The following is a 57,671-nucleotide window of genomic DNA, read 5'->3' as shown; positions in this document are numbered from 1 at the left end:
TCGCTGATGGCGGTGCGTACACGGCTTGACCTCGATGCCGAGTTGGAACGGGTGGCACGGGCGGGGGTGACGTTGCTGACGATTGATGATGCGGCCTATCCGCATCTGCTGCGCAATATCCCCGCTGCGCCGCCGCTGCTCTATGTGCGCGGCGCGTTGACGCCCGCCGATGATTGGGCGATCGCGCTGGTTGGTACACGGGCGCCGACAACCTATGGACGCGAGGCGACGATGCGCCTGACTGATGGCCTGACCCGTGCGGGTGTCTCTATTATAAGCGGCTTGGCGCTTGGTGTGGATACGTTGGCGCACGAGGCGGCGCTGGAGGCGGGTGGGCGCACGCTTGCGGTGCTGGGCAGCGGGGTCGATCAGCCCTACCCCGAACGCAACCAGCGTCTGGCGCAGCGCATCATCGAGCAGGGCGCGTTGATCAGTGACTATCCGTTGGGGACGATGCCGGTAGCAGCGAATTTCCCGCCGCGCAACCGCATCATCAGCGGGTTAAGCCGGGCAACGCTGGTGATCGAAGCGGGCGAAAAGAGTGGAGCCTTGATTACCGTGGGCTTTGCGCTCGATCAGGGGCGTGAGGTTTTTGCGTTGCCGGGGCCGATCTTCTCCCGCCAGAGTGCTGGCTGTCATCGGCTGATCCGCGACGGTGCAACGCTTGTCCGTTCGGCCGATGATCTGCTCGCTGACCTCGATCTCACCAGGGCGAGTGTGCAGCGCGAAGCACGCAGCGAATTACCGATAGACCCGATCGAAACGGCACTGCTTGGCCTACTGAGCTACACACCGTGCCATATTGATGAACTGAGCCGCGAAGCAAACCTGACGGCTCAGGCGACGGCGGGGGCCTTGACCCTGCTTGAACTGAAAGGCCTGGTGCGGCAGGCAGCCCCGATGCAGTATGTGTTGAGGTGAGCGAGTGGGCCGTGCTACAATGCGAGCGAAGATGCTGCGAGCGGAACATGCTCAACGAGAGGAAGAGCCATGCTGAGTGCCTACATTGCGGCGGCAATGCGTCGCGCCACCTACCAACTACTGGTTGATGACGAAGGCTTTGTTGGTGAAATCCCCGGCTTGCAAGGCGTGCTCGGCCACGCTGAGACCCTCGAAGCGTGTCGCGAGGATCTTCAATCTGCGCTGGAAGATTGGATCTGGCTTGGTTTGCGTTTGGGACACGCCATCCCGCCACTTGATGGGATCGACTTGAGCCAGCCTATCCGCACGCAGGAGGCCGCCTGATGCCACCCTTTGGTCCCATCAGCCGAGTGCGTCTGATTCGTGGGTTGCGGGCCTTGGGCTTTGAAGGACCTTATCCCGCTGGTCGCCATGCCTTTATGGTGCGCGAGGAGAAGCGCATCACTATTCCCAATCCGCATCGTGGCGATATTGGCGTTGGCTTGCTCGCCACCATACTTCGTCAGGCCGATGTGAGCCGTGAGGAGTGGGAACAGGTCTAAGCCCCACACCGTGCCATATTGATGAACTGAGCCGCGAAGCGAACCTGACGGCTCAAGCGACGGCGGGGGCGCTGACCCTGCTTGAACTGAAAGGCCTGGTGCGGCAGGCCGCGCCAATGCAGTATGTATTGAGGTGAGCGAACTCAGTGCGGCTCAGGCCAGAGGCCTCGCTGCATCTGCTGGCGTACCATGGCGACTGCTGCGTTGCGGCTCGGCATACCAAGCTTTTTGATCGCTTTGCCCATCTGGTACTTGATGGCTCGCTCGCTATAATCCAGCAGTTGGGCGATTGCCCGGTAGGTATGCCCCTGGGCCAGCAGGGTCAGCACCTTTAGCTCTTGTTGCGTGAGAGCCGAGGCGCGATCTTCGCTAGTGAGCGACTCGTGAGATGGCTGTGTTGCTGGATTTTGCAAGATGCGGAGGGCCAGATCGTGAGAGATTGCCAACTCGCGGCGCAAAACTCCAAGGAGTTGGTTGCAAAGCTCGTCACTATCCATGCTCTTCAGGAGATAACCGGCAGCACCGGCCTTGATCGCCTCGAGCAGATCTTGTTCATTTTCGACGGCTGTTAACAGTACCACTTGCATCTCTGGAATTTTTTCCAGGATCAGGTGCATCGCTTCGATGCTGCTTATACCGGGCATCGCGGTATCCATCAGCACAATGTCGGGGCGTAATGTCTGTGCTGCGTCTAGGGCAGACAGCCCATCGGTTACTACCCCGACGATGGCGAAGCCGTTGGTCTGGAGCGACTGCTGGAGCATATGCAGATCGAAGGGGTTGCTGCCCACGAGCAGGATGCCTGGCCGATGACGAAGGTAACCCGACAGGCGTTCAAGCGGAACCTCCAGTCGCACGATGATGCCCGAGCCCGGCATCGCGATCATCGCAAGAGTGCCGCCGATCACTTCTGCTTGTTCACAGAGATTCTGAAACTCAAAGGCCTTGCGGTTGCGGCTAGGTTCTCCTGTATCGGCGAGATCAAACGCTAGTCCCATATGGCTGAGTTTCACAACCAGCTGATCTTCCACCAATTCAAGTATCAGGCTGACATGCTTTGTGCTGGTGGATGTACGCACATTTGCCATGGCTTCCTGGATCATCCGCAGCAACTGCACCTCAACATCGGGAGCGATTGAGAGCGTAGCGACGCCCTGGCCGATGTGCAGATCGATCTGAAACCCATAGAACTCAGCGACCCACTGGCGATGCTGCTCGATGATCGCGATCAGCCGGGTCTTCCGTGGCATCAGCGATCCAAGATGAGGCTCTAGGTCCGCTACCGTGAACGGTGCAGGCGGGGCGGTCGTGATTTTGTCGAGGTGTTGGGTAGAGATGCTCTCGCGAATGGTCTGGGCTTGGAGGTTCATATGTGCGAGCGCCTTGCCGAGCGAGTCGTGCAACGCGAGCGCCTGCTGCTCACGCTTGCGTAAGGCCGCCATTGCCTGAGCCTGCTCGCTAAGCACTGCCTGGATACGCTTTTGTTCACTAATATTGATCGCGATGATCAGCCCAGCTACGATTTCACCGGCTTCGCCACGAACGGGTACGCCGCTCAGGTGGTACCACGCGTCGCGGAATGCAAGGTCGACTTCTACTGGTGTGACGCCCGCCAGCGCGGCACGGTAGATTGGCTCGAGCGCAACCACGAGATCCGGCGGGAGTACCTCATGAAATGTGCGACCCTCAATGCTTCCCGTGGCATGATTCGTTCGCATCAGTTCGTACCCATCGGCTGCCAGGAAGCGCAAATCGTGATCAAAGAGCAAGGTAGCCCAGGTGGGCAAGCTATGCACCAGGGTATGCAAGGCTGCTTCGATGCGCAGATGCGCACTGACATTGCGGCTTATCCCAAAGAGCGCCTTCTGCCCAAACCAATGCCCACGGGTCACCCTTGTCTCAACAGGAATCTGCCGCCCCTCTCGCGTCACCAGGGTAAGTGGGCAGACGTCACGTTGTCCAACGAGCATCTCGCCTAGGATCGCGATTGCCTCGGCGTGTTGGTCGGGTGGATGTACCATCCACACGGGCTGATCCACGATCTCGTCGATGCTGTAGCCGAGACTTTGCAGCACTACCTGATTCACGTGCAGGATGGTGCCACTGTAATCCAGCACAAAGAGAAAGTCTTGTAGCGCATCGAACAGTGACAGCCACTCCTGCTCGTTATTGCGCAAGGTCTCTGTGGTCTGGATACGGAAAATTGCCTGGCCTATTTGTGCTACAACGGCCTCAAGATCGCGGCGCAACGCTGGTGGCAGCGTTGCTTCATACGTAACGAGTTGTGCTTCAAGCTGTGCGACACGCGTGCGGAGCAGCGCCAGTTCTGTTGTTGCTTCAGGGCAGCTGACACTCTTCGGTTCAGCCATAGTGGAGTCCTAGCTTGAGCAGAGCCTTCAGGAACTCTTGCTTTGCGATGGCTCACTCTTTTCCCTCAATTTGCCCTAAATTGTACCAGACAGGGCGATAGATTGCACATATAAAAATGAGATCATCTGCCTATAATGGTGAGACAAGCCTTTGATCATTGACGCGGGTGGGCACCACCCGCGTCAATGATTAAAGTAAGCCACCGACGGGAGTCGGCCCTACACGTGGTACGCATAAGGCTGCGCCCTACGATGGTTGCTAGCGGAGGTGCGTATGATTTCATCTTTCGTGCCAGCATCTACCAGGCAGACAATTCTCATCGTTGACGATGCCCCGGAGAATCTCACTATTCTGGGCGAATTGCTTATGCCGTACTACCAGGTGCGGGTTGCACGCTCGGGGATACGCGCCTTGCAGGTGGCTGCATCAGCGCCGCAGCCCGATCTGCTCTTGCTTGATGTGATGATGCCCGAGATGGATGGGTATGCTGTGCTCACACGATTACGCGATCATCCTGCGACCCGATCTATCCCGGTCATCTTCGTCACAGCCATGGACTCAGTAGAGGATGAGTCGCACGGCCTTGAGCTTGGTGCCGTTGATTATATTACCAAACCGATCCGTCCGGCGATCGTGCTGGCTCGTGTCCGCACCCATCTCGAGCTCAAGCAAGCGCGTGACTGGCTCGCCAACCAGAATGCCTGCCTTGAGGCCGAAGTAGCGCGGCGGATGCGTGAGAACCAACTGATTGAAGATGTAAGCATCAGAGCGCTGGCTGCGTTGGCAGAGGTACGTGATCCCGATACTGGCAATCACCTGCGGCGTACCCAGATCTATGTGCAAGTGCTGGCGAATGCGCTTGCTACCCATCCCCGCTTTGCCGATGCGCTGAGCCAGCCGTGCCGTGATCTGCTGGTCAAATCGGCCCCACTGCACGATATTGGCAAGGTGGGCATCCCGGATCACATTCTGCTCAAACCTGGCAGACTCACGCCTGAAGAGCGCGAGATTATGAAGGGTCATTGTCGTATCGGCAGCAATGCGATCGAAATGGCAATGAATAGCACGCTTGCGGCCGAAGAAATTCACCTGCTCGAGACACCCAGCCACGGATGCGCCAACAAGGTTGATCTTGCATACAACTGGCCCCGCCATGCTCCGCTGGAATTTCTCCACGTAGCCCGTGAGATTGCGCTCTCGCATCATGAGCATTGGGATGGCACGGGCTACCCAGAGGGCCTGGCGAACGAGGCCATTCCGCTCTCGGCGCGTCTGATGGCGCTTGCCGACACCTTTGATGCGCTGATTTCGCGTCGCATCTACAAGCCGCCCGTGCCCATGCCCGAGGTGGTTGCGATTATTCGTGAGGAACGCGGGCGCCAGTTTGACCCCGACATCGTTGATACTTTTCTCGCCCTGTCTACCGAATTTCAGGCCATTGCCGATCACTATGTTGATAGCGAGGCAGACATTTGCGCCAAATTGGCTAGCATCCAGGGCCAGCCTGTGACAAGATTCGTAGGCACTTGACCGTTTGCGCCCTACGTACTGGTAGTGCCGACTGAAGCCGGCACTACCACTGTCACGCTCAAACGCTCTTTCTGAAACCTTGTCGATGGCCTGAACGTGAGAGGCTCCCATGCGCTCGATTGACTATCTCAGCATGCTCCTTCAGACTATCCCTGACCTGGTCTGGCTCAAGGATCTGCAAGGGGTGTATGTGCTGTGCAACCCTGCCTTCGAGCGTTTTGTGGCGTTGCCCAAGGACGATGTGATCGGCAAGACCGATGCAGTGCTCTTCAGTGCTGAGCAAGCCGCTTTCTTTCGCGAGAACGAGATGGCGGTGATCGCAGCAGGTCGTCCGAGCACCAATGAGGCGTGGGTGACCTGTGTTGCCGACGGGAGAGACTACCTCTTTCGGACGATCAAAACACCGATGTACGATCGTGCTGGCGGATTGATCGGCGTGCATGGCATTGCGCGTGACATCACCGCTCTCCACGAAACCCAGGCGGCCTTGCGTGAGAGCGAACTGCGCTACCGCACCCTTTTCGAGACCCTGGTGCAGGGCGTCGTGTACCAGAATGTGCAAGAGGAATTGCGCCGCGCGAATGCCGAACGTGACCGGGCGCTGAACTTTAGCCAATCGCTTCTTGCCGCGATCCCCGTCCCCGTCTTTTCAAAAGACTGCGAAGGCCGCTACCTTGACTGCAACCGGGCCTTTGCCGAAATGGTGGGCAAGACGCCCGAGCAGTTGCAGGGCAAGACAGTGCAAGAGCTCTGGCCTTCGTCGCTAAGCACCGTCTACGAGACGCACGATCTCGCGATGATCGAGCATGGTGGCACCCAGACGTACGAGGCGCAGGTTATTGACCAGCACGGACAGAGGCGTGACGTTCTGTTTGTGAAAGATGTCTTCCGTGACGAGGCGGGCAACAGCGCGGGCATCATTGGCGCATTCATTGATATCACCGAGCGCAAGCAAGCTGAAGCTGAGCTTGATCGCTACCGGCAACATCTCCAGGATCTGGTTGAAGAGCGCACCCAGGAGTTGCAAGAAGCGTATCGACTCTTGGAGGAGAGTGCTCGTCGCCTTGCGCTTGCGACCGGCTCGGCTGGCATCGGGGTCTGGGAACGTGATCGCGAGCGGGAACTCTTGATCTGGGATGACCAGATGTGTACCCTCTATGGCATTGACCCGCGAGCGTTTGATGGTCGCACTGAAACCTGGCTAGCCTGTCTGCACCCTGACGATGTTGAGCGGGCGCTTGCCGCGACCGAGCGAGCCATGCGCGACCAGCAAGAGTATGTCACCGAGTTTCGCATTGTTTTGCCTGATGGCCGTATTCGCCATATTGCGACCCATGCCCAGATCGAGCGTGATGCGGCAGGCACACCGCGCCGGGTGCTTGGCGTCAACTGGGACATCACGGCGCGCAAGGAAGCTGAGATCGCGCAGCACGAAACGGTCGCACTGCTGCGGGCAACGCTGGAGTCCATTCCCGATGGAATCATGGTAATGGGAATGGGCGGCGACTGTATCATCTTCAACCAGGCTTTTCTTGATCTCTTCCACTTTCCATCAGACTTTGCCGTTTTTACGCGCATGGGCTTCATCGGGCATATCAAACAGATGGTCAGAGATCCGGAAGATTTCCGTGCGAAGATCGAGCAACGCTTTCGGTCTCCTGATGAGCACGGTGTCGATATGATCGAATTGCTTGATGGACGGATCATCGAACGGCACAATGCGCCCTACCGCGTCCACGATGAAACCCGCGGTATTGTTTCGTATTACCAGGACATCACCGCACGTCGACAGATCGAGCGTGATCTCGAGCGTGCCCGCGCCGCCGCCGAGGCTGCGAGCCGTGCCAAGAGTTCATTTCTGGCGAACATGAGCCACGAAATCCGCACGCCGATGAATGCAATCGTTGGCCTGACCCACCTGCTGCTGCGCAATACTTCTGATGCTCGCCAGCGTGATCAACTCAACCGGGTCATTGATGCCGCCCAGCACCTCTTGGCGATTATCAACAATATCCTCGATATCTCGAAGATCGAGGCCGGCAAACTGGGTCTCGAAGCTGCCGACTTTGCGCTTGACCAGGTGATCCGGAATGTAAGCGACCTGGTGATTGAAAAGGCCCATGCGAAGGGCCTAGAGGTTGTGTATGCCCTGGATGCGCGGTTGCCGCCATTGCTCCACGGTGATCCGCTGCGGCTGGGCCAGATCTTGCTCAACTTCACTAGCAATGCGATCAAGTTCACTGATCAGGGTACTATTGTGCTGCGAGTTCGCATCATCAAGGAGGATGAACAAAAGTTGCTCGTGCGCTTTGAGGTCGAAGATACCGGGATCGGGATCGCCCCCGACGTGCAACTGCGACTCTTCGAGGTCTTCGAGCAAGCCGACAGTTCGACCGAGCGCAAATATGGCGGCACCGGGCTGGGTCTGGCGATCAGCAAACGTCTGGTGCAGCTTATGAACGGACGCTTGGGGGTAAACAGTGTGGTCGGCCAGGGCAGTTGCTTCTGGTTCGAGGTGCCACTTGGCAAAAGCGCGAGTCGCCTGCAGCCCCGCCGTCTTGGTTCCAACTTGCAAGGGTTGCGCGTTCTGATCGTGGATGATCTAGAGGCTGCGCGTGATGTGCTTGGCGAAATGCTGAGGGCCATGGGCCTTGTCGTTGATCTGGTGGCATCCGGGGTTGACGCCCTGGCTGCGGTGCAACATGCCGATCAAAAGGGAGAGCCTTACGCAATGGTGTTTATCGACTGGCACATGCCTGGTCTGGACGGCGTCGAAACGGCTCGTCGTATGCGGCTGCTTCCGCTGACGCTCGCACCAACCTGTTTGATGATCACTGCCTTTGGGCAGCGTGTGCCCAAAGAAGATCTGGAGCGGGCCGGCTTTGCCGCCTTTCTGCTCAAGCCTGTGACGGCTTCGATCCTCTTTGATACGCTGGTCGAGGTGCTCGAGGGGCGCCAGTTGAACGAGGTCGAGTCTCGCCCACCTTCGCCTGAACTTGCACTGATGATGCGTCGCAATGCCCGCATCCTGCTTGTCGAGGACAATCCGATCAATCAGGAAGTAGCCCTGGATCTGCTCCGCGAAATTGGCTTTATGGCTGATCTCGCGCAGAATGGACAGATCGCAGTCGATCGCGTGCGGGAGACCGAGATTACCTATGACCTGATCCTCATGGACATCCAGATGCCGGTGCTTGACGGCCTCGCCGCGACGCGCATGATCCGTATGCTCCCCGGCTATGAGCAGACGCCTATCCTGGCTCTCACTGCCGGTGCTTTCGAGGAGGATCGCCAGCGCTGTCTGCTGGCTGGGATGAACGGTTTTGTTGCCAAGCCGGTTATTCCTGAGGATCTCTACGCCACCCTAGCAACATGGCTGCCAGCCGAAGCTGTGGCTATGGAGACCACCGAGTCGATCGATGCCTTGGCGTCACTGCGTGAGGCTCTGGCAGCTATTCCCGGTCTTGACCCTATCCAGGGGCTCAGGAATGTCCATGGCAAGCCGAAGACCTACGCACGACTGCTGCGCAAGTACGCCGAGACGCATCGTGAGGATATGGATCAGTTACGAGCTTGCCTGAGCGTTGATGATCGGGTAGCGGCGCGGCGCATTGCCCATTCGCTGAAAAGCTCTGCTGCGACTCTTGGCATCAACCGGGTTCACGCGTTGGCCGCTGAGCTGGAGGCGTTGATCCGGGCTGAACAAGGCGACGAGGCAATCCAGGGGTTGACCTTTGTGATCGAGGAGGAGCAGCACCGTATTGCCGACGCTATCGTGTGTGCTATCCCTGCGCCATCGGCCCTGCGGGTGGACAACGTCAACGCTGTGCATCTGCGCACAGTGATCGATGAATTGATGGCCTTGCTCTTACAGGATGATCTGCAGGCCCACGCGGTTTATCGTCGCCACGAGCCGTTGTTGCGCAGTGCCCTAGGTGGGTATGCCACCATCCTTGCTCGGCAGATGGATGCTTTTGCAATGGAGGAGGCTGTGATTACGCTGCGCACGGCGCTCGGTGCGCTTGACCCAATTGCCTCTGAAGGGGCATAGGAGTGCCGATGTCAGTTGGCTGAGCTGGAAGCCGACTGATGGTCTTCCAGTAAATGATCCGCTATGCGCCGGATGCCGTGGGGCTGAAGCCCTCGGCTAGGGGAAGCGAAGCCCGCCTGTGCGGGCTAGACCGGATTAATTTCTGGAAGGCCATAAGTCGGCACTACCGGATGCCAGCGGCGCTCTCTGATTTACATTTGGGCAAGGTTTCAGGTTACTTTACAGTTTGGAGGCCTCCATCGTGTCCTGATGCGCTCGGCTATTTCCTATTTTCTAGCTCCTAAATCCTTGTCTTGCCAAGAAAACGTGCCCCGGCATGGCGTGCCCCGGCGATATTGCGAGCGACTGGCCCGAGTTCGAGTTCGGCGAGCGCCCCGGTGACGTAGAGGCCGGGTGCCCAGATGAGCGATGGTGAGACGATCGGGTAGCCACAAGGGGCGATGGGCAGTTCGTAGGTGGCAATCGCCTCGTCGAGCCACGCCCCGCCAGGGCGATGGGGGGCAAAGCCGGTTGCCAGTAGCACATGGTGCGTGTGCAGCGTCTGGTTCGGGAGTTCCAGGCTCGTGGTGCCATCTGGCTCAATGCTGGCCTGCGCTACTTCGCCCTGCACAATGCGCAGGCAGCCGCGGCGTTCGGCGCGGCGCAGGGCACGGGCAACATCGTCGGGCATGCTCCCGGGCCGTCGTGCGCCAGTGATGAGCGCCCGGCGGTGGCAGACGTCGGGCTCATCGTGGAAGCCACGCAATTCCTTTGGCCCGACCCAGCCCGGTGGACTATCAAAGGCCTCGACCCGCAGCGCATGGCGCATGAGCAGCGTCACCCGTCCCGGGGTTGTCTGGGCGAGCGCCACGGCGACCTGGGCGGCGCTTATCCCTCCGCCAAGGACAACCGTGTGATCGCCTGGGTTGTCGTTGGCCCAGAGCAATTCGCACGAGGCGGCATCTTCACATGAGACGGGGCTAGGATCAATACCTTGCAAAGAAGGCGATTGTTTTGACGCAAAGGCGCAAAGGCGCAAAGTTTTTAGCGTACGTGAGCGAACCCTTCGCGCCTTCGCGCCTTCGCGTGAGCTTACTTGAAAAGTATTGGGGCTAGGATCGCATGCATCGGGTTCATAGAGATGGCGCACACTTGCGCCAGCGGCTCGCAACGCTTGCGCCCAGTCCGGCCAGCGTGGTTGCTCGCCGGTGCTTAGCGCGAGCAGCACGTGCCGCGCAGCGAGGCTGCCCTGGTTGGTCTCGACCAACCAGCCATGTGGGATGCGCCTGAGCCCGGTAGCACGTCCGCGCAGGTGCAGCTGAGCGAGCCCGTACTGTTCGATCAGCGCCTGGCAATGGTCGCGAAACAGCCCGAGGGCGGGGCGGCGATAGGGGCCGCGAAACTGGGTGGCCTGGAGCCCACGCCGTCGGGCAAAATGCCAGAGATCGTGCGGGTCAAGGGCGAGATGATGCACCAGCGTCGAGCGCAGATAGGTCATGCCAGTGGCCGAGGTGCAACGATCCCAGTGGGCCAGCAGATGCGCGTGGGGATCGAGGATGCGCAGTCGCTCGGCGGGAACCCCGGCCCGCGCCGTCAGGACAAGCGCCAGATGAGTACCGTGGAGGCCGCCGCCAATGATGAGCCAGTCAAGCATTGGTGTTGCTCACCGTTCCACATCTTTGAGTTTGAGACCACGGTCACGCAGCGCGAGCATCAGCCCCTTCTTCTCGATCTCGCGCAGCGCAGCCGCCGATAAGCGCAGGCGCACAAAGCGTTGTTCTTCGGGCCCCCAGATCCGGTGATAGTGCAGATTTGGCTCCCAGCGACGGTTGGTACGCCGTTTTGAAAACGAGACATTGTGGCCGTAGGATGGTTTGCGGCCCGTCAAATCACAGCGCTTTGCCATTGCTCACGCTCCTTTCGTACGTGTCGTCATCATCGTCGTCGTCATCGTCATACGCCTCGAGAAACTCCCATGACCCGAAGGGATCAGCGAAGTGGGCCCACTCGTCAGGGCCGAGGGCCATTTCGCGCTCGGTCAGCAGACAGGCATCGAGCTCGGCACGCAGAGCTGCCTCGTCCAGATCCTGCCCAATCAGGACTAGCTCCTGGCGTCGGTCGCCCCAGGTTGCGTCCCAGCGATTGACGAGGAACAACTCGTGCTCAGGATCCTCGGGCACGGCATCCTCGGGCAGGGCGGCCCACCAGCGGCCACCTGGCTCAACGCGGCAGGCACCGCCGGCCTGCGACCAAACGCCGTTCAACTCCATACGCGTCGCCAACCAGAAGAGACCCTTGGAGCGGAGCACACCGGGCCAGGGCTGGTTGATCAGGTTCCAGAAACGCTGAGGATGAAACGGACGGCGGGCGCGGTAGACAAAACTGGTGATCCCGTACTCCTCGGTCTCGGGCACATGCTCGCCACGCAGTTCCTTGAGCCAGCCAGGGGACTGAGCGGCGTGTTCAAAGTCGAAGCGACCGGTATTGAGGATCGCGTTGAGCGGCACCTGACCGAAGTGCGAGCGCATGATCTGGGCATCGGGATTGAGCTTGTGCAGCAGCGCCTCGAGCTGATCAAGCTCGTCGGGCTCAACCAGATCGGTCTTGTTCAATACCAGGACATCGGCGAACTCGATCTGATCGACCAGCAAATCGACCACATTCCGCTCATCGCCTTCACCGGCATCGAGGTTACGGTCGCGCAGTTCATCGAGCGACGCAAAATCCTGGGTAAAGTTAAAGGCATCGATCACCGTCACCATCGTATCGAGGCGAGCGAGATCGCCGAGATTGACGCCATCAGGTCCGGGGAAGGTAAAGGTCTCGGCGACCGGGAGCGGCTCGGAGATCCCGGTCGACTCGATCAGCAAATAATTGAAACGGCCTTCGCGGGCGAGGCGCGCCACCTCAACGAGCAGATCCTCGCGGAGGGTACAGCAAATACAGCCGTTGGACATCTCGACGAGACGCTCTTCGGTACGACTGAGCGCGGCCCCGCCAGCGCGGACGAGCTGCCCATCAATATTGACCTCGCTCATATCATTGACGATCACCGCGACCCGCAAGTCCTCACGATTCGCAAGCACATGGTTGAGCAGCGTCGTCTTGCCCGAGCCAAGAAACCCTGAGAGCACCGTCACGGGCAAGCGATGCGGAGGTACGGGAGTTGCTGTCATAAGTGATACATTCTATCAATGGTTTCTAACAAAAAAGAACGACTTCAAGGCGAGTCGATTATGCTGGTAATGATAGAATATATCATTGTGCCTGTCAAGGAGCGAGCGTCAAACAAGCAGGGCGATTACATCTTCCGTTGGTGCGTGCCGCCATGCGCGCGGATCACGCTCGTCCGCCCAGACCGTCGGCGTCAACGCCTCGGCGACGCAGGGCAAAGCCGGCCTGCGCCGGCTGGATGAGGCCACGCAGGTGGCCTTGGCTGTCCAGGAGCCGAGCCGTTGACGGCCACGGCAGGAAAAGGTATGTCCGTGATGTGGCGCGGCTTTGCCGCGCCACATCACGGATACACCTATGTTATACTGTACACGGAAACGTATAAAACTCTCGGCGGGGGAGGCCTGGCATGGTACGACTGGGATTTGTCGTGCGGGCGATTGGGCGCCCGGGGTTGGCAAGTGGCGGCAGGCGTGAGCGAGGGGCACATTTGAGCCTGGATCTCGCACGGCTCGGCGATATGGTGGGGTATCTGGGGCAGATCCAGGTGCGCTACTACCGGGCAGCGCTGGCGCTGACGGCATACGATGGCTTTGGGCAACTGGCAGCGTGTGCTGATCAACTCGATCTGCTCGCCGCACGAGTCGCGCAGGCGGGCATCCGCATCACGTTGCACCTTGAGCATGGGCTCACGCTGGCGAGCGCTGAGGCTGAGCTAGCGCAGCGAAGTGCGGCGACGATCGAGGCGGCGGCGGCGCTGCTCGCAGCGCTTGATGGGCAGCGCCGTTCAGCGCAAATCGAGGGCATCATCGTGGCGCATCTTGGGGCGGCGGCGGATGATCCGCTGAGTTACCGTCGGTTTGCGCTGCGTTACCGAGCGCTCTCGCCGCGGGCGCGGGCGCGACTGGCGCTTGAGCATGAAGCCAATGGGCCGAGTCTTGGGCAATTGCTGGTCTTGCACGAGCAGTGCGGGGTACCGCTTGTCTTTGACACGTTGCACTGGGAATTGCACAACCCCGAGGGCTTCAGTCTGCCCATGGCGCTCGGGTTAGCGCTGGCAACCTGGCCGCCTGGGACGCGGCCCGAGGTGCATCTGAGCACGCAGCGCACCGAGGCGCACCTCTTGCCGGGGCGAGCCGGGACACCGATGCGCATTGTTGCGCCGCGGGTGGGGCAACATGCTGACTTCATCGCCCCGGGCGACCTGATCCGGCTCTTGGTTGCGGCGCGTGGCTTGCCGGCTTTTGACATCATGCTCGAAGCGAAAGGGGGTGATCTGGCACTGGCGCGGTTGCGGAACGACCTTGCGCGGTCAGCACCAGATCTTGCTGCGAGGCTTAGCTGAGGCAGCGGGCGGGTAGGGGTGGAAGCAATTCCCTACAAATAAGGTTGACTCGGGTTGACGCAACGGCGCAAAGCGGCGCATGCAGATCCATCAAACCTTCGCGCCTCTGCGCCTTTGCGTCAAATATCCCGCCTTATTTGCAGGGCAAAGCATCAATGCAACCAGGGCTTGCCAACGGGGAGCACATCGCGGCCAAAGAGATCCTGGAAGATCAGGTGGGCCATCACATACCATGCCATTGCGGCGCAGACCATCAGCACATAGCCAGCGACAACCGTCAGGCCAGGGAAACCAAAGTGAGCAAGGGCGAGCAGAATAAAGCCGGCGAGCAGCAGGGTGAAAGTCATCGCGAGTGCCCCATTGACGCGCATCGAACCAACCCAGAGAATGCTGGTAAAGAGCGCCCAGACGACCATAAACCAGCCGATATCAGTGGTGCTCGACGCAAAGAACTTCAACTCATTGCCAATCAAAAGCAGACCGAGCGCGATCCAGAACGAGCCATAGGAAGTAAACGCGGCATAGCCAAAATTATTACCCGTCTTTTGCTCTTGGAGGCCAGCGATAAACTGAGCGAGGCCACCAAAGATCAGACCGAGCCAGATCACCGGGCCAATCCCAGTCCAACCAACATTATGGAACTGCAACATCATCGTCGTAAGGCCAAACGCCGCGAGACCAACAACCGCCGGATTCCCAAGTTTTTGCTCGATCTGAGTCGTGACTGCCGCTGCGGGCTTCGCCGTTTCTTTGGCCGTCAGTTTGCCTGCATGTCCTGTTAACATCGTACCCCTCCTATATGCCGAAACTACTTTATAGATCATTCCTAACTGGGTTGTACACAAGAGTGTCGGCTTTAGCCGGCTAACGTCGGCACTCCTCAGACACAAATCGGCTAGAACTGCTCTCTGATATGAAGCTTGGTGTTGCTTGACCGCAAGAATGTAGCTCTCAGCATACACGAAAAATACGCCATGTGAGGTATGAATAGTTTACATTAGGACAAAAGGAGGGCAACCATGTAAAGTTTTTGTAAAAGCAAAAAAAGTCACAAAAAAGAGACTTCAAAAACATCGCTTCTTTATGACTAATCGCAGCATGACGATAAAAGCGACCGCTTCTGCGCCCAGGGTAAATGGGCATAGAGTGCATTGCAAAGGGCTGCATGTGACTATATGTGAGCCAACGTAGGATCAAGCCACCCCCGAACGTGCGCTGAGTTTTGCGCAGCCAAAACCAACGGCAACAGCACAAAACTGACCGCAACTATGTAAAATTTTGGTAAAGCCAATTATGAAGAAGGCGCAGCATTGCGCACAAGCAACTTGGTCAACTCGGCGCAGCTAAAGAGCACCATCGCATTGATGTAGGTCCAGAGCTGCAGCGCAAAGATGGTACCGATCGCGCCATAGATGCTCATGCCACTAAAAAACCGGATATAGAGCCCGAGGCCATAGGTTGTGATCAAGACCGCGACGGCGCAGACCAGACCGGGCACAACAATATCGCGCAGGCGCAGGAGGACAGGAGGCATCACCCAGAGCAAAAGCATAAAGATCAGGCTATAGAGAAAGAGCAAGATCAACGGAGCGAGCAGCGAACTCAGGGTACTGCCGATCAGAGGCAGATCGTTGAGCAACGCACGGGCAAGATTAAGCACAAGATAGATGAGCAAGCCAACGGTTACGATGACCGGGGCGAGAAAGACGATGCCAAACGCGATCAAGGCATCAATGATGCGTCCCGGCAGCGTTGCGCGGAGACGCCCGAGCAAAGAAGTTGCGGGACGGACAGGCTGCTCGTTGCGCCAGATCCAGCGAAAGGCATAGCGAAGAAAACGAAAGCCCGACGAAGCGCTAAAGAGCAGCATCCCCACACTCACCCCGGCGACCAGCAGCGACTGATTCTGCACCCGTTCCAGAAACGTCGTCAGGATATCGGCGAAGGTCGGGCCAGCAAAACCTGTAAGCTGACGGACAAAACGATCAGCCGCAGCTACATCAACGATGCCCAGCACGAGGCCCGGCAGCGAAATGATCAAGATCAGCAGCGGCACCGTTGAGAGCGTACCATAGTAGACGAGCGCCGCGCTGAGGGCACGGCCGCCATCGTCTTTGAAGGCAGCGTAGGTGCCCCACACCAGTACCAGCAGGCGGGCGAGGTCATGGCGGATTTTCTCACCTACTGAACCGAGCATCGACGAGGAACGGTGCTCAGGTTGTAGCGACATTGGCATTCCAGTCCGCAAGAAACGCATCAGCCTGAGCCTCGCCATCGGCGATCAGATTCAGCAGAAAATCGCGATCACGGTTCAGTTTCGAGATATAACTGAGGCGTGCATTCAATTCCGGGCTCATCCCAATCGAGTGAATATCCACTGCTTTCAACCCGAGATCCTTGAGTTGCCCCTGGCGTACCCATTTTGAAACCTTGTTAATCACATCGAGTTCGTGGTTGAGCGAAAGATTGCCAGCAAGCGCATTGCGGCGATCCTCGATCTCCTCAATGCTCGTTGGTTCCTGGCTAATGCGCTGCGAATTAATGCGCACCACCCAGATCTCATCCGGCTTGAGCGCCGGATCAATGCCCACCACAAGCTGGCGCACCGGCGGATTCTGCGAAAAGAGCCCGTCCCAGTAGAACTCATCATCGATCTTGATCGCCTGGAACAGGGTTGGCAGGGTTGTTGAGGCAAGCACCGCATCGGTACTAATCTCAGCCTTCATCGAATCGAAGGCTTTAAACGTACCAGCCAGAACCGCAATCGCACCAAGCAACAAACGGGGCTGATTGACTGGCTGTTGTATTTCATCGACATGAAAATACTTCTCAAGCAACATCCGCAGATCGAGAAACTCGGGGCGGGGCGCGAATTGCTTCAGCAAGTCATTTGCCAGCATCATCTGAGGCGTATACGGACTCGACTTTAGGGCTGGAAGCTTGCCGCGCACTTGCATATTCAGCAGCGTCATCGTCCAATCATTCCACAGGCGTTCCCATGGCAACTGAGGCGCATTATCGAGCCAGAAATCTTGGAGGTTCGCACTAACCTGCTCACGCTGCCATTCGCCACGTTCCACCTTGATCAAGCCATACCAGGCGAGGGCGGCGCAGATTGCCCCACCGGAGGTACCAGTCAACGCACAGATCTGATAGCGGCCATGGGCCTCATCACGCAGCAACGACTTCAGCACCCCGGCGGTAAAGGCCGTATGGCTGCCCCCGCCCTGACAGGCAATCGCGACCCGGCGTGGACTTGTTTGGCTAGACATAACAGTTTCCTCAATTCTGTAAGCGCAAAAGGTTGACCCGTGTTGACGCAAAGACGCAAAGGCGCAAAGCTATGGATGGAGCTAGATCAAACCTTAGCGCCTTTGCGCCTTTGCGTCAAATTCTCCGAGCCTTTACTTACGGAAACGGATGGAGAAAGCGTTGGATTTCGACGCGATAGCCATCGGGATCGCGGGCAAAGAAATGATAGATCCGATAGCGCGGATTTTCGCGGGGCGGCGCATCGACGGAAACCCCGCCAGTGGCGAGGCGCTCATACCACTGATCAACCTCGGTGGTCACGAGGGTCAGGATCAAACGATCATCAGCCGCGAGCGGCCCCTGCTCGTGCTGACAGAGGCCAACAAACGCACCGGGCGCAACCTGATAGATCTGAATACCGCCCTGATCGAGCACCAGCTTTAGCCCCAAAATCTGACTATAAAACTGATAACTACGCGCAAGATCGATGACCGGAAAGAAGAGGATGTGGCTGTCAAACATAGCGTGTGTCCTTGGGGTTAAGGCAAGGAAATAGGAAATAGGAAATAGCCGAGCGCAGCGTTGTGCCCTAGCGTCTTTGCGTCAACCGTCGGCTTGAACGTATTATCCTGGGGTATTATATAGCAACCTGAACGGGTTTGTAAAAGGGTGTTGTGCTGGTACGTGTTCACGTTTGGCTAACAGGCAAGTCTGGGAGCGAGGGCGTCCCGCCCTTGAAGGGGCATCCCGAGGGCGGGGCGCCCTCCTTCCCAGGAGAAGTGTGAACACTTGCTCGTGCTGCGGCAGCGTCTGCGGAGGGTTTTGGGGTGTAACCCAAGTTCACCGAATATTAATGACGAGTAAGGAAGAACGAAATGGCATGGATTGTCCTCATCATCGCGGGCCTGATGGAAATGGCGTGGGCTTTGCTCTTAAAACAGACGCAAGGGTTCACCCAAATGGTTCCAACCATTGGCTTCATCATCACCCTGAGCCTGAGCATGGGACTGCTCGGCTACGCCTTGCGCACGCTACCGGTGGGCACCGCGTACGCCGTCTGGACAGGCATTGGCGCAGCGGGCACCGCCATTGTCGGCATGATCTGGCTTGGCGAACCACGGGACGCGTTAAAGCTCATCTCGTTAGCCATGCTGATCGGCGGCATCATCGGCTTACGGCTGAGCGCCGGGGAGTAGATTCTGCCACAACCGGTTCAGCTTTGCTGAACCGGTTGCGGCAGCCATGGCAAAGAAGCACATGGTTGATCGCATGGTATAATCAGGGGAACGTCAGCCGGAGTGGCGAAAAGGCAAACGCTGCGGTCTTAAAAACCGCTGGGGGCAACCCCTTACGGGTTCGAGTCCCGTCTCCGGCACCAGCATTGCAAAGCCATAAAACGCCTCCGGGTCGGTCGCCAAGATCGGCCCGGAGGCGTTTTATGCAGCCAAGCATGTAGCCAACGTCAGAGCGTCTGTAGCCGTCCACGGCGGTATGTAGCCATACGCCAGGTGTGCGTTGATGAGGTGCTCGGAAATTCCTTACAACTTCGAGCCTGCTCCGGCCACCCCGACACTGAAGTTTGCCCCATAACGTATCCCGCACATCCGAGCGATTTCACGCGATACTCTAACCATCGGCCCAAGCAATGATAGCCCAGGAGGTTAGAGATGAACAGCAACCGCACCGCCCGCGACTACCGAGCGACGCTCGCCCTGGCCGCCTTCGTCCTGTTTGCCTTTGTGCTGCTCGCCGCGCTGCTGGCCCCCGGTGCTATCCCACTGCTGCCGACGCTGCCGGCGCTGATCGAGTTGCTGCGCGTCGCGCTGCGGGCGCTGGACGGGGGCTGAGCGCGCGAAGGTGGGCGAAGCGTCAGGCCGCTGGCGCCTCGCCCATCTCGTCGAGTCGGCGCAGTTCCTCGCGGGCCTCGGCGAGCTCGCGGCGCATGCCAAGGCGCTCGAAGAGGTCGATGGCTTCGGCGAGAGCGGCGCGAGCGGCAGAGGTCTCGTTTTGGCGAGAATGTAGTCTCGACAGTCCTTGGTAGATAAATGCTAGGCTTACGCGATCTTGATACTGTTCTGCGCGCCTTTGAGCTTCTGCTAACAAAATAGTAGGACGCTCTACCGTGCCCTTGGCTAGATCAACAAAAGCTAGCCATGCCATATTTGTTACAATATACCTTTGATGGTCGTGAAATGTGACTTCTGCCAGTGATTGCTCGAAGTAGTCTTGGGCGACATCATATTCGCCCCGCTCATAATGACAATACCCCAACCACAGCCTGTTTGAAAACATACAATTGCGCGAGTACTTATGAGCTTGTGCCAATCCTTCCTCCCAAGCATCTTTTGCTGTGCCTAGATCCGCACAAGCTCGTGAATAGAGAGCTATTGCATGGAAGTATTCGAAAACACTGTCTCCTTTTGCATCTAACGGTTTGCACAATCGACTCAGTTGCTCTAATGCTTCCCGTGCTTCCTCTAAGTTACCTTGCTTGCTTTTTAAATGAACCATAAACGCGAGTCCATTAAGTTCTGCCTCGAGATTTTGGGTATGCTGTGCAGCCATAGCTTGTAGCGAGTAAACCTGAGCGCTAGCATCCCAAAGTCCTCTTTGGTGAAAGTAGTAACTCGATCCTTTACATAGACGCAGGGTTTCTGTGTATTTCCTGCTGTCAAAAGCCCAAGAAATTACATGTCTTATATTCTCCTGTTCTGAATCTAGCACATTTAACGCATCCAAATTATCCCAGCAATAGCCTACATTTTCAACTAACCTCGAATACCAGGCGATCCACCTGATTCTTGCGTCTTCTTCGAAATTCTCAAACTGCCGAAGTTGTACAAGACCAAATGATCGCACGAGAGGATGGAGCGTGTATCGTGGCTCCGTATTAACATGCAAGTGCTGCACATCAAGCAGCGCAAGATCCGCGAGACGCTCTACTGCTCGGTCGAAGGCAAACCCCTGGACATCAGCGCTGGCACTGAGTGCTTCGGCACTCGCGTTGGTTGGGAAGAATGTGGCAACTAGGAGTACGCGTCGAGCGGCTTCGTCAAGGAGTGACCAGGCACGATCAAAGAGGTCAGCGAAAAGCTCGCCACGGGCTGCGTACAGATCATCAACCACCTGCTGCAAGGGGCGCCGTTCGTATTTGAGCAGCCCCAGGGTGATGGTCAAGGCTTTGGGGTTGCCGCCCGTAGCCGCGAGCAAGGGTTCCACCTGGTCTGGTGCGCCAATGAGTTGATCGATCTTGAGCAGGCGGGCACGTTCGTGGATCAATTGCCACGCCTCGCTGTCACTCATCCCGCGCAACTCCACCGGCCAGCCGCCGCGCCGATATTCGCGGCGGTATTCGCGGGTGGTGATCAGGGTTTTGCTCGGTTCGGGTAGGTTCAGGAGCCAGGCGATCAGGGCGCCGTCGGTGATGGTCTCGACGTTGTCGAGGCAGACGAGCACCCGCTGGCGGCGCAACAGTTGCTCGACCTCGCGGCGTTTTTCGTCGTGCTCGAACTGGGTGAAGCCGGGGTAGTCGAGCGTGCGGGCGATCTCGTCGAGCACGATGCTGAGGTTGGTCGTGCCTGGGCGGTCTTTGTCGCTGACCCAGACCGCTGCATCGAACCGTGCCGGGCTGTTCTCGTCTTTCAGGCAGGCGTCGGCAACTTCGCGAGCGAGACTGGTCTTGCCGTTGCCGCCCAGGCCGACGATGATTACCGCCGCCGAGCGTTTGCTCAGGCCGTCCAGCACCTCAGCAAAGGCTTCGGCACGCATCACAAACTGGCTATAGGTTGGGGCCGGCAGGTTCTGGTAGACCCGTGGTGGCCGCGGGCGCGCCGGGCCGAGGGGACAGAGGCGGTCGAGCAACTGGTCGGCCTGGTGGTACCGTGCGGCGTGCAGGAAGCGCTGCAGCCACTCACGCGAGAAGAGGCCGCGCCGAACGGCAGCTTCGGCGATGATTTCGATGGTGCGCGGGTCGGGGGGCAGGAAACCAGCCTTGTAGCGCTGGATCGCTGAGCCGGCCAGGCCAACCTGCTCGGCCAGTTCCTCCTCGATGATCGGCGCGGTCTTGCCTTCATAGGTGGCAATACTGTTGATGGCGCCCTTGAGCAGGCGGCCAAAGGTCTCGCTACGGTTACGCATCGTCGTTCTCCTGGCAGGCGCATGAACGAGGCGATCCTGGTGTTTTGCGAGCCTGGGTGCGCGGGCGGCCTGCCCGCTTCGGGAGCACAAGCGGGCGGGCCGCCCGCGCACCCAGGCGCATATCAGAACCCTTCGTTGACAAACTATGACCCCACCTGACCATCTTGCCTTGTCGGCACGCGGAGATGTCGGCGCAGGCACGCGGAAATTTCGGTATCGCCCTGGTGGAAAGATCCGCGTGGCCTGGGGGCTACATCGGTGCTGGTTTGTAGTTTACTACAGCCAGGAACAGTGTACACGCCGAGAGGAGGCCCCCAATGGAGATCGTATCACTGATTGCTCTGGTCGTCGCCCTTATGGCCCTGTTTGGCGGATTCTTTCGCACCCCGCCAGCGCCGCAGGTCATCTACATTCCGGTGCCCCAGCCCGAGCCGGCCGCATCGGGTGGCGGTTGCCTGCCTCTGATCATGACCGCTCTGGTGATGCTGGTGCTGTTGGGCGTGATCCGCTTCTGAGGGATAGGCGGGCCGCTTGTTCTCGAACGAGATGGTTGATTCTTTCAGCCACGAAAGAACGTAAAGAACACCCATTGGTTGATTCTTTCAGCCACAAAAGAACACAAAGAACGCAAAGAACACTCATTGGTCCTGCTTCACACCTGGGGGCAGCGTTGCCGCTGGGAGTGTGGGCGGGCCGCCCGGGCTCCCAGGAGACAGGAGACGTTGGAACAGGCACGCTCTTTGGCGGGCGCTCAGGCCGTCTACGAGCCGCCCAGGTGGCATACCTGACCCTGTCAGCAAGCCGTAGGGTGTCAATGCTTGAACCGCAAACATCACAGGTGCTCTCTTGGGAGATACGGCGTCGAGGCGCTGTAGAGGTCACACTCGCTCATTACGTAAATGGGTACGATTCGTTTGACAGGTGAGCGCATTTGTTCTATGATATTCTGGCTCTAGGCATCAACTCGACGCCTAGGTCTCCTGGGGTAACGGCTATGGATGAAGCTACGCTCCGCCAATTGATTGCCGGAGGCGAAACCCCGACGGTCGAGTTCAAGAGCAGTGCTGCTCGCCCGATCGACATCGCTGAGCGCATGTGTGGGATGGCCAACAACCGCGCCGGCGGGATGATCATCTTTGGGATTGAGGACGCCACGCGGGCGATCGTCGGCGTCCGTCAACCAAGCCTCACCCAGGACCACATCCTGCGTGCTTCGCGGATGATCAAGCCGCCCGTCTCGCTCGCAGAAACGAGTGTGCAGACGTGGCTGCTTGACGGGCACACCCTGGTGAGCGTCGAGGTGCCTGGAAACTCTGGTCGGCTCTATCAGTACAACGGCGCGTGCTTCGTTCGCCGCGGCACGACGACCGTGCCCTTGTCGATCGAGGAGATCAATGCCTTCCTCAATGCGTATGAGCCGTCACGCTGGGAGCTGTCGATTGCCCGAAACACGGCCGTCGAGGATCTTGATCCCGAGGCGCTCGACCGCTACTTCGCAAGCCGGTCGCCCGAGAGCCGGGCACGCCAGCGCCATAGCTCTGAAACCGAGATGCTCATCGGCCTCAAGGCGGTGGCCGACGACCCGCAGACTGGCGAGGCTCGCCCCACGCATGCCGGCCTCCTGATGTTCGGCTACGACCCGCAGCTTTACCTGCCGCAGAGCGAGGTCGTCTGCATTAAGTACGCCGACACCCAGGGCATCCGCACCTACATCGACCGCAAAAACTTCGTGGGAACGATGCCTGAACTGATCGACAAGGCGAGCAGCTTTCTGCGGCAGTATATCCGCGTGGGGGCAACGATCCGCGGCTTTTACCGCGAGGACGAGCCCGAATATCCCTATGAAGCCCTCCGCGAGGCAGTGGTCAACGCGGTGGTTCACCGCGACTACGCCCGCTCTGGCGAGACGGTGCGCGTCTTTCTGTACTCCGACCGCGTTGAGATCCGCAGCCCAGGGGCTTTACTGCCCGGCGTCTCGCTCGACGACCTGGTCGCGCTCCGGGTCACCTCAGTACCGCGCAACCCCGTGCTGGCTGGGTTGCTCCGCGATCTGCCCGGGTACATGGAGCGTATCGGCTCCGGGATCCGCTTGATGCTTCGCGAGATGGAAGCCCTGGGCCTCCCGCCGCCGGAGTTCTCCGAGCATTTCGACTTTGTCGTGACCTTCCGCAACAGGGGGAAGGCGGTGGAGCCGGACGGGCTGAACGAGCGCCAATTGAAGGCGCTGGAGATGGTGCGGGTGGCCGGAAGCATCAGCACCAGCGAGTACTGCGCTGCGACGGGGGTCTCGCCAAGCACCGGCCTGCGTGACTTGACCGAACTTGCCGCGCACGGGCTGCTCGTCGCCCGTGGAAAGCGCCGGGCCAAGCGCTTCTATCTGCCCTGAGTGGCTCGTTTTTCGCCATACCATTTCGTCATGCATGACGAAATGGTGTGACGAAATCTGATGTTTACGATAGGTGTGATGGCGCGTGTGGGGCACGATCACCGCTTCTTGCCCGGGATGCGAGCACCACGTTGACTTCCGCCGGCCAATTTCGTCATGGCTTTTCGTCAGCGATGATGAAATCGGCGTGGAAATGCTCCACTCCCGCGCCGACTACCTGGTGCTCTCTTGTGCGGCGGCCGAGCCCACGTTGAACCTGGCCTGACCTCAATCTTCCTCATCGTCGTCCTCGATCGTGCGGAGGCGATCGACCGCGTGCTGCCGTTGCTCTTCGTTGTCTGTTTCCAATGCCGAAAGCGTTGCCCCATTCGCATTCGGCGGGGGCTTCGTTGCCGCAGCGCCAGGGTCTCCCTCAGTGAACAGCCCGTCGAGGAGGTTGACCGCCTCGCGCTGGACCTCGGGGAGCACGTGCCCATAGGTGTTCATCGTGGTCGAGATTTGGGAATGGCCCAGGATCTCCATCTCGAACATCATCAACTCAAAAGGCTCCTTGATCGTTGAACAAAGCCTCGAAAGCTATGAGGCGCTCGGGATTGACGTCGTGTTTGAAACGGTATTACCTGAACTGGAAGGGACAAACCAGGCGATTACTGACTTTAGAGTCTCGGGTATCTTTTATTATATGTTGATCATCTCAACGTATTCGGACGAGTAATACCAAACGGCGCGTTGATACTCCTCGGCGGGCAACTCGCCCAGCCGGAAGGCTTCCTGCAAGACCCGGCGCAGGGCAGAGAGGATCTTGTTCGCCGTGGCCGGGGCGTAGCGTTCGACGAGGGTGGCGCGGAGGGCAATGGTGTGGGCGTAGCGCACGGCTCCCCAGGGGGTGTGGAGGCAGCGCACGTCCTGGCCGTCGGTCGTGCGCACCTCGGCCACGCCGAGCAAGGCGGCCACGGTGTTCAAGGCTTCGCGCATGGTACGCTGCGAGCCGGGGCCGAGGCTGGCGAGGTAGAGGGCAGCGGCGTTCGGGCGACCGGTGTCCGAGTCACGGGCGATCAGGTCGCCCTCGCAGGGTGGTTCCCGGTCAGCTGGTGGGGTCGGCGGGGCCGGATGGGTCATGGGGGCCTCCGTGGACAATAGGTTGTGAGAATCGTCATTCTCACGACCTATTTTACCACCTCGCCCGCCCCCAGCCCGCACACCCGTGCGTCGCTGCGGGGAAGGGCAGCGGACACACGGGTGGGTGGTCGAATCGTCGGGCGACGCAGGGCGGCGCGACGACCCTGTGCCTGGACATCGGGGGCGAGGATCCGGTTGGTGGCTCCGCGCTCGTGTGGTCTGGGGGGCGATGGACGAGCAGGGCCGTTCGGCGTACCCGCGCTCGCCTGTGGTGCGGCCCTGGGCGTCGATAGCGCGTGCAGGGCCGTTCGGCGCACCTGTGATCATTGAGGATGCCTGATCCCGCCCTCTTCGTTCGCGTTGCCTGCGGTGCGGTCGGAGTGTTGGGGACGATCAGGGCTGATCATCGAAACCGCGCCCGGGCGTTAGATTCCGTTCCATTTCTCTCGGGGGCCCGTTGATATGTCAGAGCGCGCCCCCAATGCGGTTGTTGGCTTACTCCAATCCCGCATCCCGATCCTGACGCAAATAAATCACAAACTCGTGTCGTTCAATTCCAAATGTGTCAAGTAACCGGCCAATGCGTTTGGCGATCTCATTGGCCGAGTAATTTGACTCTGCATAGATACCATGCACAAGTGCCAGGGGCATCCGGAGTTCTTTGGGGTTGCGCGAGAAGTCGCGGTTGCCACGTCGTGTGATAAAGGTTTCGGTATCAGGGAGTTGACGAAAGTGTTCGGGATCAAGTTTGGCTAACAGGAGACAAACCAATTTATACACACTCTGCCAGGTGACGATGTCTTTATAAGCGTGCCCTTGCAGCACGAAGCCATAGGGTCGTTTGTAGCTGAACTGCTCATCCAGCGCGTGGGGTGTCTCCCGATCAAGCTCGCGGATGATACGCTCGTTCTCAGCCGCATCATTTCGGCCTTTCTCGGCAGGCATCGGCGTTTCAACCAGCACATGGGTAAACTGCTGAATGAGCGACGAAAGTTCAGAGGCATGTAGATTAAATTCCGCCATACGCTCGTTATAGGTGCGTTTAAAAGCTACCCCTTCCTCTAAGGCCTGGAGATCGTTGTGGTCAATATTCAGCCAGATGTCATCGGAGAGCGCCAGCAGTGCTTCGCGAACTTGTTCGAGGTCGGTCAAGATCTGCCGAACCCGTGACTCAACCACACCGTAGTCACTCGAAAGATGTGCCGTCACCTCTCGGCGAGGTTGTTCGGCAGGAGCCCTATGCCTGGGCAGATCAGCGCTAGCCTCTTGCTGAGGCGGGGTTGGTTCCTGGGGTTTCATGCGATGAGATCCTTCTAGATTGTTTGCGACAACCTGCAACGCATAGGTGCGATGACCCAAATGACGAAAGCGAGAGCGTTGCCGATGTTGTTTGATAGCGATTTCATTGCCTTCACCTCATGCCTGGAAACGGCCTCCCTCATGAACGATGTTCGATCAACTCAGCGAGGAAGTCACGTACGACCCCGCGCTGGAGCAGATCGTGGTACGGCTGGTTACGGAAGTTGCGCAGACACTCGTAACAACTCGTCTCAGGGCCGCAACAGGCGTGCTGAACACGCTGGAAGGCGCTCGTGAGCACGAGAGGGAGTTCCTGCGCGATGTATTGGACATGGCCCGCTCCGCCTGGGACATTATCGTAGAGGATCAGTGCTGGGGCTGCGCCCGCCGTATACCGGTAGAGTGTGCCATCAAGATCGTCACGCCGGATACCAAGGCCCTGAGACGCTCCTTCGAGGAGCGCGTAGACGAGCGACCGCCAGAGGATGTCATGAGTGGGGGTTGCCCGTGTGCCTAAGAAGCGTAACTCAACCACATCGGTGAGGAAATCATGACCAAGGTGATAGGTTTGAAGCATGCCCGAACACTCGTGGCCTTTCAGCAGGTGGCTGTGGGTTGGCTGTTTCGCTTTGCTGCGGGTGCGCTTCCCTACTGGGGGTGCCTCCGGAGCAGGCTGGGCGTAGCCGCAACTCTGGCAGATCTGGAAGCCGCGTCCCTGTGGCCCGGCATTGACCAGCACGAGACGGCCAAAGCGTGAGTAACGTTGTTGCACTATGCCATGTGGCCCAGATAGTTCGGGCACGATCGTCAGCTCAGTCTCGCTCCTCACTCCGTTGGAGCCAGGGGCATACTCTGCGAAGTAGACCCGCGAGGCGTAACTCCGTCGCGGACGGCTCTCGCCAGACGCCTTTGGCTTATCAGCAGCAACAAAGCCAAACTCTGGTTTGATGAAGGTGCCATGGAAACGGGATGATGTCTGGAGTTGCTGTCCACAGGCCGCACATGTGGTCAAGTTTGCCTGATTGCCAGTGCCAAGATGGAATCGACCACACTGTGCGCAGATGGCGTAATTGAAGCTACGCCACTCCTTCTGCGGCTGCTTGTAGAGCCCGGCCCCCACCCAGATGCGCTTCGCCGCGACGAGTTCGGCACCGGGGGCGTATTCGGCAATGGCAATGCGGAGGTCACGCTGGAGTTCGACCTTGCTGGCCTCGGGAATGCTGAGGTGGTTGGTCTTCAATTCGACCAGATCGGTCGGGAAGCCATACTTGGGGAGAATGTTGCGTGAGCCAAGGAAGCCGAGCAGGGAGCGCCAGCGAATCGTGTTGCGTACGTGCAAGTAGTGCTTGCTCAGGTTGTACTTTTGCGCCGCTGCAGCCTCTTGCTCGAGCACCTGGTAGCGCTCCAGTTCCTCGACGAGTTCCACCGTGACCAGATCCACCAGGTCGAGCAGACCATCGCCTTCGTCAGTGCGTAACCAAGCCCACGTTTCCACGCCAAGTTCTGCCTGCACTGCGCTGGGGACAATTCGCCTCAGGCTTGCTTGCACTGCCTGAGGGTGGGTTTCAGCAAACGTGCGTAACAGGTCACTGCCCGAGGTCTGTCCGTCATCGGGCTGAAAGAAGTCGCCTACCTGCTTAAAGATCCGGCCGTGCGTCTGGTGCATCTCACGGAAGAAGGCGGCGATGAGCACGGCTTGCATATGACGGCGTGCGATTTTGGGGTTGCTCAGGGTAATGCGTGGTGGGTTGACCCGCCCCGCGACAATGCGCACCGGTTCGCTATAATGAGTCAGGTCGTGCGAGCGCCGCTGCGCATAGGTTACGACGAAGGCCGCCGTGTCCGTGCGCCGCCCGGCCCGGCCAGCGCGCTGCACGTAGTTGGCCGTCGTTGGTGGGACGTTGCGCATCAAGACGGTCTGGAGATCGCCGACATCCACGCCTAGTTCAAAGGTGGTTGAGCAACTCAGGACGTTGATCGCCCCATTGATGAAGCGCTCCTGGATCTTCCCCGCCTCTTCGCTGATCCACTGCGCCGTATGCTCTTCAGCTGATAGGGGGATCGGCACCATGCGTTGATACAGGGTGCGGTAGTGATTGTGTGCCAGGGAGACATCGTCCTCGGTGAGGGGTATCAGGGTTCCCGCACAGCGATGCGTGGGGCAGAGACCGCGGAGGTTCAAGGCGGTTACACTGCCACAGGTCGGGCAACGGGCGAAGCTTGCTCCAGGTGCTGGGACATACTCCCAAAATTCGTGACTCAACTGGTAGATGATCCCGGCAACTTTGTCGCGCTTGGCAACAAGGTGGGCTTGCCAGCAGGAGCGCGGCTCGGTCAGGTGCGTCCAGATTCCGCTGAGAGTCGCGCGTGCGATTCCATCACGGGTGGCGGTATCCATATCTGGTTGAAGCTGGCCGAGCAGTCGATCAAGCAGGTCGAGGCGCTTGTTACGACCACGCACAGGGACCCAACTCAGGACGCGTTGACGTCCGCTCGAGCCATGGCCGCGCACAGCGAGCTCATAGTTGCGAGGGGCAAAATGCTCGGACGTGATGTCTACATCTTCGTGAATGGTGAGCACGCCCTGCTGACGGAGCGTATCAAGCAGCAGGGCCAGCAGGATCCAACTCTCATCGCTGCTGAGGTTCCAGGGTGCTTCTAACAGCGCCTGAGGTGCCCGCCACTGTGCGGGCTGCACCAGACGAATAGCGAGCAAGCCGAGCCCTTCGAGGCTCATACGACGGTCGGTGGCCATGAACTCCTGCTGCAGCCAGGTTGCGACAATGCTACGGCGTTCGATGCTACTCTGGTGCTGGCGAAAGACCTGAGCTGCTTCGGCCTGCTTGCGCAGTGGGACGATCACGTCCTGGAGGCGCAAGAGCCCGGCTGGGCCATCACGATGCTCCTGCAGGGTCTTCAAGAGTAAGCGTCGTTGCAGCACATGGCTGTAGGTGCGTTCGAGGTAGGGGGCGAAGAAGGCGGCATCCTGGCGACTATCCGAGAAGATGAGCAGCTTGCGCCCCTCACCCGGCAACGCCTGGGCTTGTTCATCACGGGCAGGGGGCAGGTGCTGGTAGAGCGCCGTGGCGAGGACGCTGACGGGCGCATCTTGTCCAGTGAGGAACCGGTAGATGAGCGTATTCCCCGTGCGTGCGCCACACTCGATGCATGCCTTGGGTTCGCCGGCATCGTTCAACGGCACCTCGCTAAGTGCGATGGGCAACGCCTGGGAGCCGCAGCTGCAACCGGGTTGCGTGCCCGCCGTCAGGGTCCCGCAGCGCAGACAACCGCATACGTGCCCGACCTCGCCGGGCTGCTCATCGAGATCATCACCGACCGCAGCACGCTCATCTTCATCATCGTCCGCAGCCTCCGAACTGAGCAAGAAATAGGCCTTGTTGCCTTCGAAGAGGGCATCGCTCGCCGTAAGTTGATCAAACGTCCGCGCTCCTGTTGGCCCAGGTTGTTCGCGCCCCACGAGGTAGGTTGCACCACAGCGGGAGCAACTCGCCAACTCAACGACGCGGGCGGCACACTCCGGACAGCTTTCGTGGCGACTGAGCAAGATATGTGGCTTGCCATCCGCATGTTCCTGGTGGTTGAAACAGGCAAAGGCACCTTCGAGCGAACGCGCAAAGACGTGGTAGCGAGCTGGCAAAAGGGCCAGACTCTCGGGATCAGGCCGTGCCCGCACCGCCAGATCGATCAGATCGACGAGTATGTCGGTCGCGGCAGGTGTGGCGGGGAAGAGCTGTTCCGCCGCTCTAGCAAGCAGCAGCGGTTGTTGCGCGAGCAATTCACGCAAGCGGTGCAGGCGGCCATCACCACGCAGGATCGCATAGCACCAGACATCAATGCTCTGGGCAAGCCCCTGCGGTACCGTCAACGGAGGCTCGTTGACAAGCGCTTGCTGCCAACGCTGCTGAGCCATCTGACGGGCCTCCCGCTGCTGCGCATGCGCTAGGTAGCCTGTCGTCGCATGCTCAAGCTGATCGAGCGCCGTGATCAGATCAGTGCAAACCTGGGCTGCACCAACCGCCTGGCGGAGCGCCTCGTAGCAACTCGGCTCAGGCTCGCCCCAGATGGATCCAAGCTCGCTCACTGGCACCCGCGAAGCCTCGATCACATCCTGGTGCGCAGGATCGTCAGCGTTCCAGGCAAAGGGCTCGCCAAACAGATTCGTGGCGTACTGCACCGCTGCTGGAAAGTCGGGCCGCCCACGTCCCAGGGTGGCACTGGTGGCAATGCAACGTACGTGGCCGGTAGCGCCCCCAACCACCCGTTCCTTGAGCCGCCGTAACAGCATCGCAATTTCAATGCCATTGGCCCCATCGTAGATATGCGCTTCGTCGAGCACGATGAAACGCCAGTGCTGCCCGGTAGCGCCATCAAAGAATGAACAGTCCTCGGGCCGCAGCAGCAGATACTCGAGCATCGCGTAGTTGGTAAGCAACAGGTGCGGGGGCTTTTCCCGCAAATGCTCACGGTCAATGAGTTCATTCGGATGCAGCATCTCACCCGGAAACTGATCGTAGAAACGGTCTTCAGCCCGATCACGCCGCTCCTCGGTCTCCCCCGTATAGCGCCCAAAGGTGATCGCCGGAAAGTTCGCCAGGATGCGCCGCAGCCGTTTCAGTTGGTCGTTGGCGAGCGCGTTCATTGGGTAGAGCAGCAACGCCCGCACCCCCGGTTCGGCCAACGTCCCGGAGGCCTGCTCACGCAACAGGTGATCGAGAACCGGGATGAGGAAACTCTCTGTTTTGCCTGAACCGGTGCCGGTCGCCACAATCACATTCCGCTGATGCTGCACGGCATGCAGCACCGCTTGCTCCTGGTGCAGATGGAGCGGACGATCCCAGGGCAAGGCGGGAGGAGAGCAGAGCGTACCAAACCCAGCGTGTAGCACCCCATCGGCAACCAGTTGTTCCAGCGTGCGTCCCTGCTGGAAGGGCGGTGCGGCTTCAATCAGGGGGCCTTTCACCAGGCGTTCTGGTGTATCAAGCGCCTGAGCAAAGGCCGACCGCAACTGCGGGTCACGAAAGGGATAGATCGTCTTGAGATAGCGCAGGTACGTTGCGCGAAGATGATCCGTTGTATGAAGCGGGTGGAGCAGTTGCATGGCGCCTACCTTTTTCTGTTAATCCAGATAGCTTCTGAGTGCCTTGCCGGCGTGCGGATGCCGGAGCTTTCGCAACGCTTTGACTTCGATCTGGCGTATGCGCTCCCGAGTGACATCAAAGACCTTGCCAACCTCCTCAAGCGTCCGCTCGCGTCCGTCGTTAAAGCCATAACGCAACTCAAGGACGTCCCGCTCACGTTCCGTGATATGCTCAAAGGCTTTGATAAGCTCGTCGCGAAGCATCTTTTGCGTAGCGGCATCATCGATCTCAAAAGCCTTGCCATCCGGGATTAAGTCGGCCAGCGTACTCCCGTCCTCTTCACCAACCGGCGTTGCCAAAGAGACGGGCGGTTGCGTGGTGTAGCGGAGATGACGCAGCTTCTCTTTACTCAGATTGAGAAAATTGGCCAACTCGTCATCAGTTGCTTCGCGTCCCAGGCTCTGGGTGAGTTGGCGATGAGCACGATTGATGCGCGCCAAGGTCTCGCTCAGGTGAACGGGCAAGCGAATAACCCGACTCTGGTCGGCCAGCGCACGTGAAATCGCCTGTTTGACCCACCACGTCGCGTAGGTCGAAAATTTGTAGCCACGTTGGGGATCGAACTTGTCAATCGCTCGGAGGAGGCCAAGATTGCCCTCCTGAATCAGATCAAGGATCTCCAGACCACGGTTTTGGTAACGCCGCGCAATACTCACAACCAGCCGCAGGTTGCTAAGCGCAAGGCAGTTGCGAGCCTCGTGGGCAAGCTCAATGGTGCGTTGTAACTCAATCCGGGTGCGTAGATCCGTACCCCAATCACGCATTTGCTCCTCGGCTTCCAGCCCGGCGATGATCCTGTGGGCCAGGGCTTGCTCTTCAGCGTACGTCAGGAGTTTGAATTGCCCGATCTCGTGCAAGTAGAGGCTCACGCTGTCTTGCAGGAGGCCATGTGGGAGTACCGTGAGCCAGTTGGGATCGTGAACCTGATCTGCCTCGGCGTACATCAGGCGTTCGTCGATGATCTGCACGCCCAGTTGCTGGAGCTGTTCAACAAGTTGCCAGTCGTCTTCATGCGAATCGGTCTGCTGCTGCAAGGCGTCAAGCGTGATGCTGCCACTCTGCTCAAGCGCTTGCAGCAGGTGGACTAGACTGGGTTGCCAGGCCACGATCAGGGCCGCTACCCGTTCACGGCTTGGTTCATTGAGTGTCTCGTGGCACGCGAGGTACCCCAGTGGTAAGAGCCCCTGCCGTTGCCGCGTTACCTCGCGGAGGATCAGGCGTCCGGGCCAGGTGCCTGTGCGCAATGCTGCGTAGGTCGCCTCAGGTTCACTCAGGATAGCGAGGGTTTGGATCAGATCACTGCCCTCGGGGAGTTCCTCGTGCGTAAGAATGCCCTGCACGGCCCGTAGATCTGGCCCTTCGGCCCCGGCAAGCAGCGCACTGAGGGCGCTACGGGCCGACGTCGGCGTAGGCACGCCACTGCCCAACATCAGGTCGAGCGTCGCATCCGCCTCGGGGCCGGGGCGGATCGGTGTGCTCATGCTCCAGCCTGTCTCGATCGCAAGTTGCAGCCGATAACGCCCCGGTGGGACATCGTCACGGTCGATGCTCCACGCGTAGTTGTGCTCAGCCGTATCAGGGATCCGCTGGGTCAACGGGGCCTCCCAGGGCTGCCAAAGCGGCCAGAGGCGCATCACCCGGTTGCGCAAGGGACGGCCTCGTTGCCAGCAGACGTGCACATGCCACTCTTTGGCGTCGGTGGTCACTGTGGCCTCGATCTTGCCGAGATCGAGCGCCTGAGAAAGCTGGAGAGCCGGGCAGACCACGCGCCCCGTTGGTGCCCATGGCATAGGTGTAGCCGCTTCCAGGACAACGGAGGCCGTCAGATGAGCGGATCGCGAGGCGCGGAGGGTATCCAACGCATCGCGGAGACGAAAACTCCAGCCGTGACTCGCGTTGCCCTGAGCTGCGAGCGTTTGCAACGCATGCCCCGTTTCGTCGTGCAACCAGAGTTGCGGACGAGGTAGATCAGCTATGTCCATAGCCGGGGTCAGTTGGAGCATCAGGCGTGGATCGTCAGTCTGCTCGATCCAGGCGAGCGGGCAGGTGAGGCTACCCTGCTGCCAGATATGAGCCCCATCGTTGAGCGTCCAGGTCAACTGGGGCGTGGGGAGGTTCAAGGGTAGACGGATCAACTGATCCATATCCATGCGTTGGAGGATCAGTGGGAGCATCGTGCGGCCCTCAGAACTGATCAGCGTAAAGACCCCGGGTGCCTCGGCGATGATACGCACCGATGGGTCACTACAGGCTATATCCAGCTCAGTACTGGTGCGCAGCGTACTCCGGCGCTCGGCGCTTAGGCCCCTTTTGCTAGAGGGGGCTAGATTCATATGGCCCTCCACCGCGAGTTCTGGCACCAGACCAAGCTTGAACCGATTATCGCGTCCGAGTGGGCCACGCACACTGATTTCGAGCAAACCAAAATTGAAGCCTCGCGCTTGCACCAGTGCCCCCAGATCGATGACGATCTGTTCAGGGTTCACGCCAACGAATGGTTGCACGGGGGCCTCATCCAACGGCACTGCAGTAAACCATGCCTGGCCTGCCGCCATGATGCTCACACGCCAACCCGCGAGTTCCTGCTTGAGCGTACGGCGAGAGGTTCGCGGAATGCTGAGATGCGGGAGCCCACCAACGGAGAGCGGAAGGTCAGGATGGGCCTCACCTAGGTCAAGCGGTGAGAGGCCGGTGAGGTATGGACGCTGGGTCTGCTCACCGGGCAAAATTGCTACCCGTTGCGTCCCAACGCTGAGTGAGCGAGCCTGCCGCAGATCCCAATGCTCCATCCGGAAGCCCTGCCATACCCCGCTGAGTGGTGGCAACGCGGCCATCTGACGCCCGCCCACAACCGTAAGCGGGGCCTCTGCCGCGCAGAGCAGCCAGAGCTCACGCGCAGGGAGACCAGCAGGGGTACGTAAGAGGGTGCCACTCTCTGGCTCAAAGGCCAGGAGCGGATGGTGTGGATCAAAGCCAGGGAATGACCATTCGTGCTTCAGTTCACGCCCGTCGGTGAAGCGCACCGTGTAGCCCATCGGCTCAGGTGGAAGCGTCACGCGCTCGGGACTCGTCTCCCAGCGCGAGGCCGTAAAGCGTGCCCCCACCGGATAGCGTACCACCCGCTGCTGATAGCATATCTCCCAGGCTGATTGCGGGCGCTCACCGTGGGGCAATTGCTGGGCGGGCAGTTCAACGGAGAGGCCTTCCCCCCAGGGGTCAAACCAGAGCTCGGGACGCCGGGGTCGCCAGGCAGGATCGCGCTCCTGGGAGCGCTGTCGACGCGTTGCGTGCCAGACAGCATACTGATCAAGCACGCGCTGCGGGAGGCCAACCTCTATCGGATCGGGCAACTGCTGTCGGTCATTGGTCAACTGGGCCAACGCAAGGGTGCGCGCCAACAGATCGCGGGCATAGTCGCCACCATAGCGGATCAACCGGGCGACCGGGCGATCAGTTGCCGAATGCGCTGCCACCGCTGCCAAGGTTTCGAGGGTGGCAGCATCGAGCGGTACGCGTGCCTCGTGCAGCAGATCATCAAACCGGACAAAGATCAATTGAAAGTAGTCATTGAGGCAGTACTGCGGAATGCCACCGTGAAGCAAAATCGGGGTGACGTAACGCAGCGAACGCTCCAGCGTAGCAAAGTTAGCCAGACCCTGCTGGGCCAGAAATTCCAGAAAAAACTGACCCCACTCAGCTTCAAGCGGCCCGGCTCGCGTACCTGTTGCGAAGAGCCGTTCGTGAACCGAGGGCCAGTAGCTGCCCTGATCGTAGTGAAAGACCCCCTGGAGCACCAGGAATACGGCCAGACAGTGCGGGTAGCGGGTGCGGATGATCCGCGAGGCCTGCGTGAAGTCATGGCGCTGGATGAGTTCAGCTAGCGCCGCGCCCAGTTCATCGAGCAACTCTAGGGTAAGTGGCAACTCGCCGATCAAGCTAACGGTTTGAATCTGTGAATGGAACTGACGCTCAAGCGCATCCAGCGTCGTGATAGGAGCTCGTATCACCGTCGGCATAATCTAGACTTTCTCGTCAGAGATGTACTCATCAAGAACGTAGTGAAAACAGTGCTCTAACTAGAGTAGCAGTTGTGTATTACCAATTCAGCACAAAGCCTACTGGATTTGGATCGTCAACGGAGGCACAACGCATGATTTGTCCATCATCTCCCGCGAGTCCGCTGCTTGCGCTGCCAGGCATGGGCCTTTGTTGCCGATTTCAGCCACAGCGCAGCATGGATGGCGCGGTGGGTGGGCGCTCGCCGGGATCCTGTCACACGAACCTGAGCCTCACCCGTCATAGGCCGACCTCGTTCGCCCGCTGCGGTGAGCGGCGTCCGCCGCAAGCGCAGGCTCGCCAGGTCGCCCGCCTCATCGCGGTGTGATCGTCCAGGCTCCATCGGCTGTGATGTCCCAAAAACACCGCGAGGCCGATCCAAAGACGACCATGTGCTCGCTGTCAACGATGCCAATGGCATTGACGAGCAGATCATCGTCCGTATCACAGCGCAGGAACACGGCGAAGTTGCTGCCACCCTGGTGTGTAAAGTGATAGGTTTGTCGCGATACTGCAGGTGTGAACCAACCACGGATGTCATCGCCCTGCCCTTCAAGCGCATCCCGGGCCGTTTCGTCCCAGGTGAGCGGTGTCACCCGGATGAGCCACGGCCCATCGGCATTGATCTCGAGATCGTAGGTACCAGCCGGAAGATAGCGATGGCCTGCATAATATCCGATCTCATTCACGAGCAGTTCGCGCTCATCCTGTTCGTCATAGGCCAGTACGGCAAAGTTGCTCCGTCCTTCGTGGCCGAGATAGATGCGTGAGAGCATGGGCACGGTGAGCACCAAGACCCGCGAGCCAGTCCCGGTGAATTCTTGCGGTGGGATGGGGGTCGGGATGCTGGTCGGCGTGCTGGTGGGTGCGGGGGTGCTGGTGGGTGCAGGGGTGCTAGTAGGCGCGGGGGTGCTAGTAGACGCGGGGGTGCTGGTGGGTACAGGGGTGCTGGTAGGTACGGGTGCATTCGTTGGTTCGGCTGGTGCTTGGCGTGCCTCCATGCTTACGACAGACACCGGCACACTTGTCGGAGCCTGGGCATCGTTCACGGTGATGGTGTTCGTTCCGCCTGCCGTTCGCTGACCTAGCTGAAAGCCGACAAACATGCTGAGTGCGATCAGCAATCCGAGGGCCAGCAAGACCACGATGAACTCAAGCGGTGATGAGCGACGCATAAGAACCTCCTTGGGCTGGGGCGCTGCTGCGATGAGAAGACTCGCGCCATAGGGAGATGACACTGGATCCTGACACAGGGGCTGAGAAGTGCATCTATGAAACCACCTCAGATCGCTCCTCTTCTGAGTATGGCACGACTATGTGACAACGAGTGTCACACATACGCATTGATGGCTCTGTTTTCGCCAACACCATCGGGATTGCTACAAGGGTATTTCGCCGCAAAAAAGACTGGTTGTTTTGACGCAAAGGCGCAGAGGCGCAGAGGATTTACATCTCTTTGCGCCTTTGCGTCTTTGCGTCAATACGGATCGGTATGGGCAGCGTTGCGTCTTTGCGTCAACATGGGTATACTAGCCGCTAGCAACCGCTCTCCCACGGTACGTTGCGGGTCTGGCTCGTCGCTGTGGGCTCCCCATAGTGCCTGGATTGGGCGAAGGATGATGACCGTGTCGCGTGGACGCTCCAAAAAATCGTCGCTGCCCTCCAATGGTCTCCCTCCGGCCAGTGGGCTCGATCAGGTGTCCTCGCATGGTCAGCAGTTGACTATCACGCTGGAGCAAGCTCGCGCTGCCGACTACAACCTCAGCCTTTCCCAGTTTGTCACTGTGACCGACCGCGCCCAGCACCGCCCGCTCGACGCCATTCTCGCCGACATCGCAGGGGTCCGTGTTGCGCGCGAGCGGGCCGATGCAGAGTTGGCACGAGTGGTGGAAGCGTTGAAGCGGTAAAGCGGTAAAGCGGTAAAGCGGTGAAGCGGTAAAGCGCAAAGGCGCAGAGGGGAATATAGAACCTCCGCGTCTCCCCGGCTCAGCGGCTCTGCGTTAAGCATCGCGAAAGAAGGCCGGTTGTTTAACGCAGAGACGCGGAGGCGCAGAGGAGTTTTATATCTTTGCGCCTTTGCGCCTTTGCGTCAATACGGATCTGTATATGCAGCGTTGCGTCTTTGCGTCAACATGGGTATACTAGCCGCGAGCAACCGCTCTCCCACGGTACGTTTCAAGGAGGCAAATCATGACCCTGCAAGAGATGCTGAGAGCGATCCCTCGCCTTACGACGCGTGAGCAGTTGCTGCTGTTAGAGGCAGTCAGTCGCTCGTTGCGAGCGGATCTCGATGCGTATGATATGCACGGATCGGCGGAGCGTTTACTGGGCATTATCACGACGGATGAGGAACTCACTGACGAGGATGTTGAACGTATTCGCTAATGCGTACGTCCTCACGACAGCCTATAGCTCGTCTATGGCCGACTTCGAGGACGCGGTTCAGGTTGCAGCGGCGCAGGCCGCCGGGATCGACGTTATCGTCACCCGCAATGGTGCCGACTACACCGACGCACCCATGCTCATTTTGACACCGAAGGAGCTGCTGAGCCGACTGATGCAGACACCTGAAGCGCCTGGTGGAGGGCAATGATCAACCTATTGGATCGCATCACGACCAACCCCGATCAATGCGGCGGGCGCCCCTGCGTTCGGGGCATGCGGAAATGACAACGCTTCAGATAGAGTACCCCGAAGAGCTGTTAGCGCAAGCGGAGCAGTCTCGGCAGGAGTTGGAAGGGTTGGCCCGCGAGGCACTGTTCGTCCGCCTCTATGACCTCGGTAAGCTCTCGGCGGGCAAGGCGGCAGATCTGCTCGGCGTCTCGCGGCGCGAGTTCCTTGATCTCCTGGGCACCTATGGCGTAGCTGCTTTTGATGACACCCAGGATGTTCTAGCGGAAGCGAAGGTTGCGCTTGAGGCCAGTCGTATCCAACACAAGCCCGCTGATGAACCTGGCCGGGGTGGGGCACCTCGACCTCTTGCAGCGGATCAGCCCAGCGCTTTATCGTGAGGCCCTGCGTGCGGCCGACGAAGATCCGCTCGGCGAAGGTGGCGCGTAGCTGTGATCGCTCGCTGATCAACGCAACCATTGCGGTTCTGGAGCAGGAAGCAGTGCTGCGCGTGAGCGGCGCGGCGTTTGGCTGCAAAAAAGACTGGTTGTTTTAACGCAGAGGCGCAAAGGCGCAGAGGCGCAGAGGGGAATATGAAAACTCCGTGTCTCCCCGTCTCTGCGGCTCTGCGTTAAAACGTGCGGTCTACCCCGTTCGTGGCTGGCGACCTTGTCACGATCCTGTGCCATCGCCGTATGCATACCGCGCAGCCATGGCGCTGCTTGCTTCACGCATCATGGTGACGAGTTCAGGGGGTTCGTGCACGATGCAGTGTTCACGATACCGCACAAGGATCTGGCGGGCCTGCCAGAGATCATGGGTGTCTGCGGAGACATCGGCTGAGCCATCAGCGTGGAAGGTAACGCTGCTCCGCGGAAACCAGAGGGCAACATCGCGTTGCCGCGCGACAACCGTATCGAGTGTATAGCGAAGGCGGAAGACCGGGCGTGGCGGCGGCACTGGGGGTAGGGTGCTATGGAGAATCCGCACGCTGTCGTCAACGATGCGATCAAGGCGATAGAGGCGATAGCGCGCCGGGATCGTTGCGTCGCCACAGTCGTAGCAGTACGCATCAAGATAGTGGTGCCCATCGCGAAAGATCAGGCCGTAGGGGGCAACACGGTGCAAGACAACGGTCTCTTCATCGGGGACATAGGCCGAACGATAGGCAAAACTGAGTTCCTGGAACTTCAACGCACGCCGGATGCGATCCAGCGTAGGTTGGTTCACCGAGCGTGACGGGTTAGGATAATCAAGGTACACATCGCGACCAGAACGGGACAGGCCACGGCGACGTTCATCCGGCAATAAGGAGAGAATCCGGTCAAGCAAGGCATCCACCCGATTGGCATTGGGCAGGCTGCTGGCGCTAAAATTGCTCACCAGAAAAGCGAGCGCCTCTAGATCTTCATCGGGGAGATCGAGCAGCGCCAGACGGCCAAGGGATGTCAACGTATAACGACCATCAATGCGGTCAATCACACACTCGAATTCAGTGCGCAACGCGGCCAGATCGTGGCGCAATGCCGCTGCCGCATCCTGCGGATAGATCTCGTCGTCGGGGAAAAAGGCCCGTGCATCAGCAATCAGGGTTTGCGCGTCAGCCGCCCCGCGCACCAGTCGGCGCACAAGAAAGAGCCGCCGATGAAAGGTCAGCCAGGAACTACGTTTGGTACCGCCACCACGGCGGGGGGAAGAATGATTGTTCATGTGAGCAGCTCGGGAATACGACGACAGACTTCTTTTACCTGATGCTCGACATCTGCGGCCAGGCGTGGGTTGATCCGCATACCGGTGTGGCCCAGGTCGTTGCGCAGATCGCGTGTACGCTTCCATAACGATGCTACGAGCCGATGTTGTGCTGCGGCGCGCATCGCAGGGGGCACTACAACCTGACGCTCTTTCCGTTGCTGGCGATCATAGATGCGTGCCGTATGGTTATGTGGCTTGTTAATCGCACTCTCGGCCAGGGCGCGCTCTTCCTCGGCAAAGAGATTGCCTTGCGCACGGGCAACAACCCACGAAACAAGCCATTCACGTGCCAGGGTGATCGCCTGCACATACATGCCTTTGGTGACATACCATGCCATGATCGCGGCCTGACCGCGCAGCACCTCTTCCGCCTGGGATGGTTCGGTCGGCACCTCGTGCCCGAGCGGGGTGTATTCGGCGCTAATGCGGTCAAGCAACAGACCAATTGGTGCGGGCGTAGCCGGGTTCGCGCGTACCGCTTGAAGGTGGGCTTCAAGGGTTGCTGCGGTCACCTGAACTTCGGTCGGACGCGACGTTTGCAACCCAATCGTCAACGTCTGCAAGCTATCCGCAAGCCGCGTAAGCGCATCACCTGCATCATGCCGCGCAAGGGCAATGAGATCATCAGCACGGCCATATTTCAGGAACGCATCGGTCGCCGTTGTCCAATCCATCAATTGCACCAGACGGCGCAGATCATGGATCGGGGCTTCATCGACGCCATAATTGACCTCGGCGTAGGTCAGGGCACGCACCGTTGTGCCACGGACGACCCGCAGCAAGTTTGCAGCGAGCAAGGCAAGGATCGGGATCGAGCGAAAGGCCAGCGTGACATCAAAGATAAGGTCGTCATCAGCCTGGATAAGCGCCGTTATCTTCTGAAAGAATTGCCAGATCTGCTCATCATTGGTCGGCGTCGGAATTTCAATCGGCACAGGGACAATCTGATCCTCCAGGTGCGCCACAAGGTTTGTCCAATGGTTCGCAAAGCTTTCGGCTGTTGACAGCACATACAACTCATCAGGCTGATAGAACTGACAGATAGCTCTGGCGACAAATGGTGACTCGCACGTTGCCCCAGAGCCATCAGTGGCTTGATAGCATTTTTGGTCGTAGCCAAACGGTCGTTCTTTTGTTTTTGGCGGGTTGCCGAGAAAGGTGATGGCTTTGAGCGGCATACGTGAAGCCTTTCCTACTTCTTCGGCGCTCGCTTGAGCTCAAAGATGACCATGCCGTCAGGGCGTTCGTGGCGGCGGACGATTTCGACGCGGGCTTTGGCGCGCACGGTCCAGTTCGGTACGTCGGGGCCGCGGGCGATGACGCCGATGGCGACCTCGAAGGGGATGTTGGGGAGCTGGATCTGAAATTCGTCGTCGCTGACGGCACTCACTTCGCCGGCAAAGCTGTGCCCTGGTTGGTAGCGGCTTAGGTCGTAGGTGCGACTGCCGGTGGTTGGGGTGCTGCTGCTGGCGGTTGCTGCGCTGCTGCTGCTTACCGCCGCTTGCGCCTGTGCTGGTGGTTCAAGCAAGGCCATGCGCCCGTAGCCGCTTGAGGTTTTGGCCCCGATGCCCAGTTCGTCGAGGGCTAGGGCTAGGATCTCGAAGGTGAGGTTGACCCACGCAGGCGGGCCGTGCAGAGCGATCAGGTAGTGTCCGGTGGCACTGACAAAGGGCACTGGCGTTGGGCTGTCCCAGTCGGCGGGCGGGCTGCCCTGGCCCTGGTAGTAGTCGGGGTGGTGAACCGTGATGATGTCCTGGTAGAGCGCCTGGCCCTTGAGGCCGCTTCCGGGCAGGTAGAGGGCGTCAAAGAAGGTGATGTAGCCAGCCTCTTTGGGGGTGCCAAAGATGGTTTTGTAGTGCTCGCCGTAGCTGGGTTGGTTGACGTCACGCGTTGCCTGCCATGCTTCGCCTTCGAGATATTGGCGGGCATACGCGGCAGCAAGGCCTTTGAGGGCGCTGCCAGGAAGGTAGGGCATGCCATAGGTGCGGTGCAGCGCGAGCGAGGTCTCAATGACGCTTTCGGCCCCAAGGTTGAGGATCAGACGGCCCTTGGTGCGAGCGACCCGTTGCACGGCTCCACGGTTGGTCAGGGCGTCTTGCCACTGCGTGAAAAAGAGCTTGTAGGCTTTTGGTTCGCGGACGTTGGTGACCTGCTTCACGAGCTCGGCCTGCGGCGAGTCGCTCTCACCACTTGCACTGCCGGCACGATAGAGATAGCGGTCGAGCAGCAGGCCAGCATGGTCGCTTGCCCAGCCGCATTCTTGGAGTGCTTTGCGACGACTCAGCATCATGAAGATACCTCCGGCCCCTCGACATCCAGTTCTGCTTGGGCAAACCGCTTATACCAGAGCAACGCTTCCAGGGTGCGCCGCGTGAGCAGCATATAGCCCCCCAGCGGTACTTCGCGGGTGCGCTGCAAGAGAGCCGCCCGCGTGCGCTGCTCGTCTGGCCCATCAAGCACGACCTGGGCGAGATCGCGCAGCAGCCGAAAATAGGCGTCCTCGTCTTCCTTCTTCTTCGCGTTGCCCTTGGCCGCAACAAAGGTGAGCGCCTGCGCCAGCCCGGCGGTGTGGATCAGCACCGGCAGTTGATGCGCCATCGAGCCATACTTTGTCTTTTCAGGATGATCCTTTAGTGGGACAACCTGGGCATAGATGGTTGCGGCCAGGCGTTGATTGCGCGTTTGCATCACGCTTTCCCCTTTCGTGCGACGGTAAAGCGGCAGAGACCGCGCCCAACCGTGGCCTTGCCCCCAAACTGGTGCGTGCTTCGACTTGCGGCAAGCAAGACGCCTTCGACATCCTGAGTGGTCGCACCACTGGCGCTGATCGGGCTGGCAAGCACCAATCCGGTCAGCACGGTCTCGGCAGGCAGCGCTTCTTCGTACCAGAGACCGCCTTGGGCAACGGTTTTGCTGCTATCTTCAAGCCGTACGCGGGCAGTAATTTCAAGCGCGGTTTCGAGCAGAAAGCTCATGATATTATCGTGGACAAGACAGAAGCGTTCTTGCAGCATCGTTTGCCACGCGGCATGATCGCCACCGTTCGGAAAGAGTTGTTGGCCAAGCCAACTCGCCCAGAGCGTTGCCTGCGTATCGTCCTTGAAGGCAAGGTCAAGATCTTCCAGGTAGACATAGGTCGCGTTGCCCTGTTGAAGACCAAGCGTTGATGTTGCGGTGACCAGCGCCTCAGCCGCATCGGCCTGCGCGGTTGGCGCGGCATCGGCCGGTTCAGGAATGACGGTCGGAAGGGCGGGCAACCCGGCCTCGCGTGCTTCGCGGGCAAAACGGCGCAGCAGATATGGCGAGGTGACCCAGGCAAAGGTGCCACGGAAACTGCGCACCGGCAGCAAGAGCAACCGCAGATCGGCAAACTGCGCTGCTCCGGCGTGTTCATCGGCCCGGTCGGTGGGCGGCCCAAAGACCTTTTCGCACGCTGGCTTATCTTTCTGCGTTTCGCACCAATCGCGCAGGGTTCCTTTGAACGATGAACCAGGCAGAAACGGGAGTCCGGTGGCCTTCTCGCGGGCAATCGGCAGATCAATCACGCCGATGCCCTGGCCTGTTCCGGCGTGCAAGGGCGAGAGGGCGTGGAGCAAAACCACGCTTACCGACGACGTATCAGGCATTGTTGTTCCTTTCGAGGAAGGTTAAGAAGGCTTGCACAACATCCGTCTCGGGGCCAAGCAGCGTCCCCTGATTGTTGGGGCCACGCAGTTCACGTGCTTCGTCGGGGGTCAGGATTGCGTCAACCTGGTCGTGATCCCGTCCGTTGCGGAGGCGCTGACCATATTTGATGATCAGGCGGTCAGGCAGCGCGACCCCTTGCAGCACGGCCGCCAGACCATACGCTGCGCCCCCATCGGCAAGCGGGCGCAGGATCAGGGGACTCGCCAGGCGATCACGGATCTGACCATCTTTTGTCTCGCCAAGCAGCGTATTATTGCCACGAGGATCGCCTTCACGTTGATCATCACGTTTGAACTGAAAAATGATTGGCAAGCCAAACGCAGCCCGCGGAAATTTGCCACTAGTGGGCATGGGTTGATGGGCCTTCGAGCGATAGCCCGTCAGGTTGCGGATCGCCTCTGGTTCAGGCCAATTGCTCCGTCCGAGGCGTTTTGTGCGGGCCTGGCGAAACTCTTTCAGGCGTTCAAAGAGGAAGCGCCACGCGGCGAGGCTATCTTGATACGAACGGGTGACCACGATGGGCATTGTTGGCGTCAGATGGGGCACATGGCTGGGCCAGGTTCCGTTGACGACATGATCCTTCAGCCCTTGGCGCACGAGGGCGAGCAGATCGCCTGCGGGTGCGCCAGGCTGATCCACCCGTTGCAATGCCCCAAACCCGCGGCGCGTGCGGGCACCCAGGCCACCAAACGTCTCCCAGGCCCAGAGCGCGGCCTCGACGTCGGCGGCATCCTGGGCCGCGTAGGTGATGGTCAGCGTAAAACCAACGTTGGCACGTACCGTGCCTTCGGTCTGTTGCAGCGGAAAGGCCACATAGCTGTAGGGTGAGCGGAAATGACCAACGGCAACCGACTGCCCGCGGCCATCCTTGACCTGAAAGACCTCCCCCCGACTGGTTGGCTCGACGACCACCTGGATCTTCGACGGGCCACTGCGCTTCGCAGGGTCACTCGGTGCCCCCCAGAGGCGATCTTCGGCCTCTTTGAGCCGCTTGAGATCGCCATTGGCCTGGCCGCCGCGCGTCGCACGCCACCAGAAGCGCAGGTGCCCACGTACCTCGGTGCCACGCACCACCGTCACTTCATCGGCCTGCTGTGGGATCGCGCCGCCGCCAAAGAGTGGGGTGAGCAGGCGGTACGCGCGCACCTGGGTCACCAGGTCAGGCGTGGCCTTTTTGCTGATGTTTGCTGGCGCGTCAGGAGGAGGTGTCCGCATTGCTTTGCTCCTGTATCTTCATCGTACGCAAGGTTCCACTCCAGCCACCGAGCAGCGCCAAGCCAAAGCCATCAGCGCGATCCTGGGCGGCATCGCTCACACACTGCAACCAGATCGCATCGATCCAGGCATCAATGGCCGCATCATCGCCCTGCGTCGCATCGGGAAGCGTGAGAAAATAGACGCTGCCGGCAGGTGCGAGGCGCCGCGTTGGCTTTGGCTTGCCGCGTGAACGAGGGCCGTTGTCAGCGAGCAGATCCCACCCTGACATCACCTGCGGGCGGGCGACGACGGCAGCGGCAAGGGTTGCAGTGAGGCCCGCGTGAGCAGCGAGCAGCCATGCCGGGCGAAAGCCGGCCTCGAACATGGCAGGGGTCACGAGCACCACGCGGCAGGCCCGCTTGGTGCGGATCAACGCACGGATGGGCTCGGGACAGGTCGCGGGCAACGGCGTTGCCGCGTCATCAACCGCCGGATACCAGTGCATCAGCCGACGTTCGCCGCCCATCGGGGCGAGTTGCGGAGCAAACTCAGCCTCGGCAAAGAGCGCCAGCGCAAGCCGACGCGAACTCGTCAGGGAGGTCTGTGCGCTGGATCCAGAACGATGCGTAAAGACCAACCCACTCGTTTGAAAGAGCATGCCCTCGTCGGCGGTGCCGGTCGCGGCATACACGCTCACATGCATCCGCTGTTCGGCTGACGGCCCCCGATGACCGAGGGTCGTAGGTTGAAGCGTCTGCTCGTCAGGCGGATCGTGCAGCCAGGGTTGCATCTGTTCCCAGTACCAGAAGGTAGGCGTATCGGGGGCCACTTTATCGGGCGCATAGACGACGGGCGCGACCATGCTCAATTTTTCAGCCGCATAATCGGTCAAGGTACCCGGAAAGGGTTCAAGCGGCAGCAAGCGACGACAGACGTGTTGCGCTGGCGTTTCCTGCTTCAAAAGCAGCGCATCGGCAGGGGCAGGCAAGAGCCAGTTGACCACACGACTTTCGTCGTCAAGCTCCACCAGCAACGGTCCACGCACCCTGGTTGCGCGCAACTGATCGATCAGCTCCTGGCGGGTAAAATCGCCGCCGAGGTGGGCCCCAAGCCGTGCGCGAAAGGCCCCAGTCGTTGTGGAAGGCAGCGGAAACGGCAGCGAGGTCGCACGCGCCCCGGGATCGGGGCCGAACGGTCGGCCATCGCGGACGATCAACGGGTCACGCGGTTCAATGAGCCACAGCTTCAAGCTCTTTTCCTTTCTGCAGCGCACCTTCAGCCAGATCGCAGGCATCGGCAAAGATCCTGGCAAGAATGATCTCATCAGCCACACCGGCCAGCGTGACAACGTACTTGCCCGGGGCATTTTGTTTATGCAACAAGCTTTTCAGGCTGTCCTTCAGGCCTTGATCAAAGGCAGCGCGTCCCCGCTGACTACGCTTCCGGCCAAGCACGCGCACCGCATCGGTGCGCATCGCCCGCTGCAGGGTGGCCTGCATCTTTGCCTCCTCCTCGGTTGCCTCAGCGAGGGTGGCCTGCGTGATCGCCACCTCCTCGGTTGCCTCAGCGAGGGTGAGTTGGTTCGCCAGATCGCGTAATTCATAGGCGGCCCCATCGGGCAATTCATCGTGGCGATGGAGCATGATCCACTGCGTGAGGCGGGTATCCATCGCAGCCCAGGGAAGGGCCTCCCGCTGCGTGGGGTTGCTCCAGGTGCCGTCAATGCTGCGATCTACGCCACTGCGCTTGCTGAGGGTGATCGCCAGGGCATTCTTGCCAGGCACCTTTTTGGCCGCTTTTTCAGCATTGCGCGCGAGGCGCAACGTATCGGCGAGCGGCTCGATATGATGGGCGACCGCGAGTCCCACCGAGAGGGTTGGCGTTTCGCCCTGCGTATTCTGAAACGGTTGAAGCTGTACGGCAAAGAGATCGGCCAGTTCACGGGCGCATGCCAGGGCCGTATGCACCGGCAAAAAGGCCATCACATCGTCGCCACCAGCATAGACCGTGGCCCCGTGATGGCGTTGCACAATGCCAGGGACGCCGGTGGCAAACGCATTCAGGGCTTGCGACAAGGCGCGATGGCGTGCCGGGCCTTGTTGCGCCTCGTGATCGATCGCCTGGCCCATACGATCACCATCGGCATGCAGCAAGGCATAGTAGGGCAGCGGCGTGCGTGGTGCTTCGACAAAAGCAAGCCCCTGATAGAACGTCCGCAGGGCCGCCTGGGCTGTGGCAAGCTTGGTTTCATCACTCAAAACATCAACCAGCCGTGTCTCGAAGAGCAGCGAACCATCATACACGCCAAAAGGCCCCGCCAACGCGAACTGCTCAGGCACCTGTTCGGCATGCAGATTCACCCCCAGTTCCCGGAGGGCCTTGAGATAGGTTGCCCAGAGTGGTTGCACCCGCTCGCTATACGCGGGGGCACTCAAACGCAGCATCAACGGCAGGGCGGCAAAATGCGAGGTACTGGGAAAGCGGTTTTCCTTGCCACGCTGCCCATGGCGTTTGAGCAGATCGACGCCCGACAGACGCTCGGCGGCCCCGGCACCATAGTTATCGAAGAGCGCCTGCACTTTCTGCTCGCGGACGGCGGGTTGATCGGCGCGTCGGGGATAGGCTGTTTCAGGGATCACTGATTCACGGATGCCGTCGAGCGACGATTTTGGCACCATCTCACCCCAGGTCACCTGGGCAAAATTGCGGGTTGCCTTGCGCGCAGCCATCATCGCCTCAAGGCGCTGGCGGGCAGAGGCATAGGTTGCGCCATCAAGGGTCTCGAGCGGCACCGCGACCCAGGTATACTCAACGAGATCGTCGATCTGCTGCCACGCCAGCGTTGTGTTGAGCATCTGACGGCCAGGAATTCCAGCAAAGGTTGCGTCACGGATCGCCGTAAGCCGATCATCAAGCGCGGTCTTGAGGGCGCTCGCGAGGCTTTGCACCGCTTCTTCGGCGGCCTTGTCAGCCTGGGTTGACGGAACCTCAATGATCGCGAGCAACCGATTCGCCGCATTGAAGCGCTGCTCGAGCGGGGTCTCACTCGTCTCGGGCAAGAGCAAGGCGGTGGCAGCGGGTGCGGGAAAGATCAGCCGCGCCAGATCGTCGGTCTTGAACGTCACAATGGCAAGCGCCGCAGCTTTCGAGAGCTCGCTCAAAAGCCATGATCCAAACCAGAGATCACGGCTGCGCCGCGCACTCGCGATAAACTCTTGCACGGGCCCAATGCTGGCGAGAAAGAGATACTGCATAGCGTGTTCCTTATCGGTGTTTTGCGAGCCTGGGTGCGCGGGCGTCCCGCCCGCTTGTGCTCCCGAAGCGGACGAGACGCCCGCGTACCCAGGAAGGTCAGAAAGCTTCGTTCCCAGACGAGTGAGTCGTCTGTAAAAGACGTTTCCTGGTATGCTGGAGTGCCGACTTTAGTCGGCTTCCAGCTCAGCCGGCTGAAGCCGGCACTCCAAACTGTCAAGCAAGCATACCCCATTCTGAAGCCGTGTCTTCGGAGCGAAGCGAAGGCTGACACTGGTATTACACCATATCACCTCGTCACATATGTGAAACTTCGAGGCGACCATGCCCAAAAACACACGCTTTGCCGGTATGCATGAGGCTTGCGGCGAGCAGGATGGTGCGCACATCGGGGGGCACGTTGCGCAGACTGGCGCTGCCAACCAGACCGCCAAGCTTCATTGAGCGGCGTTCACCGCCGCGCGTACTGGTGCGTTCCCAATCAACCCAGCGGATTGCGGTGCGTTCCACCCGCACTTGGCGTGCGGCACTGACGATCGGTCGGTAGTCGTCGTCCCACGGAACGAGGCCATAAAAACTGGTCAGGGCAGCGAGCCGCCAGCAGGTCGCCTGCACGATGGCCCCGAGGTCAACGTGCTCGATGAAGGCCCCGCCTGCTTTGATGCGCAGCGGGGTATGCAAGGTCAGTTGGAGATCAGCGGGCAACTCTGCGGCATGCATGGGAAGTTCGGCCAGGTTGTGGGTTGGTGGTTCGACCGGGACATCCACTTCGCCATTGGTATAGACATTGACCCCCAGTTGTTGAAAGGGCCGCAAGACATCCGCACGTTCAAGGTGGGCACGGACGTAATCGCGCCCAAGTCCGGCCTGTCCAAGCTCGGCAAAACCGTAGAGAAAGTTGGGCAAAAGATCAAGGGCACTGCCAATAAGAACGAGACCGAATTCAAGGGCATCACCAGCCCTATATTCACGTTTCTGTTCCAGCGGTGGTTCAATCACAAAGGGGCGAGGAATGTCGTGGAGATTATGGAGGGCACCGCTGCGACCAGGAGGGCGGGTTGGTTCAAAGACCTGGCGGTAGGGACAGATCAACGTGTGCGGACAGGTCGCCGAATGGCCCCAACACGCCGGGGGGCAGGCTGAGGTCGCACGCTGAAAGGCATAGCCAAAACCGCCCCGCAAGAGCGCACCCTTGTATGCGGGCAGCATTGTTGCTGCAAGCATGCGATAGACCACACGAACGCGCATGAGCGAGAGGGGAGGGAGAGTGAGCGTCGCATTGGTCGACCAGTTCTGATCCATGGTCATAGCTCATTCCTCATAGGGGCAAGTATAACCCTTTTTTGTCTCGCTGGCAAAAGGCAAGCAAAGCTTGCTTTTTGCCAGCGAGAAAATCTTCGTTACTCAGTCATATCCTGGAGCAATTTCAAGCCAGCGTCAGCGACAGTCGGACCTTCGCTGGCGATCGTCGGGCTGCTATGGGCAGCAGCGGCGGCAATGCGGGCGGCACCGGCGATGCCAGCCAGTTGACGGTCGTGCTGGCGCTGCTGGGCAACGGTAAGGTCACGATGCTCGACGCGCCACTGTTCCAGGCGCGTCATCTGTTCGGCGACCAAGGCATCGTGCCGCAGACGGAGGTCGAGCAACGCACGCTCGTGTTGTTCACGGCGTTCGGCGACCGCCTGGGCGCGGAGATCGCGTTGCTCGGTGAGACTCTGTTGCAAATCGGCCAGCGCGAGCAACTGGGCATGCTGGCGTTCCTGCGCCGCCAGCGCAAGCTCACCCTCGGTACGTACCAGGCCGTGTTGCACTTCGAGCAGCCGTACCTCTTGCTCGGTACGATGAGCCTCGGCCTGCTGCTGCTGCAACCGCTCCCACTCCAGATGATACCGAGCCTGATCCTTCTGCCAGGACTGCTCATCGTGCGCAATTTCGGCCACATGGGCCTTGATCTGCGCCATCGTGATCTCCAACTGCGCGGCCAGGGTTGCCTGTTGCACCTCGGCCTGTTGCCGCAAGAGACGCTCGCGGGCTTCAGCGGCCCCGGCGCTCATCCGCAGGCTATGCTCACGTTCAGATTCGGTCGCCCTGGCGGCTAATTCCTGGAGCCGTGCACGGTGGCGAGCCGCATCGACCCGTAGCTCTTCATCAATTTGGGCGGCGGCAACTGTTGCGGCCGTAGCTGCCTCGATCTGGCGTTCGTCACCCTGACGATCAAGCACGCGCACACTGATGATCTCGAGGCCAGCCAGCGCCGGATCGTTGCACAGACGAGCCTGGACAAACGCGGCCGGCCCATCCATGCCTCCGTGTTCATCCTGACAGCCGGTCAGCGCCGCGTGCGGATACCGCTCGATATAGGCGAGCACCGCAGCCCGGGCCGCAGCAATCGTTGCGACGATTGGTTCGCGGTGGGCGGCAATGATCAAGGGATCAGCAACCGCAAGATCCACGCTCATCCAGAGCCGAAACCGCCATTTGTCGGCGCTCCACCCTTCAATCGGGCCAATGACCACCTGCTGACGACGTGCATCAACCCACTGGACAAGGATCGCACCCGGCGCACACCAGAGCCAGTAGCTCCCCGGCGTATACATCGTCGCCTCGCCGCCAGGCAGGTGAACAACTGCCCATGTTCCTGGGGGCACAACCAGTTGGGCCGCAAGCCCAAAGACCTGACGGGGCAAATGCTGAGGCATCGTGGCCAGGCCCGTATGAAAGCCTGGCATCGGCACCTGGTTTGCCGCCGACTGAGTCGGCATCTCGCCCTTCGCCAGCGCAAGCCCTTCGATCACCGCCCCACCTACCGCATCGTGAACCGTCGTGCTGATTTGCGTGCTCATGATCTTCTCCTTGCTCATTCCCTGTAGCGCTGTTGCTCTCATGCCAATTCCCGTTGAGTTGGTCGCATTGTCACCCTGAGTATCAAATGGCCGGTGGGTCCAGTGGTGCCGTGCGCAACCAGGTTGATGCACCGGCCCGCCCATGTCACCCCGAACGAACGTGAGGGGTCTTCCATGCAGATCCGTGAAGATTCCTCACTGCGCCTGCGGCTTCGTTCGGAATGACCGCGGAGGCGTTGCAATTCGACTTCCAGGCTCCCTGCGGCGCACACCTGGCAGGTCGCCGCGACAACCCCAGCATAGCTTGTCAGAGCGTCACAAATGTGTTCATAAAAAATGAACACATTTGTGACGCACAAAAGACTATGCTGAAAGTGAGCGGTACCTATCCGGTCAGTAAAAAAAGAGCAGATCAAACAAAAAACGTATCACCCAATTTGCCTGTTACGTTTTGCCTTCGTTTTGCTCTTCTCTGGCAAGGCTTGTAGCGAGCAAGCTGGATGGAAAGGGGGACGGTGATGATCTGGTGTGTCTTGACGCTGGCAACAGTCCTGGCCTTGTTGGGTTTGATGGCGCTCACGGTTGATCCACGGGGGATCTTTGGGTCACCAATGTCGTTGGGACGGGTCGTGCGTGGATGTCTGGCGAGTTCTTTGCTTGCGGGGGCCGGGGTGCTCGTGCTCCTCGCGATGGTGGTGTCGTCATGGTTCCAGTAAAACCTTCGCTGATTCTGCAGGTGGATGGCACACCTGGCCATGTGCCAACAGGAACGGTTGGCCTCGGTGTTGTGGTGCGCAGCCCGCGCGGGGATGTTCTCCGTACGCGTTGTCTGCGCGCCGCTGCAGCGAGTTGCAATGCGGCCGAGTATCAGGCGGTGATCGCCGGGTTGACGTTGATGCTCCGGTTGTATCCAGGTACGCCGGTGCGCTGTTTGAGTGATAGTCGACTGGTGATTGATCAACTGACTGGCCGCGCCGCTGTCCGTGAGGAGGCGTTGCGGGCCTTGTATGTCCAGGCGCAGGCGCTGTGCCAACAGTTTGGGCAGCTTGAACTGGTGGCGATTCCACGGGAATTGAATCGTCTGGCTGATGCCTTGGCCTGGGAGGCCCTGGGGGGCCGGATGGCGTTAATCCGTTTTCAAGGAGGGTAGGTGCGTTATGCCTGTGTTTCCAATGTATCGTGGTCCAGCCTTGCTGGAACAGGTCGTGGGGGTCGAGAATCTGACGTTGGCGTGGCGGCGGGTGCGGAGCAATATCGAGGTGGTGCGGCGTGGTCGCAGTGCCGGGGGTGATCTGGTGACGCTCCGCGATTTTGAGGCGGACTGGACGAGTCAAATGACGCGGCTCGCTGAGGAGTTGCGCATGGGCACCTATCGCCCCTTGCCTGCACGCCGGGTGACGATTCCGAAAGCAAGTGGCGGTGAACGTGCGATTGCGATCCTGGCAATCCGTGATCGCGTGGCCCAGCGGGCGGTGCAGCAGGTGTTGCAGCCGCTCTTTGAACCCCTCTTGCTCGACTGCTCGTATGGCTGTCGGCTCTTTGTTGGGGTGCCCGAGGCGGTGACCCGCGTGGCGCGTTATGCCGATCAGGGGTTGCTGTGGGCTGTTGATGCCGATATTGCCAGCTATTTTGATACGATTGATCATCGGATTTTAATGGGTCTGTTGCGACAACGCATTGATGAGCCGGCGATTCTGCATCTGATCAGCCAGTGGCTTCAGGTCGGAACGCTGCATCAGCCCGAAGATGCGCCTGATGGTTCTGAGCCAACAGGTCTGGCGCGCCTGTTGCAGCAAGGTGGCACAGCGTTGCGAGGGATGTTAACCGAGCCGCCGCCACCGCCGCTGCCTGCTATGCCGCCGGGGGTGAGCGATCTGTACGCCGCCGCCTCGTGGGAACAACCGGATTTCAACGGATGGGGTGCGGCGCGGCGTCCCGGCTTGGATACCGGTGGCCTGCTCGCGGCGCTGAGCCTGGTGCAACCAGCCTTGAACGGGGCACGCCAACTGGCCCCCCACCTGCAACGGATTGGCCCGCAGCGTCTGTTGCTTGGTGGGGCGCTGGCAGCAGGCGCGGTCGCTGTGAGCGAACTGGCGTTACGGGCCCACGCAGCCAGCGCGACTCGTGGTGCCCCCCAGGGTGGCGCACTCTCGCCACTGCTCGCCAATATCTACTTGCACCCGTTTGACCTGGCCATGACGAGCCACGGGCTCCGTCTGGTGCGCTACCTGGACGACCTGGTTGTGATGTGTGCCTCGCGTGACGAGGCGGAACGGGCGCTGATCCTGATGCAGCGTCAACTGGCAACGCTCCATCTCCAACTCAACGAAGCCAAGACCTCGATTGTGGCGTATGCCGATGGGCTTGAATTCCTGGGCCAGGCCCTGGCCCCACGGTCAAAAGGTTCAGCTCACTGGCAGGGGTTGGCCAATTTTGAAGAGGCAGAACAGGCCTTACGCGAGGCATCGCGTCAGGCGGGCAAGCAGATGCGTGATGGGGCTGACCGGATGCGGGCGCAAGCCAATCAGGTACGACGGCGGATGCAGCGCAAACCTGAAGAGGAGGGATGAGATGGCAACGCTCTATGTGCAAGAACAAGGGGCTATGGTACGTAAAGAGGCGCAGCGGGTCATTATCAGCAAGCAGGGGCAGATCCTGCAAGAGATCCCGCTCAACAAGATCGATCAGGTTGTCTTGATGGGGCGCGGGGTGCAGATGTCAACGGCCTTGCTCGTTGACCTGATTGGACGCGGCGTGCCCGTGATGCTCACGAATCAGCGCGGCAGTCGCCATTATGCCACCTTGACGGCAGGGCCTTCGCGCTTTGGGGCATTGCGTTTGCAGCATATGCAGCGGGTGATTGATCCAGCCTGGACGCTGGAACTGGCGCGAGCCATCGTTGCGGCAAAGCTGAGCAATCAACGCACCATGCTGGCGGCGAGTGGCTGGTCGGCGGCACCAACCGCGGTTGCCCAGATTACGACTGCGCTTGGCTCGCTGGAACATGCGGTTGACGTAGACGCCGTGCGCGGCTATGAAGGAGCAGGTGCAGCGGCCTATTTTGGGGCATGGCGCACCGCGCTGCAACAGGCATGGGGGTTTCAGGGGCGCGCCTTCTATCCACCACCCGACCCCGTCAACGCCATGCTCTCGTTTGGCTACACCCTCTTGATGCACGACGTGCTCAATGCCGTCCAGTTCACTGGGCTTGACCCCTACCTGGGCGTCTTTCATGTGATCGAAGCCGGGCGACCATCGCTTGCGCTTGACCTGATGGAAGAATTTCGCCCACTGGTCGTCGATCGCCTGGTGCTTGAACTGGTAGGGACAGGCGCGATGCGGCGTGACCAGTTCGAGCGACCGGCGCAACGTCCTGACGCCGTCTATCTTGACGCCACAGGCCGGGCGCTGTTGGTCGAGCGCTACGAAACCGTGATGCAGGCGGCAACCCGTTTGCCTACCGGTGAACAGACCCCCATGCGGCGCATGATTTTGCTGCAAGCTCAGGCGGTGGCGCGCGTCGTGCGGGGCGAGCAAGAGCGGTATCGTGGCTATACGCCCTGAGGAGCAGCTATGTTTACGATCATCAGCTACGACATTGTGGAAGACAAACGGCGCACCAAAGTGATGAATCTGCTCAAAGGCTATGGGACACGGGTGCAATACAGCGTCTTTGAGTGCGAACTGACTACGCAGGAGTTTGCCACTATTGGGAAAGAACTACGAACAATTATTGACACCAATACCGACAGCGTGCGTTGCTATCGCCTGGATGCTGATGCTGTTCAGCGCATTGCCATTCTCGGCATTGGCCGGGTTACCACTGATCCGGGCTATTACCTGATCTGAAAGTTTTGCAGGGAGGGCCAGCCCTCCCTGCAAAACGTTGTCACTCCTCTTCCTGTAACCAGACCCGTACCAGGGGGTGATGCTCGGAAGGTGGCGGTGGTGACGCAAAAAAGCCAGTCCGTGGCACGCGCTTCCCGCGCTTTGCACTATCATCGTGGCCTTGTTCATCAGCAGGAGCAGTTGGTAACGAGCGTGCATGTTCTTCGGTCTGCGTCAGATCCAGCACCTCAAGCTTCCAGACCCGATCTAACCGAAAACAGCGCTCACCGTGGGCAAGAAAACAATACGCATAGGCATACCAGACAGCGCCGTGCCGTTCCAGGCGCACCGGTTGCAAGACTCGCTCTTGAGGATACGGATCAAGCACGCCTTGATACAGGACAGCAACAACACGTCGCTTCTGAATCGCTTCACGCAATGCCTGAAGCCAGCGATGCAGCTGTGCCGCGTGATCAGGTGGCGGCTCATCGAGAGGCGGCGTCGCCGAAGGCTCTGTGGTCGCGTGATGGGTTGCCAGCAGATGAGCCAGGGCCGTGTCAGTCGCGTTGCGCAGCGCAGCTGGCAACGCCGCACGCAACCGTTCCAGCAACGCATCGTGCGGGCCTAGAGGCGCATGCGCTGGCGCAGTCGCCTGATAATACTGACTGGCAAGCAGCAATGTGGCCGTTTCTGCCGGGGTCAGATCCGGCAGCGGCACAGACTCGTGTCGTGACGGAAGCACCTGAGCCGCATAGCCCAGCCGCGCAAGCTGCGCAACCAGAAGCTCCTCCTGACCGGGATGTACCAGCGCGACGCCGGGAGCAAGGATTGTCTCAAGCAGACGATGGACCGCACGATAGCGCTGCAGATCCTGAAGCACCTGTGGCTGATCGCCAATCACGACCGTCCGTTGCACTACGCGTACCGAGCCAGCCAGGGCAAACAGTGGCTCCCATGCTGGTGGCAATGACCCGGCCTGCTGCTCGAGGACTGCTCGAGCGCGCCCCAGATGACACCCACGGCCAACAGCTCGTGCGATGACCGACTGCTCAAAACGCAGCAGCAAGCCAGCTTCATCGCCACCGACAACCTGCGCAAACGGCATCACGGCCAACAACTCAGGCCCAACCGCAGCATGAGCCACCCGCAGCTCACCAGGTGCCTGATACTCCCAGCACCCTGGCACGGCTTGCGCTTCGACCTGACCACGCAGTGCGCCCAGCCACCGTAATGGCCCCTCGAGGGATCGCCCCCAGACCTCGCGCATCGTCTGGCGATTCCAGGGCGGTCGCCGCTTGGTACGAAATGGATGCGTGGTTGCATCAGCCAGCGGACCAAACGCTGCCGTCAGCGCAACAAACGCCTCATCAGGCACCACCGTAACCGGCACATACGCTGCCCACGCGAGCAGACGACGGCGCAACGCCGACCAATCGACCCCGGACTGCGCTGCTCGTGGCGGGAGCAAGGCAACCTCTGGTCGTGGTGCCCGCATCCAGGCTTCAACCAGAGTTTGCACACGCGTGGCATGTGGTGCGGCGAGCCAAGCCGCCGCCGCAGGAGCAGGGACAGCTGCACGACCATGGGGTGCAAGCAGCGCAAGATCGGCCAGCAGAGGCGTCACCCAGCGCAGCAGTGCCTCAGCCTCTAGCGCAGGAAGCGGGAGCAAGCCTACGCGGAGCCGGTGCAATGTAGCGCGCGACGGACAGCCATTCCGCACTACGACCACCGGGTGTTGCGCTGCGGCAAGCAATACCAGCGTCGCAGCACGTACCGCGAGCAGATCTGACGGAGAAACTGGCGCAGCATTGAGCGAGGCCTCAGGCATACACCTCACATCATCAATGCGCAGAGGCCGAGGCAACCAGGCGCGCACTTCAGGCGGCACCACATAGCGACACGGATGCTGACGGCTCGCCGGACGCGGCAACAACCATCCTGCCAGCACAAACAACTCGGCCAATGAACGAGGTTTCCGATCCTGACGGAGTGCAGCGAGCGAGCGAAGAGGGCCATACCGTGATGTCACTGCCTGCATCGACAACGTACGTGGCTCGGCCCGGAGCATCTGAGCGGCAGCCTGCGCCTCAGCCGACAACGAAAAATAGACCGCACGCACCGCCGCAGGGCGACACAGTGCCCGTCGGACGCGAAGCAAACACTCATCACGCGAGCCACGGCGCGACAACGACACCCGCTGCGATGCCGCAATGAGTCGTAACAGCGCCACCGGAACATCTGCCAGATACGAAACCCAGGCTTGCATCTTGCACTCCAACCAGTCACCTGCTAAAATGTAGTCAGAGTAAGTATACACCCTGCAGGATACCACATGAATAACATTGCATACAGTTTCACCTGCTCCTGGTTGCACGTCAAATGACGCACTGCAATCAACTCTATCGCCCCAGCCCGGGACGCGACCCAGACACAAAAAAAGCCCCGCTTTGAAGGGGTTTGAAACAAGCGCGCGACATAGACGGATGTGAAACCAGCAAAAGACACAAAAAAAGCCCCGCTTTGAAGGGGTTTGAAACTTCATCTGTTGGAAGCTGGCGGAACAGATTGAATGCGACACAAAAAAAGCCCCGCTTTGAAGGGGTTTGAAACGCTTCTGCGTACGGTAGAGCTTGGCCGCTTCAGGGTAGACACAAAAAAAGCCCCGCTTTGAAGGGGTTTGAAACGTAGTCACCTGAACCGCCATTCGCCGAGTCGTCGACAAGACACAAAAAAAGCCCCGCTTTGAAGGGGTTTGAAACTCGTTAAACTCATCGGGGGTGTGCCCTGACACCTCCGACACAAAAAAAGCCCCGCTTTGAAGGGGTTTGAAACCGAACGTGAGATCGTACGGCGTAATCGACAGTCAAGACACAAAAAAAGCCCCGCTTTGAAGGGGTTTGAAACTCCACCGAGCCACAACAATATCCCACTCATAAAGGACACAAAAAAAGCCCCGCTTTGAAGGGGTTTGAAACTTCGCGGCGGCACTCGATACAGCGACCGCTGATGCCGACACAAAAAAAGCCCCGCTTTGAAGGGGTTTGAAACGATGCCGGCGTTCACAAGCCGATAGGCCCACTCATAGACACAAAAAAAGCCCCGCTTTGAAGGAGAGTGGTGCAGAATAGGGGCTGCCATCTGCCGAGCAAAGGCCAAACGGGGTCGCCAACAGGGGGGGGCCGCGC

48 protein-coding genes, 1 tRNA gene and 1 CRISPR repeat array (1 of these 50 running past the window's edge) are annotated in these 57,671 nt (G+C 59.7%); of the genes, 23 read left to right on the top strand and 26 right to left on the bottom strand.

What is annotated here, in order from left to right; all coding sequences use genetic code 11:
• The 4 genes from dprA to EKD05_RS25810 form a co-directional block, all read left to right on the top strand.
• A protein-coding gene (gene dprA / locus EKD05_RS15740; RefSeq protein WP_129674397.1) for a DNA-processing protein DprA crosses the window boundary here: on the top strand, window positions 1–921 show its 3' portion. 159 nt of this gene lie to the left of the window's left edge; 921 of the gene's 1,080 nt are visible here — the last part of the coding sequence; the start codon falls outside the window, past its left edge; its stop codon occupies window positions 919–921.
• 69 nt (window positions 922–990) lie between these two features.
• Window positions 991–1,245, top strand: coding sequence for a type II toxin-antitoxin system HicB family antitoxin (locus tag EKD05_RS15735; protein ID WP_129674395.1), 255 nt, complete (start codon window positions 991–993; stop codon window positions 1,243–1,245).
• The gene (locus EKD05_RS15730; protein WP_129674393.1) at window positions 1,245–1,463 is read left to right on the top strand and encodes a type II toxin-antitoxin system HicA family toxin; all 219 of its coding nucleotides are present in this window, start codon (window positions 1,245–1,247) and stop codon (window positions 1,461–1,463) included. The genes EKD05_RS15735 and EKD05_RS15730 overlap by 1 nt, the downstream gene beginning before the upstream one ends.
• On the top strand, window positions 1,448–1,600 hold the full coding sequence (locus EKD05_RS25810) for a hypothetical protein (RefSeq protein WP_165360763.1): 153 nt from the start codon (window positions 1,448–1,450) through the stop codon (window positions 1,598–1,600). Before EKD05_RS15730 ends, EKD05_RS25810 begins: the two co-directional genes overlap by 16 nt.
• Before the next feature lie 6 nt (window positions 1,601–1,606).
• Here the strand turns inward: EKD05_RS25810 and EKD05_RS15725 are convergent, their stop codons facing one another.
• Complete coding sequence (locus EKD05_RS15725; protein ID WP_129674391.1) at window positions 1,607–3,832, bottom strand: response regulator; 2,226 nt, start codon at window positions 3,830–3,832, stop codon at window positions 1,607–1,609.
• A gap of 274 nt (window positions 3,833–4,106) precedes the next feature.
• On the opposite strand from EKD05_RS15725, the gene EKD05_RS15720 reads away from it, so the two are divergent.
• Window positions 4,107–5,363, top strand: coding sequence for a two-component system response regulator (locus tag EKD05_RS15720; RefSeq protein WP_129674389.1), 1,257 nt, complete (start codon window positions 4,107–4,109; stop codon window positions 5,361–5,363).
• Window positions 5,364–5,472: 109 nt separating this feature from the next.
• Window positions 5,473–9,414, top strand: coding sequence for a PAS domain S-box protein (locus EKD05_RS15715; RefSeq protein ID WP_129674388.1), 3,942 nt, complete (start codon window positions 5,473–5,475; stop codon window positions 9,412–9,414).
• Window positions 9,415–9,694: 280 nt separating this feature from the next.
• On the opposite strand, the gene EKD05_RS15710 is transcribed toward EKD05_RS15715, so the two are convergent.
• From EKD05_RS15710 to zigA, 3 genes are read right to left on the bottom strand one after another with little or no spacing between them, the layout of a single operon-like run.
• The gene (locus tag EKD05_RS15710; RefSeq protein ID WP_240695809.1) at window positions 9,695–11,047 is read right to left on the bottom strand and encodes an FAD/NAD(P)-binding protein; all 1,353 of its coding nucleotides are present in this window, start codon (window positions 11,045–11,047) and stop codon (window positions 9,695–9,697) included.
• Between the two features lie 9 nt (window positions 11,048–11,056).
• Complete coding sequence (rpmB, locus tag EKD05_RS15705; RefSeq protein ID WP_129674386.1) at window positions 11,057–11,299, bottom strand: 50S ribosomal protein L28; 243 nt, start codon at window positions 11,297–11,299, stop codon at window positions 11,057–11,059.
• Entirely contained in the window at window positions 11,283–12,569 is a 1,287-nt protein-coding gene (gene zigA, locus EKD05_RS15700; RefSeq protein ID WP_129674384.1) for a zinc metallochaperone GTPase ZigA, read from the bottom strand. Before zigA ends, rpmB begins: the two co-directional genes overlap by 17 nt.
• Before the next feature lie 404 nt (window positions 12,570–12,973).
• Here zigA and EKD05_RS15695 point away from each other — a divergent pair, with 404 nt between their 5' ends.
• The gene (locus tag EKD05_RS15695; RefSeq protein ID WP_129674381.1) at window positions 12,974–13,909 is read left to right on the top strand and encodes a UV damage endonuclease UvsE; all 936 of its coding nucleotides are present in this window, start codon (window positions 12,974–12,976) and stop codon (window positions 13,907–13,909) included.
• Between the two features lie 152 nt (window positions 13,910–14,061).
• On the opposite strand, the gene EKD05_RS15690 is transcribed toward EKD05_RS15695, so the two are convergent.
• The 4 genes from EKD05_RS15690 to EKD05_RS15675 all read right to left on the bottom strand — a co-directional run bounded on the left by EKD05_RS15690 (window position 14,062) and on the right by EKD05_RS15675 (window position 17,683).
• Entirely contained in the window at window positions 14,062–14,694 is a 633-nt protein-coding gene (locus tag EKD05_RS15690; protein ID WP_129674379.1) for an acetate uptake transporter family protein, read from the bottom strand.
• Window positions 14,695–15,200: 506 nt separating this feature from the next.
• Complete coding sequence (locus EKD05_RS15685; RefSeq protein WP_165360762.1) at window positions 15,201–16,139, bottom strand: YihY/virulence factor BrkB family protein; 939 nt, start codon at window positions 16,137–16,139, stop codon at window positions 15,201–15,203.
• Entirely contained in the window at window positions 16,123–17,181 is a 1,059-nt protein-coding gene (locus EKD05_RS15680; RefSeq protein WP_129674375.1) for a patatin-like phospholipase family protein, read from the bottom strand. The genes EKD05_RS15685 and EKD05_RS15680 overlap by 17 nt, the downstream gene beginning before the upstream one ends.
• A 136-nt stretch (window positions 17,182–17,317) precedes the next feature.
• A complete protein-coding gene (locus EKD05_RS15675; RefSeq protein ID WP_129674373.1) occupies window positions 17,318–17,683 on the bottom strand; it encodes a VOC family protein in 366 nt (121 codons plus the stop codon).
• Window positions 17,684–18,036: 353 nt separating this feature from the next.
• Between EKD05_RS15675 and EKD05_RS15670 the strand changes: the two genes are divergently transcribed.
• The 3 genes from EKD05_RS15670 (at window position 18,037) to EKD05_RS15660 (ending at window position 19,008) form a co-directional block, all read left to right on the top strand.
• Window positions 18,037–18,357, top strand: coding sequence for a multidrug efflux SMR transporter (locus EKD05_RS15670; RefSeq protein WP_129674371.1), 321 nt, complete (start codon window positions 18,037–18,039; stop codon window positions 18,355–18,357).
• 96 nt (window positions 18,358–18,453) lie between these two features.
• Window positions 18,454–18,539, top strand: a tRNA-Leu gene (locus tag EKD05_RS15665).
• A 289-nt stretch (window positions 18,540–18,828) separates the two neighbouring features.
• Window positions 18,829–19,008 (top strand): hypothetical protein, encoded by a 180-nt coding sequence (locus EKD05_RS15660; protein WP_129674369.1) that lies wholly within the window; start codon window positions 18,829–18,831, stop codon window positions 19,006–19,008.
• Window positions 19,009–19,030: 22 nt separating this feature from the next.
• On the opposite strand, the gene EKD05_RS15655 is transcribed toward EKD05_RS15660, so the two are convergent.
• Window positions 19,031–21,298 carry an NB-ARC domain-containing protein gene (locus EKD05_RS15655; RefSeq protein ID WP_129674367.1) on the bottom strand — a complete coding sequence of 756 codons (2,268 nt, stop codon included), beginning with the start codon at window positions 21,296–21,298 and terminating at the stop codon, window positions 19,031–19,033.
• Between the two features lie 317 nt (window positions 21,299–21,615).
• Between EKD05_RS15655 and EKD05_RS15650 the strand changes: the two genes are divergently transcribed.
• Together EKD05_RS15650 and EKD05_RS15645 are read left to right on the top strand one after the other, a co-directional pair.
• Window positions 21,616–21,813, top strand: a complete 198-nt coding sequence (locus EKD05_RS15650) for a hypothetical protein (RefSeq protein WP_129674365.1) — start codon at window positions 21,616–21,618, stop codon at window positions 21,811–21,813.
• A gap of 479 nt (window positions 21,814–22,292) precedes the next feature.
• Window positions 22,293–23,684 carry a helix-turn-helix domain-containing protein gene (locus tag EKD05_RS15645; RefSeq protein ID WP_129674363.1) on the top strand — a complete coding sequence of 464 codons (1,392 nt, stop codon included), beginning with the start codon at window positions 22,293–22,295 and terminating at the stop codon, window positions 23,682–23,684.
• A 267-nt stretch (window positions 23,685–23,951) separates the two neighbouring features.
• On the opposite strand, the gene EKD05_RS26380 is transcribed toward EKD05_RS15645, so the two are convergent.
• The 6 genes from EKD05_RS26380 to EKD05_RS15610 form a co-directional block, all read right to left on the bottom strand.
• A complete protein-coding gene (locus EKD05_RS26380) occupies window positions 23,952–24,218 on the bottom strand; it encodes a hypothetical protein (RefSeq protein ID WP_205703958.1) in 267 nt (88 codons plus the stop codon).
• A gap of 144 nt (window positions 24,219–24,362) precedes the next feature.
• Complete coding sequence (locus tag EKD05_RS15635; RefSeq protein ID WP_129674361.1) at window positions 24,363–24,803, bottom strand: hypothetical protein; 441 nt, start codon at window positions 24,801–24,803, stop codon at window positions 24,363–24,365.
• Window positions 24,804–25,298: 495 nt separating this feature from the next.
• A complete protein-coding gene (locus EKD05_RS15625) occupies window positions 25,299–26,102 on the bottom strand; it encodes a hypothetical protein (protein ID WP_205703957.1) in 804 nt (267 codons plus the stop codon).
• A 139-nt stretch (window positions 26,103–26,241) separates the two neighbouring features.
• On the bottom strand, window positions 26,242–31,221 hold the full coding sequence (locus EKD05_RS15620) for a DEAD/DEAH box helicase (RefSeq protein WP_129674357.1): 4,980 nt from the start codon (window positions 31,219–31,221) through the stop codon (window positions 26,242–26,244).
• 18 nt (window positions 31,222–31,239) lie between these two features.
• Window positions 31,240–35,277, bottom strand: coding sequence for a sigma-70 family RNA polymerase sigma factor (locus tag EKD05_RS26755; RefSeq protein WP_240695808.1), 4,038 nt, complete (start codon window positions 35,275–35,277; stop codon window positions 31,240–31,242).
• Between the two features lie 354 nt (window positions 35,278–35,631).
• Entirely contained in the window at window positions 35,632–36,492 is an 861-nt protein-coding gene (locus EKD05_RS15610; RefSeq protein ID WP_129674355.1) for a hypothetical protein, read from the bottom strand.
• Window positions 36,493–36,942: 450 nt separating this feature from the next.
• Between EKD05_RS15610 and EKD05_RS15605 the strand changes: the two genes are divergently transcribed.
• The 6 genes from EKD05_RS15605 to EKD05_RS25805 all read left to right on the top strand — a co-directional run bounded on the left by EKD05_RS15605 (window position 36,943) and on the right by EKD05_RS25805 (window position 38,483).
• Complete coding sequence (locus EKD05_RS15605; protein WP_129674353.1) at window positions 36,943–37,224, top strand: hypothetical protein; 282 nt, start codon at window positions 36,943–36,945, stop codon at window positions 37,222–37,224.
• Window positions 37,225–37,507: 283 nt separating this feature from the next.
• Complete coding sequence (locus EKD05_RS15600; protein WP_129674351.1) at window positions 37,508–37,702, top strand: hypothetical protein; 195 nt, start codon at window positions 37,508–37,510, stop codon at window positions 37,700–37,702.
• A complete protein-coding gene (locus tag EKD05_RS15595) occupies window positions 37,683–37,910 on the top strand; it encodes a hypothetical protein (RefSeq protein WP_129674349.1) in 228 nt (75 codons plus the stop codon). The genes EKD05_RS15600 and EKD05_RS15595 overlap by 20 nt, the downstream gene beginning before the upstream one ends.
• A complete protein-coding gene (locus EKD05_RS27215; protein WP_129674445.1) occupies window positions 37,907–37,987 on the top strand; it encodes a DUF433 domain-containing protein in 81 nt (26 codons plus the stop codon). The genes EKD05_RS15595 and EKD05_RS27215 overlap by 4 nt, the downstream gene beginning before the upstream one ends.
• On the top strand, window positions 37,984–38,328 hold the full coding sequence (locus tag EKD05_RS15585) for a UPF0175 family protein (protein ID WP_129674347.1): 345 nt from the start codon (window positions 37,984–37,986) through the stop codon (window positions 38,326–38,328). Before EKD05_RS27215 ends, EKD05_RS15585 begins: the two co-directional genes overlap by 4 nt.
• Window positions 38,329–38,336: 8 nt before the next feature.
• Window positions 38,337–38,483 (top strand): hypothetical protein, encoded by a 147-nt coding sequence (locus tag EKD05_RS25805; RefSeq protein WP_165360760.1) that lies wholly within the window; start codon window positions 38,337–38,339, stop codon window positions 38,481–38,483.
• 116 nt (window positions 38,484–38,599) lie between these two features.
• Here EKD05_RS25805 and EKD05_RS15580 read toward each other — a convergent pair whose 3' ends face one another.
• The 10 genes from EKD05_RS15580 to EKD05_RS15535 form a co-directional block, all read right to left on the bottom strand.
• Entirely contained in the window at window positions 38,600–39,637 is a 1,038-nt protein-coding gene (locus tag EKD05_RS15580; RefSeq protein ID WP_129674345.1) for a YafY family protein, read from the bottom strand.
• The gene (locus tag EKD05_RS15575; RefSeq protein WP_129674342.1) at window positions 39,634–40,857 is read right to left on the bottom strand and encodes a TM1812 family CRISPR-associated protein; all 1,224 of its coding nucleotides are present in this window, start codon (window positions 40,855–40,857) and stop codon (window positions 39,634–39,636) included. The genes EKD05_RS15580 and EKD05_RS15575 overlap by 4 nt, the downstream gene beginning before the upstream one ends.
• 14 nt (window positions 40,858–40,871) lie before the next feature.
• A complete protein-coding gene (gene cmr6 / locus EKD05_RS15570) occupies window positions 40,872–41,969 on the bottom strand; it encodes a type III-B CRISPR module RAMP protein Cmr6 (protein ID WP_205703956.1) in 1,098 nt (365 codons plus the stop codon).
• Window positions 41,966–42,367: a type III-B CRISPR module-associated protein Cmr5 gene (gene cmr5, locus EKD05_RS15565; RefSeq protein WP_129674340.1), complete on the bottom strand. Its 402-nt coding sequence runs from the start codon at window positions 42,365–42,367 to the stop codon at window positions 41,966–41,968. The genes cmr6 and cmr5 overlap by 4 nt, the downstream gene beginning before the upstream one ends.
• A complete protein-coding gene (gene cmr4 / locus EKD05_RS15560; RefSeq protein ID WP_129674338.1) occupies window positions 42,367–43,305 on the bottom strand; it encodes a type III-B CRISPR module RAMP protein Cmr4 in 939 nt (312 codons plus the stop codon). Before cmr4 ends, cmr5 begins: the two co-directional genes overlap by 1 nt.
• Entirely contained in the window at window positions 43,298–44,581 is a 1,284-nt protein-coding gene (gene cmr1 / locus EKD05_RS15555; protein WP_129674336.1) for a type III-B CRISPR module RAMP protein Cmr1, read from the bottom strand. Before cmr1 ends, cmr4 begins: the two co-directional genes overlap by 8 nt.
• Complete coding sequence (locus EKD05_RS15550; RefSeq protein WP_129674334.1) at window positions 44,562–45,812, bottom strand: type III-B CRISPR module-associated protein Cmr3; 1,251 nt, start codon at window positions 45,810–45,812, stop codon at window positions 44,562–44,564. The genes cmr1 and EKD05_RS15550 overlap by 20 nt, the downstream gene beginning before the upstream one ends.
• Complete coding sequence (gene cas10 / locus EKD05_RS15545; RefSeq protein WP_129674332.1) at window positions 45,793–47,817, bottom strand: type III-B CRISPR-associated protein Cas10/Cmr2; 2,025 nt, start codon at window positions 47,815–47,817, stop codon at window positions 45,793–45,795. The genes EKD05_RS15550 and cas10 overlap by 20 nt, the downstream gene beginning before the upstream one ends.
• Before the next feature lie 295 nt (window positions 47,818–48,112).
• Window positions 48,113–49,123, bottom strand: a complete 1,011-nt coding sequence (gene cas6, locus EKD05_RS15540) for a CRISPR system precrRNA processing endoribonuclease RAMP protein Cas6 (protein ID WP_240695807.1) — start codon at window positions 49,121–49,123, stop codon at window positions 48,113–48,115.
• A 92-nt stretch (window positions 49,124–49,215) separates the two neighbouring features.
• Complete coding sequence (locus tag EKD05_RS15535) at window positions 49,216–50,658, bottom strand: hypothetical protein (RefSeq protein WP_129674330.1); 1,443 nt, start codon at window positions 50,656–50,658, stop codon at window positions 49,216–49,218.
• Between the two features lie 518 nt (window positions 50,659–51,176).
• Between EKD05_RS15535 and EKD05_RS15530 the strand changes: the two genes are divergently transcribed.
• Genes EKD05_RS15530 through cas2 form a run of 5 tightly spaced genes read left to right on the top strand, consistent with a single transcriptional unit; the run spans window position 51,177 to window position 54,507 of the window.
• On the top strand, window positions 51,177–51,374 hold the full coding sequence (locus EKD05_RS15530; RefSeq protein ID WP_129674328.1) for a hypothetical protein: 198 nt from the start codon (window positions 51,177–51,179) through the stop codon (window positions 51,372–51,374).
• Window positions 51,362–51,808, top strand: coding sequence for a ribonuclease HI family protein (locus tag EKD05_RS15525; protein ID WP_129674326.1), 447 nt, complete (start codon window positions 51,362–51,364; stop codon window positions 51,806–51,808). The genes EKD05_RS15530 and EKD05_RS15525 overlap by 13 nt, the downstream gene beginning before the upstream one ends.
• 7 nt (window positions 51,809–51,815) lie before the next feature.
• Window positions 51,816–53,228 (top strand): reverse transcriptase domain-containing protein, encoded by a 1,413-nt coding sequence (locus tag EKD05_RS15520; RefSeq protein ID WP_129674324.1) that lies wholly within the window; start codon window positions 51,816–51,818, stop codon window positions 53,226–53,228.
• A 1-nt stretch (window position 53,229) separates the two neighbouring features.
• Entirely contained in the window at window positions 53,230–54,222 is a 993-nt protein-coding gene (gene cas1, locus EKD05_RS15515; RefSeq protein ID WP_129674322.1) for a CRISPR-associated endonuclease Cas1, read from the top strand.
• A gap of 9 nt (window positions 54,223–54,231) precedes the next feature.
• On the top strand, window positions 54,232–54,507 hold the full coding sequence (cas2, locus tag EKD05_RS15510) for a CRISPR-associated endonuclease Cas2 (RefSeq protein ID WP_129674320.1): 276 nt from the start codon (window positions 54,232–54,234) through the stop codon (window positions 54,505–54,507).
• Between the two features lie 40 nt (window positions 54,508–54,547).
• On the opposite strand, the gene EKD05_RS15505 is transcribed toward cas2, so the two are convergent.
• Window positions 54,548–56,752, bottom strand: a complete 2,205-nt coding sequence (locus EKD05_RS15505) for a WYL domain-containing protein (RefSeq protein WP_129674318.1) — start codon at window positions 56,750–56,752, stop codon at window positions 54,548–54,550.
• A gap of 161 nt (window positions 56,753–56,913) precedes the next feature.
• Window positions 56,914–57,607: a CRISPR direct-repeat array (repeat unit 37 nt; unit sequence GACACAAAAAAAGCCCCGCTTTGAAGGGGTTTGAAAC).
• Window positions 57,608–57,671: the final 64 nt, after the last annotated feature.

The organism is Candidatus Chloroploca sp. Khr17 (genome assembly GCF_004138165.1).
GTDB lineage: Bacteria > Chloroflexota > Chloroflexia > Chloroflexales > Chloroflexaceae > Chloroploca.
Note: the sequence above shows the minus strand (reverse complement) of the source record. Positions and strands in the feature narration are given on the sequence as shown.

Bases quoted from the DNA above. Each gene is read 5' to 3' on its own strand.
- EKD05_RS15530 (WP_129674328.1), top strand. From the start codon at position 51,177: ATGATCTGGTGTGTCTTGACGCTGGCAACAGTCCTGGCCTTGTTGGGT.
- zigA (WP_129674384.1), bottom strand. From the start codon at position 12,569: ATGACAGCAACTCCCGTACCTCCGCATCGCTTGCCCGTGACGGTGCTC.
- EKD05_RS15610 (WP_129674355.1), bottom strand. From the start codon at position 36,492: ATGCGTCGCTCATCACCGCTTGAGTTCATCGTGGTCTTGCTGGCCCTC.
- EKD05_RS27215 (WP_129674445.1), top strand. From the start codon at position 37,907: ATGATCAACCTATTGGATCGCATCACGACCAACCCCGATCAATGCGGC.
- EKD05_RS15525 (WP_129674326.1), top strand. From the start codon at position 51,362: ATGGTTCCAGTAAAACCTTCGCTGATTCTGCAGGTGGATGGCACACCT.
- cmr1 (WP_129674336.1), bottom strand. From the start codon at position 44,581: ATGCGGACACCTCCTCCTGACGCGCCAGCAAACATCAGCAAAAAGGCC.
- EKD05_RS15645 (WP_129674363.1), top strand. From the start codon at position 22,293: ATGGATGAAGCTACGCTCCGCCAATTGATTGCCGGAGGCGAAACCCCG.
- EKD05_RS15600 (WP_129674351.1), top strand. From the start codon at position 37,508: ATGACCCTGCAAGAGATGCTGAGAGCGATCCCTCGCCTTACGACGCGT.
- EKD05_RS15625 (WP_205703957.1), bottom strand. From the start codon at position 26,102: ATGAAACCCCAGGAACCAACCCCGCCTCAGCAAGAGGCTAGCGCTGAT.
- EKD05_RS15595 (WP_129674349.1), top strand. From the start codon at position 37,683: ATGTTGAACGTATTCGCTAATGCGTACGTCCTCACGACAGCCTATAGC.
- EKD05_RS15650 (WP_129674365.1), top strand. From the start codon at position 21,616: ATGGAGATCGTATCACTGATTGCTCTGGTCGTCGCCCTTATGGCCCTG.
- EKD05_RS15575 (WP_129674342.1), bottom strand. From the start codon at position 40,857: ATGCCGCTCAAAGCCATCACCTTTCTCGGCAACCCGCCAAAAACAAAA.
- EKD05_RS15635 (WP_129674361.1), bottom strand. From the start codon at position 24,803: ATGACCCATCCGGCCCCGCCGACCCCACCAGCTGACCGGGAACCACCC.
- EKD05_RS15725 (WP_129674391.1), bottom strand. From the start codon at position 3,832: ATGGCTGAACCGAAGAGTGTCAGCTGCCCTGAAGCAACAACAGAACTG.
- EKD05_RS15720 (WP_129674389.1), top strand. From the start codon at position 4,107: ATGATTTCATCTTTCGTGCCAGCATCTACCAGGCAGACAATTCTCATC.
- EKD05_RS15690 (WP_129674379.1), bottom strand. From the start codon at position 14,694: ATGTTAACAGGACATGCAGGCAAACTGACGGCCAAAGAAACGGCGAAG.
- cas6 (WP_240695807.1), bottom strand. From the start codon at position 49,123: ATGACCATGGATCAGAACTGGTCGACCAATGCGACGCTCACTCTCCCT.
- EKD05_RS15695 (WP_129674381.1), top strand. From the start codon at position 12,974: ATGGTACGACTGGGATTTGTCGTGCGGGCGATTGGGCGCCCGGGGTTG.
- cas10 (WP_129674332.1), bottom strand. From the start codon at position 47,817: ATGCAGTATCTCTTTCTCGCCAGCATTGGGCCCGTGCAAGAGTTTATC.
- EKD05_RS15655 (WP_129674367.1), bottom strand. From the start codon at position 21,298: ATGCGTAACCGTAGCGAGACCTTTGGCCGCCTGCTCAAGGGCGCCATC.
- EKD05_RS15505 (WP_129674318.1), bottom strand. From the start codon at position 56,752: ATGCAAGCCTGGGTTTCGTATCTGGCAGATGTTCCGGTGGCGCTGTTA.
- EKD05_RS15535 (WP_129674330.1), bottom strand. From the start codon at position 50,658: ATGAGCACGCAAATCAGCACGACGGTTCACGATGCGGTAGGTGGGGCG.
- EKD05_RS15680 (WP_129674375.1), bottom strand. From the start codon at position 17,181: ATGTCTAGCCAAACAAGTCCACGCCGGGTCGCGATTGCCTGTCAGGGC.
- cmr4 (WP_129674338.1), bottom strand. From the start codon at position 43,305: ATGCCTGATACGTCGTCGGTAAGCGTGGTTTTGCTCCACGCCCTCTCG.
- EKD05_RS15620 (WP_129674357.1), bottom strand. From the start codon at position 31,221: ATGCAACTGCTCCACCCGCTTCATACAACGGATCATCTTCGCGCAACG.
- EKD05_RS15715 (WP_129674388.1), top strand. From the start codon at position 5,473: ATGCGCTCGATTGACTATCTCAGCATGCTCCTTCAGACTATCCCTGAC.
- EKD05_RS15580 (WP_129674345.1), bottom strand. From the start codon at position 39,637: ATGAACAATCATTCTTCCCCCCGCCGTGGTGGCGGTACCAAACGTAGT.
- EKD05_RS15730 (WP_129674393.1), top strand. From the start codon at position 1,245: ATGCCACCCTTTGGTCCCATCAGCCGAGTGCGTCTGATTCGTGGGTTG.
- cas1 (WP_129674322.1), top strand. From the start codon at position 53,230: ATGGCAACGCTCTATGTGCAAGAACAAGGGGCTATGGTACGTAAAGAG.
- cmr5 (WP_129674340.1), bottom strand. From the start codon at position 42,367: ATGCAAACGCGCAATCAACGCCTGGCCGCAACCATCTATGCCCAGGTT.
- cas2 (WP_129674320.1), top strand. From the start codon at position 54,232: ATGTTTACGATCATCAGCTACGACATTGTGGAAGACAAACGGCGCACC.
- EKD05_RS15585 (WP_129674347.1), top strand. From the start codon at position 37,984: ATGACAACGCTTCAGATAGAGTACCCCGAAGAGCTGTTAGCGCAAGCG.
- EKD05_RS15520 (WP_129674324.1), top strand. From the start codon at position 51,816: ATGCCTGTGTTTCCAATGTATCGTGGTCCAGCCTTGCTGGAACAGGTC.
- EKD05_RS15710 (WP_240695809.1), bottom strand. From the start codon at position 11,047: ATGCTTGACTGGCTCATCATTGGCGGCGGCCTCCACGGTACTCATCTG.
- EKD05_RS15675 (WP_129674373.1), bottom strand. From the start codon at position 17,683: ATGTTTGACAGCCACATCCTCTTCTTTCCGGTCATCGATCTTGCGCGT.
- EKD05_RS15660 (WP_129674369.1), top strand. From the start codon at position 18,829: ATGAACAGCAACCGCACCGCCCGCGACTACCGAGCGACGCTCGCCCTG.
- EKD05_RS15735 (WP_129674395.1), top strand. From the start codon at position 991: ATGCTGAGTGCCTACATTGCGGCGGCAATGCGTCGCGCCACCTACCAA.
- EKD05_RS26380 (WP_205703958.1), bottom strand. From the start codon at position 24,218: ATGATGTTCGAGATGGAGATCCTGGGCCATTCCCAAATCTCGACCACG.
- EKD05_RS26755 (WP_240695808.1), bottom strand. From the start codon at position 35,277: ATGCCGACGGTGATACGAGCTCCTATCACGACGCTGGATGCGCTTGAG.
- cmr6 (WP_205703956.1), bottom strand. From the start codon at position 41,969: ATGATGCTGAGTCGTCGCAAAGCACTCCAAGAATGCGGCTGGGCAAGC.
- EKD05_RS15670 (WP_129674371.1), top strand. From the start codon at position 18,037: ATGGCATGGATTGTCCTCATCATCGCGGGCCTGATGGAAATGGCGTGG.
- EKD05_RS15685 (WP_165360762.1), bottom strand. From the start codon at position 16,139: ATGTCGCTACAACCTGAGCACCGTTCCTCGTCGATGCTCGGTTCAGTA.
- rpmB (WP_129674386.1), bottom strand. From the start codon at position 11,299: ATGGCAAAGCGCTGTGATTTGACGGGCCGCAAACCATCCTACGGCCAC.